Annotated in this window: 57 protein-coding genes and 1 pseudogene (1 of these 58 running past the window's edge); 4 read left to right on the forward strand and 54 right to left on the reverse strand. The window is 59.1% G+C overall.

What is annotated here, in order from left to right:
* Positions 1–93 (forward strand): annotated as a pseudogene (locus F8N21_RS16675) (flagellar biosynthesis protein FlhB); the annotation flags it as partial.
* Positions 94–232: 139 nt separating this feature from the next.
* Here F8N21_RS16675 and F8N21_RS16680 read toward each other — a convergent pair.
* Positions 233–916: a hypothetical protein gene (locus F8N21_RS16680; protein ID WP_224788239.1), complete on the reverse strand. Its 684-nt coding sequence runs from the start codon at positions 914–916 to the stop codon at positions 233–235.
* Positions 917–933: 17 nt separating this feature from the next.
* Positions 934–1,227: a hypothetical protein gene (locus F8N21_RS16685; RefSeq protein WP_150643159.1), complete on the reverse strand. Its 294-nt coding sequence runs from the start codon at positions 1,225–1,227 to the stop codon at positions 934–936.
* A gap of 314 nt (positions 1,228–1,541) precedes the next feature.
* On the opposite strand from F8N21_RS16685, the gene F8N21_RS16690 reads away from it, so the two are divergent.
* Positions 1,542–2,969: an RCC1 domain-containing protein gene (locus F8N21_RS16690; RefSeq protein WP_150643160.1), complete on the forward strand. Its 1,428-nt coding sequence runs from the start codon at positions 1,542–1,544 to the stop codon at positions 2,967–2,969.
* 276 nt (positions 2,970–3,245) lie between these two features.
* Here F8N21_RS16690 and F8N21_RS16695 read toward each other — a convergent pair whose 3' ends face one another.
* The 14 genes from F8N21_RS16695 to flhA all read right to left on the reverse strand — a co-directional run bounded on the left by F8N21_RS16695 (position 3,246) and on the right by flhA (position 17,592).
* Positions 3,246–3,653, reverse strand: coding sequence for a DUF2802 domain-containing protein (locus F8N21_RS16695; RefSeq protein WP_150643161.1), 408 nt, complete (start codon positions 3,651–3,653; stop codon positions 3,246–3,248).
* On the reverse strand, positions 3,654–4,136 hold the full coding sequence (locus F8N21_RS16700; protein ID WP_150643162.1) for a chemotaxis protein CheW: 483 nt from the start codon (positions 4,134–4,136) through the stop codon (positions 3,654–3,656).
* A 79-nt stretch (positions 4,137–4,215) separates the two neighbouring features.
* The gene (locus F8N21_RS16705; RefSeq protein WP_150643163.1) at positions 4,216–5,079 is read right to left on the reverse strand and encodes a CheW domain-containing protein; all 864 of its coding nucleotides are present in this window, start codon (positions 5,077–5,079) and stop codon (positions 4,216–4,218) included.
* Between the two features lie 123 nt (positions 5,080–5,202).
* Positions 5,203–5,991 carry a ParA family protein gene (locus F8N21_RS16710; RefSeq protein WP_150643164.1) on the reverse strand — a complete coding sequence of 263 codons (789 nt, stop codon included), beginning with the start codon at positions 5,989–5,991 and terminating at the stop codon, positions 5,203–5,205.
* A 50-nt stretch (positions 5,992–6,041) separates the two neighbouring features.
* The gene (motD, locus tag F8N21_RS16715; protein WP_150643165.1) at positions 6,042–6,932 is read right to left on the reverse strand and encodes a flagellar motor protein MotD; all 891 of its coding nucleotides are present in this window, start codon (positions 6,930–6,932) and stop codon (positions 6,042–6,044) included.
* 15 nt (positions 6,933–6,947) lie between these two features.
* Positions 6,948–7,688: a flagellar motor protein gene (locus F8N21_RS16720; RefSeq protein WP_150643166.1), complete on the reverse strand. Its 741-nt coding sequence runs from the start codon at positions 7,686–7,688 to the stop codon at positions 6,948–6,950.
* A complete protein-coding gene (locus F8N21_RS16725; RefSeq protein WP_150643167.1) occupies positions 7,688–8,812 on the reverse strand; it encodes a protein-glutamate methylesterase/protein-glutamine glutaminase in 1,125 nt (374 codons plus the stop codon). The genes F8N21_RS16720 and F8N21_RS16725 overlap by 1 nt, the downstream gene beginning before the upstream one ends.
* Positions 8,813–8,861: 49 nt before the next feature.
* The gene (locus tag F8N21_RS16730; RefSeq protein ID WP_150643168.1) at positions 8,862–11,063 is read right to left on the reverse strand and encodes a chemotaxis protein CheA; all 2,202 of its coding nucleotides are present in this window, start codon (positions 11,061–11,063) and stop codon (positions 8,862–8,864) included.
* 27 nt (positions 11,064–11,090) lie between these two features.
* Entirely contained in the window at positions 11,091–11,879 is a 789-nt protein-coding gene (locus F8N21_RS16735; protein ID WP_150643169.1) for a protein phosphatase CheZ, read from the reverse strand.
* Between the two features lie 30 nt (positions 11,880–11,909).
* Positions 11,910–12,281: a chemotaxis response regulator CheY gene (locus F8N21_RS16740; RefSeq protein ID WP_191624341.1), complete on the reverse strand. Its 372-nt coding sequence runs from the start codon at positions 12,279–12,281 to the stop codon at positions 11,910–11,912.
* Between the two features lie 167 nt (positions 12,282–12,448).
* A complete protein-coding gene (fliA, locus tag F8N21_RS16745) occupies positions 12,449–13,189 on the reverse strand; it encodes an RNA polymerase sigma factor FliA (protein WP_150643171.1) in 741 nt (246 codons plus the stop codon).
* Complete coding sequence (gene fleN, locus F8N21_RS16750) at positions 13,186–14,016, reverse strand: flagellar synthesis regulator FleN (RefSeq protein WP_150643172.1); 831 nt, start codon at positions 14,014–14,016, stop codon at positions 13,186–13,188. The genes fliA and fleN overlap by 4 nt, the downstream gene beginning before the upstream one ends.
* 118 nt (positions 14,017–14,134) lie before the next feature.
* Positions 14,135–15,451, reverse strand: a complete 1,317-nt coding sequence (gene flhF, locus F8N21_RS16755) for a flagellar biosynthesis protein FlhF (RefSeq protein WP_150643173.1) — start codon at positions 15,449–15,451, stop codon at positions 14,135–14,137.
* Between the two features lie 11 nt (positions 15,452–15,462).
* Entirely contained in the window at positions 15,463–17,592 is a 2,130-nt protein-coding gene (flhA, locus tag F8N21_RS16760) for a flagellar biosynthesis protein FlhA (protein ID WP_150643174.1), read from the reverse strand.
* Positions 17,593–18,224: 632 nt separating this feature from the next.
* Between flhA and F8N21_RS16765 the strand changes: the two genes are divergently transcribed.
* Complete coding sequence (locus F8N21_RS16765; RefSeq protein WP_150643175.1) at positions 18,225–18,587, forward strand: DUF6124 family protein; 363 nt, start codon at positions 18,225–18,227, stop codon at positions 18,585–18,587.
* Positions 18,588–19,123: 536 nt separating this feature from the next.
* Here the strand turns inward: F8N21_RS16765 and F8N21_RS16770 are convergent.
* Positions 19,124–20,032, reverse strand: coding sequence for a YncE family protein (locus F8N21_RS16770; RefSeq protein ID WP_150643176.1), 909 nt, complete (start codon positions 20,030–20,032; stop codon positions 19,124–19,126).
* 670 nt (positions 20,033–20,702) lie between these two features.
* On the opposite strand from F8N21_RS16770, the gene F8N21_RS16775 reads away from it, so the two are divergent.
* Positions 20,703–21,089 carry a DUF6124 family protein gene (locus tag F8N21_RS16775; RefSeq protein WP_150643177.1) on the forward strand — a complete coding sequence of 129 codons (387 nt, stop codon included), beginning with the start codon at positions 20,703–20,705 and terminating at the stop codon, positions 21,087–21,089.
* 287 nt (positions 21,090–21,376) lie between these two features.
* Here the strand turns inward: F8N21_RS16775 and flhB are convergent, their stop codons facing one another.
* The 37 genes from flhB to F8N21_RS16965 form a co-directional block, all read right to left on the reverse strand.
* Positions 21,377–22,513 carry a flagellar biosynthesis protein FlhB gene (gene flhB, locus F8N21_RS16780; RefSeq protein ID WP_150643178.1) on the reverse strand — a complete coding sequence of 379 codons (1,137 nt, stop codon included), beginning with the start codon at positions 22,511–22,513 and terminating at the stop codon, positions 21,377–21,379.
* 3 nt (positions 22,514–22,516) lie between these two features.
* The gene (fliR, locus tag F8N21_RS16785) at positions 22,517–23,299 is read right to left on the reverse strand and encodes a flagellar biosynthetic protein FliR (RefSeq protein WP_150643179.1); all 783 of its coding nucleotides are present in this window, start codon (positions 23,297–23,299) and stop codon (positions 22,517–22,519) included.
* A gap of 3 nt (positions 23,300–23,302) precedes the next feature.
* The gene (fliQ, locus tag F8N21_RS16790) at positions 23,303–23,572 is read right to left on the reverse strand and encodes a flagellar biosynthesis protein FliQ (protein WP_150643180.1); all 270 of its coding nucleotides are present in this window, start codon (positions 23,570–23,572) and stop codon (positions 23,303–23,305) included.
* 24 nt (positions 23,573–23,596) lie between these two features.
* On the reverse strand, positions 23,597–24,346 hold the full coding sequence (gene fliP, locus F8N21_RS16795; protein WP_150643181.1) for a flagellar type III secretion system pore protein FliP: 750 nt from the start codon (positions 24,344–24,346) through the stop codon (positions 23,597–23,599).
* Positions 24,346–24,777: a flagellar biosynthetic protein FliO gene (gene fliO / locus F8N21_RS16800; protein ID WP_150643182.1), complete on the reverse strand. Its 432-nt coding sequence runs from the start codon at positions 24,775–24,777 to the stop codon at positions 24,346–24,348. The genes fliP and fliO overlap by 1 nt, the downstream gene beginning before the upstream one ends.
* Entirely contained in the window at positions 24,778–25,236 is a 459-nt protein-coding gene (fliN, locus tag F8N21_RS16805) for a flagellar motor switch protein FliN (protein ID WP_150643183.1), read from the reverse strand.
* A gap of 57 nt (positions 25,237–25,293) precedes the next feature.
* Entirely contained in the window at positions 25,294–26,262 is a 969-nt protein-coding gene (fliM, locus tag F8N21_RS16810) for a flagellar motor switch protein FliM (protein WP_150643184.1), read from the reverse strand.
* A 9-nt stretch (positions 26,263–26,271) separates the two neighbouring features.
* Complete coding sequence (gene fliL / locus F8N21_RS16815; protein ID WP_150643185.1) at positions 26,272–26,769, reverse strand: flagellar basal body-associated protein FliL; 498 nt, start codon at positions 26,767–26,769, stop codon at positions 26,272–26,274.
* A 241-nt stretch (positions 26,770–27,010) separates the two neighbouring features.
* Positions 27,011–28,261, reverse strand: coding sequence for a flagellar hook-length control protein FliK (locus F8N21_RS16820; RefSeq protein ID WP_150643186.1), 1,251 nt, complete (start codon positions 28,259–28,261; stop codon positions 27,011–27,013).
* 105 nt (positions 28,262–28,366) lie between these two features.
* Positions 28,367–28,711: an Hpt domain-containing protein gene (locus F8N21_RS16825; RefSeq protein WP_150643187.1), complete on the reverse strand. Its 345-nt coding sequence runs from the start codon at positions 28,709–28,711 to the stop codon at positions 28,367–28,369.
* Positions 28,712–28,741: 30 nt separating this feature from the next.
* Positions 28,742–30,448 carry a fused response regulator/phosphatase gene (locus tag F8N21_RS16830; protein ID WP_150643188.1) on the reverse strand — a complete coding sequence of 569 codons (1,707 nt, stop codon included), beginning with the start codon at positions 30,446–30,448 and terminating at the stop codon, positions 28,742–28,744.
* 5 nt (positions 30,449–30,453) lie between these two features.
* On the reverse strand, positions 30,454–30,759 hold the full coding sequence (locus tag F8N21_RS16835) for an STAS domain-containing protein (protein WP_150643189.1): 306 nt from the start codon (positions 30,757–30,759) through the stop codon (positions 30,454–30,456).
* An 86-nt stretch (positions 30,760–30,845) separates the two neighbouring features.
* Positions 30,846–31,295 (reverse strand): flagellar export protein FliJ, encoded by a 450-nt coding sequence (gene fliJ / locus F8N21_RS16840; protein ID WP_150643190.1) that lies wholly within the window; start codon positions 31,293–31,295, stop codon positions 30,846–30,848.
* A 201-nt stretch (positions 31,296–31,496) separates the two neighbouring features.
* Complete coding sequence (fliI, locus tag F8N21_RS16845; RefSeq protein ID WP_150643191.1) at positions 31,497–32,855, reverse strand: flagellar protein export ATPase FliI; 1,359 nt, start codon at positions 32,853–32,855, stop codon at positions 31,497–31,499.
* A complete protein-coding gene (gene fliH, locus F8N21_RS16850) occupies positions 32,845–33,618 on the reverse strand; it encodes a flagellar assembly protein FliH (protein WP_150643192.1) in 774 nt (257 codons plus the stop codon). Before fliH ends, fliI begins: the two co-directional genes overlap by 11 nt.
* 46 nt (positions 33,619–33,664) lie before the next feature.
* Positions 33,665–34,684, reverse strand: a complete 1,020-nt coding sequence (gene fliG / locus F8N21_RS16855) for a flagellar motor switch protein FliG (RefSeq protein ID WP_150643193.1) — start codon at positions 34,682–34,684, stop codon at positions 33,665–33,667.
* Positions 34,677–36,452, reverse strand: a complete 1,776-nt coding sequence (gene fliF / locus F8N21_RS16860; protein ID WP_150643194.1) for a flagellar basal-body MS-ring/collar protein FliF — start codon at positions 36,450–36,452, stop codon at positions 34,677–34,679. Before fliF ends, fliG begins: the two co-directional genes overlap by 8 nt.
* A gap of 3 nt (positions 36,453–36,455) precedes the next feature.
* Positions 36,456–36,785 carry a flagellar hook-basal body complex protein FliE gene (gene fliE / locus F8N21_RS16865; protein ID WP_150643195.1) on the reverse strand — a complete coding sequence of 110 codons (330 nt, stop codon included), beginning with the start codon at positions 36,783–36,785 and terminating at the stop codon, positions 36,456–36,458.
* Between the two features lie 129 nt (positions 36,786–36,914).
* A complete protein-coding gene (locus F8N21_RS16870; protein WP_150643196.1) occupies positions 36,915–38,318 on the reverse strand; it encodes a sigma-54-dependent transcriptional regulator in 1,404 nt (467 codons plus the stop codon).
* A 5-nt stretch (positions 38,319–38,323) separates the two neighbouring features.
* Complete coding sequence (locus F8N21_RS16875) at positions 38,324–39,547, reverse strand: sensor histidine kinase (protein ID WP_150643197.1); 1,224 nt, start codon at positions 39,545–39,547, stop codon at positions 38,324–38,326.
* A 474-nt stretch (positions 39,548–40,021) separates the two neighbouring features.
* A complete protein-coding gene (locus tag F8N21_RS16885; protein ID WP_150643198.1) occupies positions 40,022–41,497 on the reverse strand; it encodes a sigma-54 dependent transcriptional regulator in 1,476 nt (491 codons plus the stop codon).
* Between the two features lie 173 nt (positions 41,498–41,670).
* The gene (gene fliT / locus F8N21_RS16890; RefSeq protein ID WP_150643199.1) at positions 41,671–41,967 is read right to left on the reverse strand and encodes a flagellar protein FliT; all 297 of its coding nucleotides are present in this window, start codon (positions 41,965–41,967) and stop codon (positions 41,671–41,673) included.
* A gap of 10 nt (positions 41,968–41,977) precedes the next feature.
* On the reverse strand, positions 41,978–42,373 hold the full coding sequence (fliS, locus tag F8N21_RS16895) for a flagellar export chaperone FliS (protein WP_150643200.1): 396 nt from the start codon (positions 42,371–42,373) through the stop codon (positions 41,978–41,980).
* Positions 42,374–42,502: 129 nt separating this feature from the next.
* A complete protein-coding gene (gene fliD / locus F8N21_RS16900) occupies positions 42,503–43,918 on the reverse strand; it encodes a flagellar filament capping protein FliD (RefSeq protein ID WP_150643201.1) in 1,416 nt (471 codons plus the stop codon).
* Between the two features lie 83 nt (positions 43,919–44,001).
* Positions 44,002–44,352 (reverse strand): flagellar protein FlaG, encoded by a 351-nt coding sequence (locus F8N21_RS16905; RefSeq protein ID WP_150643202.1) that lies wholly within the window; start codon positions 44,350–44,352, stop codon positions 44,002–44,004.
* Positions 44,353–44,424: 72 nt separating this feature from the next.
* Positions 44,425–45,273 carry a flagellin domain-containing protein gene (locus tag F8N21_RS16910; RefSeq protein ID WP_150643203.1) on the reverse strand — a complete coding sequence of 283 codons (849 nt, stop codon included), beginning with the start codon at positions 45,271–45,273 and terminating at the stop codon, positions 44,425–44,427.
* 263 nt (positions 45,274–45,536) lie between these two features.
* Entirely contained in the window at positions 45,537–45,809 is a 273-nt protein-coding gene (locus F8N21_RS16915) for a hypothetical protein (protein WP_150643204.1), read from the reverse strand.
* Entirely contained in the window at positions 45,806–47,095 is a 1,290-nt protein-coding gene (locus tag F8N21_RS16920; protein ID WP_150643205.1) for a motility associated factor glycosyltransferase family protein, read from the reverse strand. The genes F8N21_RS16915 and F8N21_RS16920 overlap by 4 nt, the downstream gene beginning before the upstream one ends.
* An 84-nt stretch (positions 47,096–47,179) precedes the next feature.
* Positions 47,180–48,106: a ketoacyl-ACP synthase III gene (locus tag F8N21_RS16925; RefSeq protein WP_150643206.1), complete on the reverse strand. Its 927-nt coding sequence runs from the start codon at positions 48,104–48,106 to the stop codon at positions 47,180–47,182.
* A 230-nt stretch (positions 48,107–48,336) separates the two neighbouring features.
* Positions 48,337–49,389 (reverse strand): pseudaminic acid synthase, encoded by a 1,053-nt coding sequence (gene pseI / locus F8N21_RS16930; protein WP_150643207.1) that lies wholly within the window; start codon positions 49,387–49,389, stop codon positions 48,337–48,339.
* A complete protein-coding gene (gene pseG, locus F8N21_RS16935; protein ID WP_150643208.1) occupies positions 49,382–50,887 on the reverse strand; it encodes a UDP-2,4-diacetamido-2,4,6-trideoxy-beta-L-altropyranose hydrolase in 1,506 nt (501 codons plus the stop codon). Before pseG ends, pseI begins: the two co-directional genes overlap by 8 nt.
* Entirely contained in the window at positions 50,884–51,591 is a 708-nt protein-coding gene (gene pseF / locus F8N21_RS16940) for a pseudaminic acid cytidylyltransferase (protein ID WP_150643209.1), read from the reverse strand. The genes pseG and pseF overlap by 4 nt, the downstream gene beginning before the upstream one ends.
* Positions 51,592–51,596: 5 nt before the next feature.
* A complete protein-coding gene (gene pseC / locus F8N21_RS16945; protein ID WP_150643210.1) occupies positions 51,597–52,763 on the reverse strand; it encodes a UDP-4-amino-4,6-dideoxy-N-acetyl-beta-L-altrosamine transaminase in 1,167 nt (388 codons plus the stop codon).
* Entirely contained in the window at positions 52,760–53,761 is a 1,002-nt protein-coding gene (gene pseB / locus F8N21_RS16950; RefSeq protein WP_150643211.1) for a UDP-N-acetylglucosamine 4,6-dehydratase (inverting), read from the reverse strand. The genes pseC and pseB overlap by 4 nt, the downstream gene beginning before the upstream one ends.
* 28 nt (positions 53,762–53,789) lie before the next feature.
* Complete coding sequence (locus tag F8N21_RS16955; protein ID WP_150643212.1) at positions 53,790–56,720, reverse strand: TIGR00180 family glycosyltransferase; 2,931 nt, start codon at positions 56,718–56,720, stop codon at positions 53,790–53,792.
* Between the two features lie 54 nt (positions 56,721–56,774).
* Complete coding sequence (locus F8N21_RS16960; protein WP_150643213.1) at positions 56,775–57,503, reverse strand: cephalosporin hydroxylase family protein; 729 nt, start codon at positions 57,501–57,503, stop codon at positions 56,775–56,777.
* 28 nt (positions 57,504–57,531) lie between these two features.
* Positions 57,532–57,671, reverse strand: the 3' portion of a protein-coding gene (locus F8N21_RS16965; RefSeq protein ID WP_150643214.1) for an acetyltransferase. It continues 526 nt past the right edge of the window; the window shows 140 of its 666 coding nt (coding positions 527–666); its start codon lies beyond the right edge, outside the window; its stop codon occupies positions 57,532–57,534.

Consider the following 57,671-nt stretch of genomic DNA (forward strand, 5'->3'; position numbering starts at 1 on the left):
GCCTGGAACCTGAAGGGCAAGTTCCCGGAAGGGCATGATCCGCAAGCACCGATGATAGAGCGGGATGTGACGGCGCAGGGAGATGACTACTAGTCGAAAGGGATGTCGGCTTTAAGGCCGTCTCCGCGGGCGTGCCCTGTAGGAGCTAGCTTGCTCGCGATGGACGTTAACGATAACGCGTGTTTTCTGAATAAACGCGCCACTCTCGAGTCCATCGCGAGCAAGCTCGCTCCTACACTTCCTGGGCTGACACCTTGTCGACCCTGAAAAGACGCAACAGCATGAAAGACCGACCGATAATCAAGCCGTTTATAAAACCCGAAGCAAGGGAGGAGCAGGCAATGGCCGAGACTTCATTGACTGCTTCTGGATTAATTGCGGCCTGATAGCCGCCATAGTATCGCCATGCAAAAAAAAGCCAGTAGACAATCAATACCTTGGGCGATCCACCAATGACCAGATTGTCACCCTCTCGTCCGACATCACGACATGAGTAAAAACCGAAAGCTGCGAACCACCCCGTCGCCAAACCCGCTCCATAGGACGCCAAAGGCGTAAATATGCCCTGAGAAAGATCCAAGAAAAACAGCGATACTGTTACGAAAACCAGCGGCGTCAACTGCAAGGATCTTTTGGTTTCATGATTTTCGAAACAAGCAAGGACTCCGTAGTAAGACACAACGAAAAAAACCAAATAAACCCAAACCGGCGTACCACGCAATACATCCAGCATATAAGCCCCTTCACGGCTTGGTTTTTTATGAACCTTCTTGAGGCTGTCGCCTACATAGGCTCGCCTGAATACTAGCGAAGCATTATCAGAAATCAAAGTATCCAGCAGACAGATTACTTCCGAAAAACGTGTAGGGATAATCGCAGGTGTTGATCGTTCCAACGCCTGGGGAGCGATCAACACGACTGCACTAACTTGAATCAGGATATTGCTTGAGTGGACTGGCCTTTGACTTCCTGACGAACTTCCTCGGCGGTATATCTGCCGCCGTTCCATCTGACAACAAGAAAAGAAACCGACGCACCCTTGGTAGGTATTACCGATCCCCACCCTGTAAAACTTTTACGATTTACATCGAGCAGTCGACTTTCACTCGTCCACATGACGGTGCCTTTGCCTACTCGCTCACCCCATTTATCCTCCCAATCCGGATCATAAGCCTCAATGACTCCGGACTGACGGTTTGCTTTTTCTTCCATGTTTTCTTTCTCCATAAATTGCTATCCATTTCGTCGTTGCACATTGAAATCCAGTGCTTTACTGGAGAATCCATGCTCGACGGATAGAGATTATGCAGAACCTTGGCAGTATGGACACTATTAAATGTGTAACTTTAAAGTTTTGACGACCGACGAAAACCCCACTTGACGGCCTTGGGATAATCCACTTATTGAAACAGAATGCGACGAATCGCGTTAAGGAGGGTAGATCCCGGCGCCCCGCCCCTTACTGAAAAAAACCGATTGTCGCTACTGTCAGATCTGACAGTAGCCAACGCGAACGCCAGAGATTCTACTGGCGCTGATCGATGGGTCAATCAACGGTCCTCGGAATCCAATTTCACGGCGCGCTCATGACAAATAAAATCGGCAACGTTGCGACAGGCAGGCTGCTGATTATGGGCGCACGTGGTAGCCACCGCGTGGTCGGTACTTTCCGCCCCCAAAGCTACAGGCTCGTTGCACTGGATGCCGAGACGCTGCGGCCCAAAGAAGTCACCTGGCAGTACGAGCGTGACAGGCAATCTGTGACCGGACATGCTTTTTTGGATACTCAGCCCTATGAGCGCCTGATGGTCGGCTCGGGCAAACAACGCATCGTCCTTAACCCCTCGAACATCATTGGCAATTTCCCCGCCCTTTGCGCGCTGCGTAACGATGGCAAGCCGCATGCCTGGGGTTGGGCCGAGAACGGTGGCGATCCGCCAGAGGAGATCAAGCAACTCACCGATGTTGTCGAAATATCGTCCTCCATGGCAGCTTTTGCGGTGAGGCGTGCAACCGGTCACGTCATGGCGTGGGGAAGCTCGGAAAATCCGAGTTCAATGGTCCCTGACGATATTGCAGCCCTGAACGACATTGTCGCTCTCTACGGAGGGGCCTACGTGTTTGTCGCACGTCGTTCCAGCGGGCAGATCGTGGCATGGGGACTGGAGCAAACGGGCGGCCGGCTGCCGCGTGAGATTGCCGAGTTGACGGATATCGTAGACGCCATGGGAGCGGAGTTTGCGTTCGCCGCCCTGCGCGGTAACGGCCAGGTAGTCGCCTGGGGGGATTCTCGCTATGGCGGCGAGCTGCCCGAAGAGATCGGCACGCTGAGGGATGTAGTGCAACTGGCGAGTGCCGGGGATGTTCTGGCGCTCCGCCGTGCCAATGGACGCATTGCCGTCTGGGGGAATCCGACGTTCACGCCCATACCATCAGAGATTGCCGAACTGGACGACATCGTCGACCTGGTGGGCAATGACAGCGCATTCGCTGCCCGCAGGGCGAATGGACAAGTCGTGGCCTGGGGTTTTCTTCCGGGCACCACGCCCCCCAAAGAAATTGCCGACCTGACTGACATCGTGCACGTGACTTGCACATCGAGTGCCTTTATTGCGTTGCGTTCCACCGGCCAGGTGGTTGCGTGGGCCACAGGGCAGGTAGCCTTACTGCCTTCGGTCATCAGGCAACTGACTGATGTTGTAGCGATCAGTACAAATCATGAGGCCGCCGTGGCTTTGCGCAGCAACGGTGAAGCGATTGCCTGGGGAGACCCCGAGACAGGCGGTGATAGCACCTGTGTTGCCCCCCTGCTCACCCATGTGCGGGCGGTCTATGGTGGAACCCGTACATTCGCCGCCTTGAGGGAAGACGGCAGAGTGATTGCCTGGGGTGACGCGCATAAAGGAGGTACGGGCGAACAAAAAGCACTCTACCAATTGATTTCCTACGCCGAAAAGGCAGCCCCTTAAGCAAATTTTCGGATTGGAGTCTTGTTCAACGGAACGTCGAGGTGAAGCACAAAAGATCGCCGCCTTCGGCAGCTACGGCGGTGTACAACCGGGATTTGACGGGTATATGCGGTCGGCGCAGGAGCTGGCGAAGCCTGCGATCTTTTGGCGATTTCGGGAATCGCCCACAAGCAAGATCAAAAGATCGCCGCCTGCGGCAGCTCCTACATGGGTTTGCGTACACCAAGGAGCTGCCGAAGGCGGCGATCTTTTGCTTTTACTTGCCGCTTGAAGCGTCTAACTACTCTTGTGCACCTTGCTCATCAATTCAGCTTCGGCCTGGGTCAGGCCGCAGGACTGGGTCAGCTCGTCGACGCTGGCGCCCATGCCCACCAGGCGCGCGGCCTGGGCGAATGAGAGGCTGGTCGGGTCGCGCTGCTCCAGCCGGGCCAGTTTGTCCGGCAACGGCCCGACCACTGCCTGCAGTTCATGCAGGGCATCGCCCATCAGTACATTACCGTTCTGGTAATCGTCGACGCGCTTGGCCAGGTCCCTGATGCGCTGATCACGCAGTGCATCGGCCTGGGCCTGGGTCTGGGCCATGACCATAGCCGCTTGGCGCTGGCTTCTGGCGTAGGCCAGGAACAGCCCCAGGGTCGTTACCCAGAGGATGCCCAGGACAATCACAGCCACTTCGAGAATCAATCAGATTTGCTCCAGGTCCGACCATTCTTCTTCGCTCATCATCTTGTCCAGTTCGACCAGAATCAGCAGTTCGCCGTTTTTGTTGCACACGCCCTGGATGAACTTGGCCGATTCTTCGCTACCGACGTTGGGCGCGGTTTCGATTTCCGACTGACGCAGGTAAACCACTTCCGCCACGCTGTCGACCATGATCCCGACCACTTGCTTGTCGGCTTCGATGATCACGATACGGGTGTTGTCGCTGATTTCGGTGTTCATCAGGCCGAAGCGCTGACGGGTGTCGATCACGGTGACCACGTTGCCGCGCAGGTTGATGATGCCCAGCACATAGGCTGGCGCACCCGGCACTGGCGCGATCTCGGTGTAGCGCAGGACTTCCTGAACCCGCATCACGTTGATGCCGTAGGTTTCATTGTCCAGCTTGAAGGTCACCCATTGCAGGATCGGATCTTCGGAACTCTGTAGAGACGACGACTTATTCATACCCCTGACCCCTAAAAAAAAACCGTTGGAAACGGTGTGTGTTCTGTCTGGCCGCACTCAAGGTGCTGCCTGTTGTTGGTTATGCAGATTTGTTCGTCGGCTTGCTGCCGGGCAGGTGCTTGGCCCCGCCGCTGGCTATCAATTCGGCCAGTTCGCAGACATCCAGCAATGCGCACATGTGCTCGATCACTGTGCCGGCCAGCCATGGACGCTGACCACGATGGCTGCGCCATTTGATTTCGTTCGGATTCAGGCGCAGGGAACGGCTGACCTGATGCACCGCCAGCCCCCATTCGTAGCCCTGAACCGAGATCACGTATTGCAGGCCCTGACGGAAATCATCGCGGTAGCGATCCGGCATGACCCAGCGTGCGGTGTCCAGCACTTTCAGGTTGCCGGCCTGGCTCGGTAGAATCCCGAGGAACCACTCCGGCTGGCCGAACAGCGGCGTCAGTTCGTGGCCGGCCAGGGAATAGATCGAACCCAGGCAGACCAGCGGCACAGCCAGCGTCAGGCCCGCCACATCGAACAACAGGCATTCGAACGGCTCGGCAGCCCAGGCCGGCCGGCCATCGCTATCGACTGGTGGCGGCGTGTTGCTCGGTGGCCTATGAACTTCGGCCACTGGCGCGACCGGGGCTTGTACTTGCGGCGCGGCAGGAGCTACCACAGCGAGAATCGGCGCAGGCTTTTCCAGGACCGGCACGGCAACCAGCGGCTGCACAACGACAACCGGGACAACCACGCTTTGCTGCTGCGAGTCACGGGCCTGCTCTTCGAGCACGGCGGCCTGAAATTCATCCAGCGTATCTTGCGCCGTCACCCGTTTGGGCAACGCTTCAGGGATCAGTTCAAGCTCGTCGGTCGCGTCCTGCAGCAGCGCGTCCAGATAGGACTGCAGCGCCAGTTGCGGCCGGGTCGTAATTTTCACAGGACGGTTCATTGGAACACCACCCCCGTAGGAGCTGCCGAAGGCTGCGATCTTTTAGCGATTTTGAGGGCGCTGCAGAGCAAGATCAAAAGATCGCAGCCTACGGCAGCTCCTACGTTAGAAATGAGCATCATCTCAAGCCACCTGCGGGATGAGTTGCTGGGCCAGCAGATGCTTGAGCAACGCCCGATAGGCCAGGACGCCACGGCTTTTGCCGTCGAACTGCGAAGGCGTCAGTCCGGCCCGACTGGCATCGCGCAAACGGGTATCGACTGGAATGTAGCCTTGCCAGATATCCTCCGGGTACATGTCGCGCAGCACCCGCAGGGTGCCCAGGGAAGCCTGGGTCCGGCGGTCGAACAGGGTCGGCACGATGCTGAAGGGCAACACCTGCTTGCGCGAGCGATTGATCATCGCCAGGGTGTTGACCATGCGTTCCAGGCCTTTGACCGCCAGGTGTTCGGTCTGTACCGGAATTACCAACTGCTGGCTGGCCGCCAAGGCATTGACCATCAGCAAGCCGAGCAACGGCGGGCTGTCGATCAGCGCGTAATCGAAATCCTGCCACAACTGCGCCAGGCTCCTGGCGATCACCAGGCCCAGGCCACTCTGGCCCGGCGACTGACGCTCGAGGGTGGCCAGCGCGGTGCTCGAAGGCAGCAGGGAAATGCGCTCGTCACTGGTCTTTAGAAGCAGTTGACCGGGCAACCCTGCCGGCACACTGCCCTTGTGCAGGAACAGGTCGTAGCAGCTGTGTTCGAGGCTGTCGGGGTCATAGCCAAAGTAGCTGGTCATGGAGCCGTGGGGGTCGAGATCGACCACGACCACGCGCTTGCCCGCCTCGGCCAGCAAACCGGCTAGAGCGATGGAACTGGTGGTTTTACCAACACCACCCTTTTGATTGGCGACTGCCCAGACTCTCATTCGGAATGTTCCTCCCGGTCGAACAGGCTTAACCGAGAAATAGCGCTATGTTATAGAGCCGGCGACAGAGAATTGACGGCACTCTCACGCCCCGGCGACTTTACAGACGTGGGTGCAGTTTGTGTGCCAGCACGCTTCAAGGCCGCATCCGGCTTGGCATTCGCCGCCCCGGTAGCGGTCAGGCTGCGACGCACATCGAGATTGCGCGAGACCACCAGCACCACCCGCCGATTGCGCGCACGGCCTGCGGCGGTGGCATTGTTGGCCACCGGTTGAAACTCGCCGTATCCCACCGAAGCCAGGCGGCCGGGATTCACCCCCTGCATCGCCAGCATGCGCACGATGCTCGCCGAGCGCGCCGAAGACAGCTCCCAGTTGGTCGGGTATTGGGCGGTGCGGATCGGCTGATTGTCGGTAAAGCCTTCGACGTGAATCGGGTTATCGAAGGGTTTTAGAATCACCGCGACCTTATCGATGATGTTGAACGCGATATCGCTGGGCATCGCGTCGCCGCTGCCAAACAGCAGGCTGGAATTGAGTTCGATCTCTATCCACAGCTCATTGCCGCGGATGGTCATCTGCCTGGAGCTGAGCAGGTCGCCGAACGCCGCGCTGATGTCATCGGCGATCGACTTCAGCGGGTCGTTGCTCGCCCCGGCGATGCCGGCATCGACTTGCTCGCTGTCCTTGACCAGGGGCTGCGCCGGGGTGACCGTCTGCGCTCGCTCGTCGCCAATCGGAATCGGCTTGAGGGCGCGGTCCGAGTCGGTGAACACGCCAATCAACGCCTCGGAAATCACCTTGTACTTGCCTTCGTTGACCGACGAAATCGAATACATGACGACAAAGAAGGCGAACAGCAGAGTGATGAAGTCCGCGTAGGACACCAACCAGCGTTCGTGGTTGACGGGTTCTTCAGGGTGGCGACGACGACGAGCCATAATCCATTACCCCCATCAGTCCATGAAGCCTTGCAACTTCAACTCGATGGAACGAGGGTTCTCACCTTCGGCAATCGACAGGATTCCTTCCAGCAACATTTCGCGATAACGCGACTGGCGCATGGCTATCGACTTGAGTTTGCTGGCAATCGGTAACAGCACCAGGTTGGCGCTGGCGACCCCGTAGATGGTCGCGACGAAGGCCACGGCAATCCCGCTGCCCAGCTGCGAAGGGTCGGCCAGATTGCCCATGACATGGATCAAACCCATGACCGCACCGATGATGCCGATGGTTGGCGCATAACCGCCCATGCTTTCAAAGACTTTGGCGGCTTCGATGTCGCGGCTTTCCTGAGTGTAGAAATCCACCTCGAGGATGCTGCGAATCGCTTCTGGCTCCGCACCGTCCACCAACAATTGCAGGCCTTTGCGCGAGTAGTTGTCGGGCTCGGCATCGGCCACGCCTTCCAGCCCGAGCAAACCTTCCTTGCGCGCCGTCAGGCTCCAGTTGACTACCCGATCGACGCCGCCGGCCATGTCGATCCGCGGTGGAAAGAGGATCCATACCAGGATCTGCATCGAACGCTTGAAGGCGCTCATCGGCGCCTGCAACAATGCCGCGCCGACGGTCCCGCCGATCACGATCAACGCCGCCGGACCGTTGGCCAGCGCACCGAGATGACCGCCTTCCAGGTAGTTGCCGCCAATGATCGCAACAAACGCCAGGATGATCCCGATGAGGCTTAAAACGTCCATCAGAGACACGCCTCGACCAGATGCTTGCCGATCTCGTCGAGGTTGTACACCGCGTCCGCCAGTTCAGCCTTGACGATCGCCATCGGCATGCCGTAGATCACGCAGCTGGCTTCGTCCTGGGCCCAGATCGCACTGCCACCCTGCTTGAGCAGACGCGCGCCTTCGCGGCCGTCGGCGCCCATGCCGGTGAGCACCACCGCCAGAACTTTGTCACCGTAGGATTTGGCCGCCGAACCGAAGGTAATGTCCACGCACGGCTTGTAGTTCAGACGCTCATCGCCCGGGAGGATTTTCACCGCCCCACGGCCGTCGATCATCATCTGCTTGCCACCCGGCGCCAGCAAGGCCAGGCCCGGACGCAGAATATCGCCGTCCTCGGCTTCCTTGACGCTGATCCGGCACAGCTTGTCCAGACGCTCGGCGAAAGCCTTGGTGAAGGCCGCCGGCATGTGTTGGACCAGCACGATCGGCGCCGGGAAGTTTGCCGGTAGTTGGGTCAGTACTCGCTGCAATGCGACCGGGCCACCGGTAGACGTACCAATGGCCACCAGCTTGTAGGCTTTACGTTTCGGTGCCGGTGAACCGGTGCTGGCCGCTGGCGTGCGAACTGGCAACGGCGCGGGAGCCGGACGAGCCGGCACACTGTTGCCCAGACTGCTGACCACCGGTGATGGAGCCGCAAACGGTTGCGCCGCCGCTGCGCCGCTGTAGGCACTCAAACGCCGGTTGCTGCGGGAAATACTGAGAACCTTCTCGCATAGCAGTTGCTTGACCTTCTCGGGGTTGCGCGAGATGTCTTCGAAATTCTTCGGCAGAAAGTCCACCGCGCCGGCATCCAGCGCGTCGAGGGTGACCCGGGCGCCTTCATGGGTCAGCGAGGAGAACATCAATACCGGCGTCGGGCAGCGCTGCATGATGTGCCGCACGGCCGTGATGCCATCCATCAACGGCATCTCGTAGTCCATGGTGATCACGTCCGGCTTGAGGGCCAGGGCCTGATCAATCGCTTCTCTACCGTTGGTCGCGGTACCGACGACCTGGATATTCGGATCCGCTGAAAGAATTTCCGAGACGCGGCGGCGGAAAAAACCCGAATCATCCACCACCAGGACCTTGACTACCATAAACACTCCGTTAGGCAGGGCGGGGCAAAACCGCCCCGCACCAGCAGAATCAAATACGCCGTGCGGCGTAATGCTTGAGCATGCTCGGGACATCGAGAATCAAGGCGATGCGGCCGTCACCGGTAATGGTGGCGCCGGACATGCCCGGGGTCCCCTGGAGCATTTTGCCCAATGGCTTGATGACCACTTCTTCCTGGCCCACCAGTTGATCGACGACAAAGCCGATCCGCTGGGTGCCCACCGAAAGGATCACCACATGGCCTTCACGCTGCTCTTCATGAGCGGCGGAAGCGACCAGCCAGCGCTTGAGGTAAAACAGTGGCAGCGCCTTGTCGCGCACGATCACTACTTCCTGACCGTCGACCACGTTGGTGCGCGACAGGTCGAGGTGGAAGATTTCGTTGACGTTGACCAGCGGGAAAGCGAAAGCCTGGTTGCCGAGCATGACCATCAGCGTCGGCATGATCGCCAGGGTCAGCGGCACCTTGATGACGATCTTCGAGCCCTGGCCCTTGGTCGAGTAGATGTTGATCGAGCCGTTGAGCTGGGAAATCTTGGTTTTCACCACGTCCATGCCCACGCCACGACCGGATACGTCGGAAATCTCGGTCTTGGTCGAGAACCCCGGCGCGAAAATCAGGTTGTAGCATTCGGTGTCACTCAGGCGATCCGCGGCATCCTTGTCCATCACCCCGCGTTTCACCGCGATGGCCCGCAGGACATGAGGGTCCATGCCCTTGCCGTCATCGGAGATCGACAGCAGGATGTGGTCGCCTTCCTGCTCCGCCGCCAGAATCACTTTGCCGCAGCGGGACTTGCCCGAGGCTTCGCGCTCTTGCGGCGATTCACAACCGTGGTCGACCGCATTGCGCACCAAGTGGACCAGCGGGTCGGCCAGGGCCTCGACGAGGTTCTTGTCGAGGTCGGTTTCTTCGCCGACCAGCTCCAGGTTGATCTCTTTCTTCAGCTGCCGTGCCAGGTCGCGGACCAGTCGCGGGAAGCGCCCGAAGACTTTCTTGATCGGCTGCATGCGGGTCTTCATCACCGCGGTTTGCAGATCGGCCGTCACCACGTCGAGGTTCGACACGGCTTTGGACATGGCTTCGTCGCCACTGTTGAGGCCCAGACGGACCAGGCGGTTACGCACCAGCACCAGTTCGCCGACCATGTTCATGATCTCGTCCAGCCGCGCGGTATCGACCCGTACGGTGGTCTCGGCTTCGCTGGCCGGTTTTTCCGCTGGCGGCGAAGCCGGGGCACGGGCCGGTGCAGCCGCAGCGACAGGCCTCGGTGCTTCAACCTTGGGTTCGGGTGTTCTGGCGACAGGCTTGACCACCGCCTTGACGACCGGTGCGGCCACTGCAGCGCTGGCACCTACATCAGTGAACTTGCCTTTGCCGTGCAGCTCGTCGAGCAGCGCTTCGAACTCGTGATCGGAAATCAGCTCACTGCCCGCCGCTACAGCGCTCGGCGCGGCCGCAGCTGGTACCGCAGCGATAGCCGATTCCAGGGCCTCGACCGCGAAGGTGCCCTTGCCGTGCAACTGGTCGAGCAATGCTTCGAATTCGTCGTCGGTAATTTCGTTGCTGGCCGCCGCGGCCACAGGGGCGGCAGGCTTGGCCGGCGTGGCGAGTGCGTCGACGGCGAACTGGCCTTTGCCATGCAACTGATCGAGCAACGACTCGAACTCGGCATCGGTAATTTCATCGCTGCCCGCCGCTGCCGGCGCTGCTGCAGGCGCTTCGGCCTGGGCCTTCACCGCATTGAGCGAGTCGAGCAGCAGTTCGAATTCATTGTCAGTGACGTCGCCTGAAGCGCTCTCGGCAACCGGTTCGGCACTCACGGCCACCGCCGGTGCAGCAGCAGGCTCGGCCAGGCGCGCCAGGGCCGCCAACAACTGCGGCGTGGCGGCGGTGACCGGGGTGCGCTCGCGGACTTCGGTGAACATATTGTTCACCGCATCCAGCGCCTCCAGAACCACGTCCATCAATTCCGAGTCGACCCGTCGCTCACCCTTGCGCAGGATGTCGAAGACGTTCTCGGCGATGTGACAGCACTCCACCAGCTCATGGAGCTGGAGGAAGCCGGCGCCCCCTTTTACAGTGTGAAAACCGCGAAAGATTGCATTGAGCAAATCCGCATCATCGGGTCGGCTTTCCAGCTCGACCAGCTGTTCGGACAGTTGCTCAAGAATCTCGCCGGCCTCAACCAGGAAATCCTGAAGGATCTCTTCATCGGCGCCGAAGCTCATGTGTAGGGGTGCTCCTGATAGGTCGGCCTAAAATCCAAGGCTGGAAAGCAAATCGTCAACATCGTCCTGACCGGACACAACGTCTTCACGTTTATCGGCATGAATCTGCGGACCTTCACCCTGAGACAGATGTTTTTCTGGATCTTTTTCCGCGAGGATTGCTACACGGTCATGTTCAATGCCGGCAAAACGGTCGACCTGACTGGCCATCAGCACCAGTTTGAGCAGATTGCTTTCGACTTCCGTCACCAACTGAGTCACGCGCTTGATCACCTGGCCGGTAAGGTCCTGGTAATCCTGCGCCAACAGGATGTCGTTGAGATTGGCCGAGACGATACGATTCTGTTGCTCGCTGCGTGTCAGGAAACCGTCGACCCGCCGGGCCAGCTCACGGAACTCTTCAGCACCGATTTCGCGGCGCATGAAACGTCCCCAGTCCGCGCTCAAGGCCTGGGCGTCATTGCTCAGGCCGTTGACCAGCGGCGTGCTGTCCTCCACCAGGTCCATGGTGCGGTTGGCCGCAGCCTCGGTTAGCCTGACCACATAGGACAGGCGCTCAGTGGCATCCGTGATCTGTGAAACTTCCCTGGCTTGCGGCATGTTCGGGTCAATCTGAAAATTGACGATCGCACTGTGCAGTTCACGAGTGAGCTTGCCGACTTCCTGGTACAGGCCGCGATCACGAGTCTGGTTGAGCTCATGAATCAATTGAACAGCATCGCCAAATTGGCCTTTTTCAAGGCTGTCGACCAGCTCGCGGGCATGCTTTTTCAGGGTCGATTCGAAATCGGCCTGCGAAGTTTCGTAATGCTCCATAGCTCCCCCATGGCGGACTGGCTTCGCATATCAACCGATGCGTTCGAAGATCTTTTCAATCTTGTCTTTCAACGCTTGGGCCGTGAAGGGTTTGACCACATAGCCGTTCACTCCGGCCTGGGCGGCTTCGATGATTTGCTCACGCTTGGCTTCGGCCGTGACCATCAGCACCGGCAGGTGCTTGAGTTTTTCATCGGCACGCACGTGGCGCAGCAGGTCGATACCGGTCATGCCAGGCATGTTCCAGTCGGTTACCAGAAAGTCGATGCTCCCGCTGTTGAGGACCGGAATCGCGGTATTACCGTCATCCGCCTCGACCGTGTTGGTGAACCCAAGGTCACGCAACAGGTTTTTAATGATCCGCCGCATCGTTGAGAAGTCATCAACGATGAGGATTTTCATGTTCTTGTCCAATTCGACCTCCAAGCAGTCTTAAACGCGCCCAGCACCTGGACACGCCACACAAACATTTCGGCGTAACACTCAGCGGCTGCATGGAGCACAACGGGCCGTGATCGGTGCAGCAAAACGCCGTACCAGCCTCGTTCGCAGTGTCCCCACACTGCCTGTCAGCGCGCTCGCCACTCCCCCAAACGCCCCCGCAAGCGGGCCGCGCACTGGCTGTGTAACTGGCTTACCCGCGATTCGCTGACCCCCAGGACCTCACCGATTTCCTTGAGGTTCAGCTCTTCGTCGTAGTACAGCGCCAACACCAGTCGCTCACGCTCCGGCAAATTGGCAATCGCGTCCGCCAACGCAGCCTGGAAACGCGCATCTTCCAGGTCACGCGACGGCTCGAGATGAGCACTCGCGCCATCCTCATGCAGCCCTTCATGTTCGCCGTCCTGCAACAGATCGTCGAAACTGAACAGCCGGCTGCCCAAGGTGTCGTTCAAAATCCCGTAATAATCGTCGAGACTCAATTGGAGTTCGGCCGCAACCTCATGATCTTTAGCATCGCGACCGGTTTTAGCTTCAATTGAGCGAATGGCGTCACTGACCATCCGGGTATTGCGGTGTACCGAACGCGGCGCCCAGTCACCTTTACGCACCTCATCGAGCATCGCCCCACGAATACGGATACCGGCATAGGTTTCGAAACTCGCACCCTTGCTGGCGTCGTATTTGGTCGAGACCTCGAGCAGGCCGATCATCCCGGCCTGGATCAGATCCTCGACCTGCACACTGGCCGGCAGACGCGCCAGCAAGTGGTAGGCAATCCGCTTGACCAGTGGCGCATGGCGCTCGATCAACCCGTACTGGCTGTCACGTGCCGAGGACTTGTAAAGGTTGTAGCCGCTGGCTGTCATAGCACCGGTCCCGCCATCTGATGCACCAGACGCTCGACGAAGAATTCCAGGTGCCCGCGCGGATTGGCCGGCAATGGCCAGGTATCGACTTTCTGCGCGATGGCCTTGAATGCCAGCGAGCACTTGGAACGCGGGAACGCTTCGTAGACTGCGCGCTGCTTTTGCACCGCCTTGCGCACACACTCGTCGTAGGGCACCGCACCGACATATTGTAAGGCGACGTCGAGGAAGCGATCAGTGACCTTGGTCAACTTGGCGAACAGGTTGCGCCCTTCCTGCGGGCTCTGCGCCATGTTGGCGAGCACCCGGAAACGGTTCATGCCGTAATCGCGATTGAGCAGCTTGATCAGCGCGTAGGCGTCGGTAATCGACGTCGGCTCGTCGCAGACCACCAGTAATACTTCCTGGGCTGCCCGGACGAAACTGACCACCGACTCGCCAATCCCGGCGGCGGTGTCGATCACCAGCACGTCGAGGTTGTCGCCGATATCACTGAAGGCCTGGATCAGCCCGGCATGCTGCGCCGGGCTCAAGTGCACCATGCTCTGCGTGCCGGACGCCGCCGGGACGATGCGGATTCCGCCCGGCCCCTGCAGCAGCACATCGCGCAGCTCACAGCGCCCCTCGACCACATCGGCCAGAGTGCGTTTGGGTGTCAGTCCCAAGAGAACGTCGACGTTCGCCAGCCCCAGATCGGCATCCAGCAGCATGACGCGCCGGCCGAGCTCCGCTAGAGCCAGGGACAAGTTCACTGACACGTTAGTTTTCCCGACGCCACCTTTGCCGCCGGTCACCGCGATCACCTGTACGGGATGCATGCTGCCCATGTTCGTTCTTTACCTTGTCTTACTTAGACGGAGGCCACATAACTGGCTGCGCGTTCCCACTGGAACAATGCATGGCAGACCATCGATGTAGGTACACTGCAATCTATTCATGATTACCTCAGCCGACCCGCTTGGTCGGACTGTGATAGAGGTCAGCGAACATATCAGCCATGGCTTCTTCGCTGGGTTCTTCCTGCATCTGCACACTCACCGCGCGACTGACCAATTGATGGCGACGCGGCAAATGCAGATCATCCGGGATCCGCGGCCCATCGGTCAGATAGGCAACGGGTAACTGGTGACTGATCGCCAGGCTCAACACTTCGCCCAGACTCGCGGTTTCATCCAGTTTAGTCAGGATGCAGCCGGCCAGCCCGCAACGTTTGTAACTGTGATAAGCAGCAGTTAGAACCTGTTTCTGGCTGGTGGTTGCCAGGACCAGATAATTTTTTGACTTGATCCCGCGCCCGGCCAGACTTTCCAGCTGCATGCGCAACGCCGGATCGCTGGCCTGCAGGCCGGCGGTATCGATCAACACCACACGTTTGCGCAGCAACGGCTCGAGAGCCTGGGCCAGGGATTGGCCCGGGTCGAGGTGAGTCACCGGAACATTGAGGATGCGGCCCAGGGTCTTGAGTTGTTCCTGGGCCCCAATCCGGTAGCTGTCCATGCTCACCAGCGCAATGTTCTGCGGGCCGTACTTGAGCACATAACGCGCCGCCAGCTTGGCCAGGGTGGTGGTCTTGCCCATGCCGGCGGGACCGACCATGGCAATCACCCCGCCCTCTTCCAGTGGCTCGATCTCGGGTGTGGCGATCATCCGCGCCAGGTGCGCCAACAGCATGCGCCAGGCCTGGCGAGGTTCTTCAATTTCCGCGGTCAGTGCCAGCAGATCCCGCGACAGCGGACCGGACAAACCGATGCGTTGCAGACGACGCCAGAGGTTGGCCTGCTGTGGCCGACTGCCTTGCAACTGGGTCCAGGCCAGCGAGCCCAACTGCACTTCCAGCAGTTCACGCAGGCCGTTGAGTTCGAAGCGCATCGAGTCGAACGCTTGTTGATCCAGCGAAGGCGCAGCCGGGGCCGGCGCGGGGCGCGGCGGCTCGACGAAGGTTGGCTCGATCAAGGGTTCTGCCGCCGTCAGCGGCAAACCGGCGAACAACTGGCGATTGATCGTTGAATCGCCATCCCCGCGCAGGCTCAGCTCTGCCTGGGCGGTGACGATCCGCGACTGGGTTTTGCGCAGCTCGTCTTCGAGCTCGATATTCGGCACCCGCGGAGCCAGCGCGGACAGCTTGTAGTCCAGGGCAGCCGTCAGTTCGACCCCGCCGGCGATCCGGCGGTTACCGATAATAGCGGCATCGGCGCCCAGCTCATCGCGAACCAGTTTCATGGCCTGACGCATATCGGCGGCGAAAAAACGCTTCACTTGCATAACCCACTACCTCAGCCGTTGGGCCCTACTGTCGCAACGATGGTCACTTGCTTGTTGTCAGGAATTTCCTGATACGCCAACACATGCAAACCCGGGACTGCCAGACGCCCGAACCGCGAGAGCATCGCGCGGACCGGACCTGCGACCAGCAGTATCACCGGTTGACCTTGCATTTCCTGACGCTGCGCCGCATCGATCAACGAGCGTTGCAACTTCTCGGCCATGCTTGGCTCCAGCAGAACGCCCTCTTCCTGGCCTTGTCCTGCCTTCTGCAAACTATTGAGCAATATCTGTTCCAACCTTGGCTCAAGGGTGATCACAGGCAGCTCCGACTCAAGCCCTACAATGCTTTGGACGATGGCACGGGATAATCCGACACGCACCGCGGCAACCAACGCGGCAGTATCTTGACTCTTGTGGGCATTGTTCGCGATGGCTTCGGCGATGCTGCGGATATCGCGCACCGGCACCTGCTCGGCCAACAGCGCCTGCAGCACCTTGAGCAGTTGCGACAGCGACAGAATGCCCGGCACCAGCTCTTCGGCCAGTTTGGGCGAACCTTTGGCCAGCAACTGCATGAGTTGCTGGACTTCTTCGTGGCCGATCAGCTCACTGGAGTGTTTGTAGAGAATCTGGTTGAGGTGGGTGGCAACCACGGTGCTGGCGTCCACCACCGTGTACCCCAGCGATTGCGCCTGGGCACGCTGGCTGACCTCGATCCATACCGCCTCCAGGCCAAAGGCCGGATCTTTGGTGGTAATGCCATTCAGCGTGCCGAACACCTGCCCCGGATTGATCGCCAGTTCGCGATCCGGATAGATCTCGGCCTCGGCCAGGGTCACGCCCATCAGGGTCAGGCGGTAGGCGCTGGGTGCCAGGTCGAGGTTGTCACGAATATGTACGGTCGGCATCAGGAACCCGAGGTCCTGAGAGAGCTTCTTGCGCACGCCCTTGATCCGCGCCAGCAACTGACCACCCTGATTACGGTCCACCAGCGGAATCAGCCGGTAGCCGACTTCCAGGCCGATCATGTCGATCGGCGTCACGTCATCCCAGCCCAGCTCCTTGGTTTCCTGGGCGCGGGCTGGCGATGGCAGCAACTCCTGCTGGCGCTGGACCTCTTGCAGCGCCTGGACCTTGACCACGTTTTGCTTCTTCCAGAACAAATAAGCGCCGCCGGCAGCCAGGGCCGCCATGCTGAGAAAGGAAAAGTGCGGCATGCCCGGCACCAGGCCCATCACTGCCATCATGCCGGCGGCCACGGCCAGGGCCTTGGGCGAGGCAAACATCTGCCGATTGATCTGCTTGCCCATGTCTTCGGAACCGGAAGCACGGGTCACCATGATCGCCGCGGCGGTCGACAGCAACAGTGATGGCAATTGCGCCACCAAACCGTCACCGATGGTCAACAGCGCGTAGACCTTGCCCGCATCGCCAAAGCTCATGCCGTGCTGGAAGATACCGACCGCCATGCCGCCGATCAGGTTGATGAACAGAATCAACAGACCGGCGATGGCATCGCCGCGCACGAATTTGCTGGCACCGTCCATGGAACCGTAGAACTCGGCTTCCTGGGCCACTTCCATCCGGCGCGCCTTGGCCTGGCCCTGATCGATCAGGCCGGCGTTCAAGTCGGCGTCAATGGCCATCTGTTTGCCGGGCATCGCATCGAGGGTGAAACGCGCGCTCACCTCGGAAATCCGCCCGGCACCCTTGGTCACCACCACGAAGTTGATGATCATCAGGATCGCGAAGACCACGATACCGACCACGTAGTTACCGCCGATCACCACCTCACCGAAGGCCTGAATCACCTTACCGGCGGCGGCATGGCCGTCCTGGCCGTGGAGCATCACCACCCGGGTCGAGGCCACGTTCAGGGCCAGGCGCATCAAGGTCGCGACCAGCAAAATCGTCGGAAACACCGCAAAATCCAGTGGCCGCAAGGCGTAGACGCAGACCAGCAGCACGACGATCGACAAGGCAATGTTGAAGGTGAAAAACACGTCGAGCAGGAACGGCGGGATCGGCAACATCATCATCGCCAGCATCACCAACAGCAACAGCGGCACGCCCAGATTGCCTCGACTGAGGTCCGCCAGGTTGCTGCGAGCACTGTTGACTAACTGAGAGCGATCCACCGGTATTCCCCGTCCCTTGAAGCAAACTTTTGACGCCGAAAGCAGGCGCAATGCCGCTACTGCAAGAAGCCTTCCAACTTTTGTGTCAGCGGGAAACGGGGTAGTGAGACTTTGAGACAAACACCTTACTTGTGGCGAGGGGGCTTGCCCCCGCTCGGCTGCGCAGCAGTCGTAAACTCGGCCGATGCGTTCTACCTGAATGATCGCGGGGGACTGATTTTAGGGCCGCTGCGCGACCCAGCGGGGGCAAGCCCCCTCGCCACAAATTATCACCAGACAGAAAAATCTCGCTAACTGACAGGTAGTGAGACAGGGAAACAAGCAATACGGAGAAGAATTTTCCGACGGGCTTTGAGGCTTGCTTTGGCGCAAGTCGGCGGATAATCTTCCCAAGTCGCTGCAAAATCAGCGATCGGGTTTCGCAGCCCAGGTCAACTCTAGGCGCACAGCGTCCACCGTCCGAAAGCAGACGCTTTTTTATGTCTGTCATTTCGTGTTATGGCGGTTGTGCGTGGGAGACTTTCGGGTCTGCCGGGTTCCTAGAGTCCCGGTCTGCGAACCCGCGCACAGCTGCCACCCTATTTTCGTTTCGCAGCGAACCGTGGCAGCTCCACTACTCTAGGAGCTTCACCATGATCAAAATCACTCCCGATCCCCCCGAAACCGAAAACGTCTCCACCTCCGAATCCATCGACTCGAAAAAACTCCACGAGTGCGCACACCGGGCCCCACCCTCCCCGGCCAAGCCACGCTCCAGCGATGATCGCCCCCTGCAAATATTCACCGTCGCCCCCGACATCAACACCCAAGCCTTGCTGGCCTACGCCTACGAAACCTTCAGCTCCGCCACCACCCTGACCCTGGACCTGTCCGACGACCTCGACGGCAAAGACCGCAACCTAGCCCTCGCCATCCATCAAATGCTGGAACTGGGGTTGCTGCTGATCGAAAAGGCGCTGGACAACGAAAATCCGCTGAAGCCGCTGGGAGCATAAAACGTTGAAAACCACTGCAGAGCCGCGCCCGTAGCAGCTGCCGAGCTCCGCGAGGCTGCGTTCGAGGACGAAGTCCTCGCAGAACCTGCGTATGCGGATTGCCTGACAGAAGGCGTTGCCTGGTTTTACGACCGCTTCGCGGCCGAACGCAGCCTCGCGGAGCTCGGCAGCTGCTACGAGATTCAGCAGGACGAGCGCGTTATCGTTCATCGTCGGATCGTTGCCCGGAGCTTGCTCGGCTCCCACATTGATCTGTGTTGACCACAAATCTTGCAGCAAGTCACTATCCCATATGGGAGCCGGGCTTGCTCGCAATAAGGCCGAGACTATCACCGCAACTATCAAGTAGCGGGCCGCAAATCGGCAGATCCCATTTTATTCGCCCCCAAACCGAGATTTACGCCCGCGCGGGTGCGTCTATAAACGCTTAACCGGGCTGAAAAACCCGGTTAAGCGGCGTGCGCTTACTGAAACGTCAGACCGTCCCAGGGATATTGAGGCTGATTGGGCAGTGGCGTGATGTTGTTCGAGATTTATTAGAGATAGGAGACCCAAATCTCGCCATTATCTGGTCTCGTTTGGATATAGTTCAACTGTCCCCTCTGAGGGTCGATAGTGTCGATGTGTTCATAGTCTTTGGTTTCATAGACTTCAATTTTGCCTGATGAAGAATGAAGAAGGAAAAGTCGTTCTCCATCAGCGCTGAAAGACAAACCTTTTGGCTCTTTGCCAACGACGATGTCTCTTTTGTAAACGGTATCGCTCAGGGTGTCGATGATGGTAATGGTCTTGTTCTGGTTCGGGTCCCAGTTAAGGTTATGGCCAAGGTAGAGATAATCCCCGTGTGGGCTGAAAGCCCAGAAAGGGGCAGCGCTTTTAAGAGGGATAAGCGTGGGGGTGCCGCCTTCAGCTTTGAAGACGTGAATGCTCGGTTCTTCATAGGGGGTGCGGGCGCCACCGCAATTAACATAGAATTTAGGGCTACCTGATTTTAATGCGGTAGCTCTCGGGTTTTTTCCAACATCTACATAACCATCTATTGTAAGTGTTTCGCTATTGAAAAACTCCACAGATCCGTTGCCCGACTTTTGCTTGATTGTAACAAGTAGTCGTTTGCCGTCGGGACTGAGTGTTACATCCATGATATCGCCGCCTGGGGTCTTCTCTTTGTGAATGGCCAGCGTTTCGGCGTTAATTGACAGGATATCCCTACTATTGTAGCCATACAGAAACTTGCCGTCGGGGCTGATGGATTTCAAACTCAAACGCCCCAACTGTTCGCTCTCATTGACGACAGCGTCTTTTTCAATGTCCAGCGTCCGGACTCTACCGTAATCATGGATGTGAAGGTATTGGTTATCCGGACTGAACACGAAGCGGCCGCCTTTAACCAGGCGTATTACTTCGTTGGCGGTGTTCAGTGTTTTGATGCGAGCCTTTTTCATAATGGCATTTCCTTTGCAAGGTAGTGAAGGTGATATTTCGCTATGGCCAGTGTTTTCTCATGTGTCGATGAGGGGGCATTCGGCTCTATTGGCGACAGCTGCATTGTTTGCAAAAACCATCCTGAATGACCGCATGCGAAGTAGCGTATGAGAGGCTTGAGTATGGATATTCAGGTCGGGGGAGGGAACTAGCAGAACTGATAGGTACGGCGAGGGAATTTCAAGATGTGGGAGCCGGGCTTGCCCGCGATGAGGCCGGTACTATCACCGCAACTATCAAGTATCGCGCCGCAAAATCGGCAGGTCATTTGCCGCGAGCCCAGCGCTGACCATGAATCAGCAAGCTCCCTCGCCACAATTAATCACCAGACCTTAGATCTCTGTTAACTGACCCAATCAAGAATTTTCCGACAACTTTTGAAGCTTGCTTTGGCACAAGCCGGCGGATAACCTTCACCAGTCGCTGCAAAATCAGCGATCGGGTCTGCAAGCCCGCCGGAATAACTAGGCGCATAGCGCCCCCATAACAGCTCGGCGCTTTTTTTGTGTCCGTGTTTTATGGTGGCTGTGCGTGGGAGACCTTCGGGTCTGCCGGGTTCCTAGTTTCCCGGTCTTGCAGACCCGCGCACAGCTGCCACCCATCATCTGCAAGTGATGCTGGTAGCTCCTTTTGAAAAACTGGGAGCTTCACCATGATCAAAATCACCCCCGCCCCCCCCCCGAAACCGAAAACGTCTCCACCTACAAATCCATCGACTCGAAAAAACTCCACGAGTGCGCACTCCGGGCCCCGCCCTCCCCGGCCAAGCCGCGCTCCAGCGATGATCGCCCCCTGCAAATATTCACCGTCGCCCCCGACATCAACACCCAAGCCTTGCTGGCCTACGCCTACGAAACCTTCAGCTCGGCCACCACCCTGACCCTGGACCTGTCCGACGACCTCGAAGGCAAAGACCGCAACCTGGCCCAGGCCATCCATCAAATGCTGGAATTGGGGTTGTTGCTGATCGAAAAGGCGCTGGATAACGAATATCCAGTGAAGCCGGTGGGGGCATAAAACGTTGAAAACCACTGCAGAGCCGCGCCCGTAGCAGCTGCCGAGCCCGCGAGGCTGCGTTCGAGGACGAAGTCCTCGCAGGGCCTGTGTACGCGGATTGCCTGACAGAACGCGTTGCCTGGTTTTACGACCGCTGCGCGGCCGAACGCAGCCTCGCGGAGCTCGGCAGCTGCTACGGGCGTTAGAGCCAAAAGAGGTATGGACATCAAGAATCGCGGCGCAAAAGAGCCAAAAGAGGTGTGAACATCAAGAATCGCGGCGCAAAAGAGCCAAAAGAGGTGTGAACATTAAGAATCGCGGCGCAAATCCGCCGGAATCGGCAGGTCCTTGAGCGGTTCCGGACGCTTGCCCTTCCCCGCTCGATGCTGGCGGATCTGGTACACGTAGGCCAACACTTGCGCCACCGCCAGATACAGCCCCGCCGGGATTTCCTGATCCAGCTCGGTGGAGTAGTAGATCGAACGCGCCAGGGCGGGTGATTCGAGTAGGAGGATGTCGTTGGCCACGGCGATTTCGCGGATCTTCAGGGCGGTGAAGTCGCTGCCCTTGGCCAGCAGCACCGGGGCGCTGCCCTTCTCCGGGTCGTACTTGAGCGCCACTGCGTAGTGAGTCGGGTTGGTGATGATCACGTCGGCTTCGGGCACCGAAGCCATCATCCGCCGTTGGGACATATCGTGCCGCAGCTGGCGAATCCGTTGCTTGACCTCCGGCCGGCCTTCCGAATCCTTGTGTTCGTCGCGGATTTCCTGCTTGGTCATCAGCAGTTTTTTGTGACTCATGTAGAGCTGCACCGGCACATCCACCGCCGCGATCAGCAGCAACCCGCAGGCGATCCACAAGGTGCTCCAACCGACCAATTGCACGCTGTGGATGATCGCCTGTTCCAGCGGTTCATGGGCGATTCGTAGCAAGTCGTCGATATCCGAGGACAACACCGACAGCGCCACACACAACACGATAAAGAACTTTGCGAAGGCCTTCAGCAGCTCGATCAGCGCCGTGCTGGAAAACATCCGCTTGAGCCCACTGGCCGGGTTCATCCGGCTGAATTTCGGCGCCAGGCTACTACCGGCGAACAACCACCCCCCCAGGGATATCGGTCCCACTATCGCCGCAATCAACAGGACCGTCAGGATCGGCTGGAGCCCGCCCAGCGCAATTTTCCCGGAGTGCAGCAAATACTGAATCATGGAACCGTTATTAAGCAGCACCTCACGAGGCAGGGAGAAATTCAGGCGCATGATTTCCAGCAGGTCTATCGCCAATGTCCCGCCGAACACCAGCAACGCACCGATGCCCGCCAAGGTCACCACCAGGGTGTTGAGCTCTTTGGATCGGGCAATCTCGCCCTTTTCCCGAGACTCCTGCTTGCGCTTCTCCGTGGGATCTTCTGTTTTGTCCTGACCGCTTTCACTCTCAGCCATGACTCAGCGCGCCCGTGCCAGTTCGCGTAAAAACTGCAAGGCCTCGGTGGCCAGCGGCTGATACTGATTGAGAATGTCGGCCATGCCGATCCAGAAAATCACCATGCCCAGCACCAGGATCAGTGGAAAGCCGATGGAGAAAATGTTCAGCTGCGGCGCTGCCCGGGTCATGATGCCGAAGGCAATGTTGACCACCAGCAACGCAGTAATCGCCGGCAGCACCAGAATCATTGCCGCGCCGAGTACCCAACCGAGCTTGCTGGCCACTTCCCAGAAATGATTGACCAGCATCGCGTTGCCCACCGGCAAGGTGGTGAAGCTTTCAATCAAGACTTCAATCACCACCAGATGACCGTTCATGGCCAGGAACAGCAGCGTCACCAGCATTGTCAGGAACTGCCCGATCACCGCAGCCGACACGCCGTTGGTGGGGTCGACCATGGAAGCGAAGCCCATGCCCATCTGGATCGAGATGATCTGACCGGCGACGACAAAGGCCTGGAAAAACAACTGCAGGGAGAACCCTAACAGCGCTCCGATAATGATCTGCTCAGCGATCAGCAACAGCGCGCTGAGGTCCAGCGCATGCACCTGCGGCATCGGCGGCAATCCGGGCACGACCACCACGGTGATCGCCAGGGCGAAATACAGCCGAACACGAGTAGGAACCAGTGTCGTGCCAAAGATCGGCATGGTCATCAGCACCGCAGTGATGCGAAACATCGGCAACATGAAGCTCGCCACCCAAGTGCTGATCTGCGTATCCGTCAGCGCAAGCATCGACATGGTTCAGCCGATCAACTGCGGAATATTGCCGTACAGCCGCAGGATGTATTCCATGAAGGTTTGCACCAGCCAGGGTCCGGCAACGATCAGCGTCACCAGCATCACCAACAGCCGCGGCAGGAAGCTCAGGGTCTGTTCGTTGATTTGCGTGGCAGCCTGGAACATTGCTACCAGCAAACCGACCAACAGACTTGGAATCACCAGCACGGCGACCATTATGGTGGTCAGCCACAGCGCGTCACGGAACAGGTCTACTGCGACTTCAGGAGTCATAACGCACCACCCGCCAACAAGGTTTCAAACGCCACCAAAACTGCTCGCCAAGGTGCCGACAATCAATGCCCAACCATCCACCAGCACAAACAACATGATCTTGAACGGCAGGGAAATGATCAGCGGCGAGAGCATCATCATGCCCATGGCCATCAGCACACTGGCCACGACCAGGTCGATGATCAGGAACGGAATGAAGATCATGAAACCTATCTGGAACGCAGTTTTCAGCTCGGATATGACAAAAGCAGGGACCAGAATGTTCAAGGGCGCCTGATCTGGGCTGGCGATATCCGTGCGCTTGGACAGGCGCACGAACAGCTCCAGGTCGCTGCTGCGAGTCTGTGCCAGCATGAAGTCCTTGAGCGGTACCTGGGCCTTGGCCACTGCGTCCTGAGCCGTGAGCTTTTCCGCCAGGTAAGGCTGCAACGCATCCTGGTTTACCCGGTCGAAGACCGGCGCCATGATGAACATCGTCAGGAACAGCGCCATTCCGGTGAGGATCTGGTTCGATGGCGTCTGTTGCAGGCCCAGGGCCTGACGCAGGATCGAGAACACGATGATGATCCGGGTAAAACTGGTCATCAGCATGACGAACGCCGGAATGAAGCTCAGCGCGGTCATGATCAGCAGGATCTGCAGGCTGACCGAATATTCCTGAGCACCGTCGGCGTTGGTGCCCAGGGTGATGGCCGGAATCGACAGCGGCTCGGCAGCCAATGCCAATGGCGCGGCCAGCATCAGGACCAGCGTCAACAGGATGCGCAGCGGCATTACTTCTTATCCTTGTCTTTACCCAACAGCTCCATCAGGCGCTGGGCAAACTCGGGAGTCGCCTGCTCGGTGCCCGGCACCTGCACCGGCTCCTTGAGCACATGCAACGCGGTGATAGTGCCCGGGGTCAAGCCGAGCAGAATCTGCTCGTTACCGACCTGCACCAGCACCAGCCGATCCCGTGGCCCGAGCGCGCGCGCGCCGATCAGCTCGATCACTTGCCCCTTGCCGCCAGGTCCGGCCTGTTGCACCCGTCGCAACAGCCAGGCCAGGAAAAAGATCAGGCCCAGTACCAGCAGCAGCCCCAGCACCAACTGCGTCAGTTGCCCGCCCACACCGCTGCCGGCCACTGGCACAGCAGCAGTCGCCAGCGGTTCGGCAGCCAATGCGCTGAACGGCAACGCCAGCACTATACCGAGTAGCTTTTTCACTCAGCGCAACTTCTTGATGCGTTCGCTGGGGCTGATCACGTCCGTCAGGCGAATGCCGAACTTCTCGTTGACCACCACTACTTCGCCATGGGCGATCAGCGTGCCGTTGACCAGAACGTCCAACGGTTCGCCGGCCAGACGATCGAGTTCGATCACCGAGCCCTGGTTCAACTGCAACAGGTTACGGATGTTGATTTCGGTACTGCCGACTTCCATGGAAATCGACACCGGGATATCCAGAATCACATCCAGGTTCGGACCGTCGAGGGTCACCTGTTCGCTATTCTTCGGCACGCTGCCGAATTCTTCCATCGGGAAGCGGTTGGAAGTCGGACGGGCATCGGCCGCCAGCAAGGCATCGATATCGTCCTGGCTGGCATCACCGGACTCTCCCAGCGCAGCAGCCCATTCATCAGCCAAGGCCTGATCTTCCGCGGAAATTACATCGTCATTAGCCATCAGTGGTCCTCGGCGGGCAAAAATTCATTAACAAAAGCGAAGGGGTATACGCGCCGCTCAACGGCGCACGATCGGCCCAACCACTTGCAGCGCCAGATTGCCCTTGTGGGAACCCAGCTTGACCTTGAAGGCCGGAACGCCATTGGCGCGCATGATCAATTCATCCGGCAGTTCCACCGGGATCACATCACCGGGTTGCATGTGCAGGATGTCCCGCAGCTTCAACTGACGACGGGCGACCGTCGCACTGAGCGGCACATCGACGTCCAGCACATCCTGGCGCAAGGCGTTGACCCAACGCTCGTCCTGGTCATCGAGATCCGACTGGAACCCGGCATCGAGCATTTCCCGGACCGGCTCGATCATCGAGTACGGCATGGTGATATGCAGATCGCCGCCACCGCCATCGAGTTCGATGTGGAAGGTCGAGACGACGACGGCTTCGCTCGGCCCGACGATGTTGGCCATGGCCGGGTTGACCTCCGAGTTGATGTATTCGAAGTTCACTTCCATGATCGCCTGCCAGGCCTCCTTCAAATCGGTGAAGGCCTGTTCCAGGACCATGCGCACCACGCGCAATTCGGTCGGGGTGAATTCACGACCTTCGATCTTCGCGTGACGACCGTCGCCGCCAAAGAAGTTGTCCACCAGCTTGAACACCAGCTTGGCGTCGAGGATGAACAGTGCGGTGCCGCGCAATGGCTTGATCTTGACCAGGTTGAGGCTGGTCGGCACATACAGCGAGTGCACGTATTCGCCGAACTTCATCACTTGCACGCCACCGACGGCAACGTCCGCGGAACGGCGCAGCATGTTGAACATGCTGATGCGGGTATAGCGGGCAAAACGTTCGTTGATCATTTCCAGGGTCGGCATGCGTCCGCGGACGATGCGATCCTGGCTGGTCAGGTCATAACTTTTGACACTGCCAGGCTCGCAAGTGTTGTCGGTCTGTACCAGACCGTCGTCGACACCATGCAACAGCGCATCGATCTCGTCCTGGGACAGCAGGTCCTGCACGGCCATGTCGTGTTCCTACTGCAATACGAAGTTAGTAAAGAGCAACTGCTCGACCACCACTTTGCCCACTTCTTTCTGCGCCACTTCCTGCACACTGGCAGTCGCCTTCTGGCGCAGCAACTCCTGGCCGACCGGGGTCGCCAGAGCCTCGAAGCTTTGCCCGGAGAAGAGCATGACCAGGTTGTTGCGAATCACCGGCATGTGGATTTTCAGCGCATCCAGATCGGCCTGATTACGCGCCAGCAGGGTAATGCTCACCTGCATATAGCGCTGACGACCGTTGTGGTTGTAGTTGGCGACGAAGGCCGGGGCCATCGACTCATAGATCGCCGCGGGCTTGATGAGGCTGACGACATCCGCAGGGGCATCGGGCTTGCTCTTGGCGCTGTGCATGACGTACCAGGTCGCGCCGATGGACACCCCGATAACCAGCAGCAGAGCCAGAACAATCAGCAGGACAAGCTTGAGTTTGCCTTTCACTGCGGGGTCTTTTACTGCTTCGCTCTTCGCCATGCCAATAATCCGTCACTATTCGGGGTTTCACAGTCGCACGGCAAGGCAAGAGCAAGTGTTATGCCAGAGTTGTCTGTAGGGAAAAAGGATCGGGTGGGTAGGTGGATATATAAAAGATCGCAGCCTCGCTGCGCTCGACAGCTCCTACGGGGGGACCGCGTACACCCTGGATATCCAGGCGTGCGCTAATCCGTAGGAGCTGCCGCAGGCTGCGATCTTTTCACAAGCGCCGCCGATTCAATCAGGCGTAATAATCCACCGCACTGGACCCCAACACCGTGGTGCTGGTGGCAGCCACTTCAGTCACGCTCATCGGCAATTCGTCGTCCCCAGAATCCAGGTGACCACCGCTGGCACTGGTTCGCCCGCCTTGGCCCTGTTGAGCCTGCTCCTGCCCCTGCCAGCCCCGGGATTGATCGGACACGTTGACGTCGACCTGGCCCATTCCCTGCTGGCTGAACATGTCGCGCAAGCGGTGCAGCTGCCCTTCCAGCGCTTCACGGACTACCGCATGGCCACTCATGAAGGTCACCTGGGTCTGCTGATCGGCGGCCATGTTCACCCGAATATCCAGCCGGCCAAGCTCGGCCGGCTGTAGCTGAATATCGGCTGACTTGAGGTTGGCACTCGACAGGTACATGACCCGGTTGACCACCTCTTCGGTCCAGCCACTTTGATGCATGGCCAACGGTTGATTCACTGGCAGCGCATTGGCGGTCTTTGGCGTGGCGGCTTGGGTCAATGCCGCCAGACGGTTGGCGAAGTCATCGACCCGGGTATCGCTGGAGGCCGTGTTCAGGTCTTTGAGACCCTCATCGATCAAGCCACTGAAGGCCTTGTCCGTCCCCTGTTCGGTACTGCCGCTGTCCGCCTGCTCCAGCATGCCCGCCATCGCATTGGCGAAGTTCTGCGCCGGGGTCAGTTCCCCCGCAGGCGCTGGCGCCTTGCCTTGAGCCTGACTGGAAGCCGAGACATGCCCGCCCTGCTCCAGGGCCAGACGCAATGCCGGTAACGCATCGAGGGGATCGGCTTCAGGGTCGAAATCGGCATCGGCCTGCACCGCCAAGGCAGCTGCAGCCGCTGCGGCAGCCAGCGACGCGTCAACCGCAGCATCGGCTGCCGGAGCGGGGACGGCCGCCTGCATCGATGCCGGGGCCGGATTGACGGCCACACTGTCCGCCGGTGCGGCATCGCTGGCAACCTTATCCTGCGCCTCGACAGCCTGATCGTCTGGCAAGGATTTGCCGCTATCGGCAACGGCTGGCTGCGGGGCGGCAGCGTTGTCGGTGACCGCATCCTGCTTGTCGCGCGCCAGCCGTGCTTTTCCCTCCCCGGTGGGGGCAGGCTGGTTCTGCGCCTCTTTGGCAAAGACCCGGGAAAAATCTGCAGACTTATCCCCAGGCCTGGCAACGGTTGCCTGGTTATTGGCGGTCGCAGCCTGGGGCTTGGCCGTCGGCGCGGCCTGAAGAAGCGTGTTGGGGGAAAGAGGCATAAAACGGTCTCCGCTGCACTGGGATCGTTGGCGCAGTTACAGTGGCTATAGCAAAGGTCGAGCCAGGTTCTCTCAGCGGAGTCGAAAACCGCCAACTGGCAGTTTTCAACAATGAAAGCGCTGACGCTCCTCCTTGAACAGAGGCCGGACGATAGCGAACTCTCCATCAATCTCTGCCACCAGCTTTTTGATACCACCCAGCGACGGCTGTTTGGCTCGCTGCTCGAGTTGATGGCACAACTCGGCGAGACGGACAGCCCCCATATTGCTGCTACTGCCTTTAAAGCTATGGGCGGTGATGATCAGTTGGTCCGCATCAGCGGCCTTATGCAGCAGCCGCAAACGCTCTTCGGAATCCGCAAGAAAGGTATCCAGCAGCAGCGGATATTCGTCCTCCATGACTTCTCGCAACGCACTCAGCACTTCGTGGTCCAGATGAATCTCAGGCACTTGTTCACTCCCTGATCAAGAATTCGCGGATTATGCCAGAGCCTCCCAGGAAAACTCCACGCGGGCACTGCGACCATCGTCGGACCAGCTCGCGTTATGGCTCAACTGCCGAACCAGGTTCAGGCCACGCCCCGACAAGCGCTCGACATCGACGGGGCCGGCCATGACTCGCTGCACATCAAAACCTTCGCCACTGTCCTCGACCCGAACCACCAGAGATCCACCCTCGCCCCTCGGCGCGACCTGCAAATGCACGCGCACATATCCCTCCTGCAGTTTTTCCAGACGCGCATTGCGCTGCTGGTAGTAGTGTGCAAAACCTCGGACATCGCTTTTGATGTTGGAGTCCAACCCCAGCACCCCATGCTCCAGGGCATTGGAATAGAGCTCGGCCATCACACTGTAGAGCGCTCCGCTTTGCGCCCGCAGGCCATGCACTTCAAGCAACAACTGCAACAAATAAGGCAACGGATTGAAACGCTTGAGGGTGGCCGCGCGAAATTCGAAACTCACCGACCAATCCAGCGGGCAGGACTGACCACTGTCGGAATAGACCATCACCGGCGGGGTCAGCTGTGCGGCCTCCATCTGGCTCACCTCGACCATGCTCACGTCGTCGTGCGCCTCCCCGCGAAAATCCCTCAGCGCCTGCTCGATTTCCTCGAACAGTCGATCCGGCTGTCGATTGGCGACAAACACCTGCTCCAGGCGCTCGACGCCAAACAACTGTTCGTTGGCGTCACAGGTCTCGATCACTCCGTCCGACAGCAGGAAGACCCGGTCTCCGAGCGCCATGGGGAAGACTTCGGTGCGATCATCGAAGGCCTGCGCGCCCAGGATACCCAGGGGTAAATGCCGCGACAGCAGCGGCGTGCGTGCACCCGTCGCGAAGCAATGCAGGTAGCCATCCGGCATCCCGCCATTCCAGACCTCCACTGCGCGGCGCTGAAAACTCAGGCACAACAGGGTCGCGCAGCAAAACATATCCACCGGCAGGATGCGCTTGAGCTTGGCATTCATCTCACGCAGGATTTCCGCCAGGCCATAGCCCTTGGCAGTCATGCTATAGAAGACCTCCGCCAACGGCATGGCACCGACCGCGGCCGGCAAGCCATGGCCGGTGAAATCGCCCAGCAGCACGTGCATATCGCCTGCCGGGGTAAACGCTGCGAGCAGCAAGTCGCCGTTGAACAGGGCATAAGGCGATTGCAGGTAGCGGATGTTCGGCGCCTTCAGGCAACCGGAATGCGCCACCTTGTCGAATACCGCCTTGGCTACCCGCTGTTCGTTGAGCAAGTAATCATGGTGCCGGGCAATCAGGTCGCGCTGTTCGAGCACCGTAGCCTGCAACCGGCGCAAACGGTCCATGGCCTTGATCTTGGCCGCCAGAATCACCTGGTTATAGGGCTTTGCCAAAAAGTCGTCGCCGCCGGCTTCCAGGCAGCGCACCAGGGCTTCGCTTTCGGTCAGGGAGGTCAGGAAGATGATCGGCACCAGGGTTTCGCCCGCCAATTGCTTGATCTGGCGCGCCGCCTCGAAACCGTCCATCACCGGCATCATGGCGTCCATCAACACCAGTTGCGGGCGCTGTTGCTCGAACAGCGCCAGCGCTTCGGCACCGTTGCTGGCGGTCAGCACGGCATGGCCCTGGCGCCGGACGATAGTCGACAGCAGCATACGATCGGCCGCACTGTCTTCGGCGATCAACACCGTCAGCGGTTCGAAGCCCGATTGCATGCTGATCAACTGATGTCGAAGAGCTTGTCGAAATTGGAGATGGCGAGGATCTTGCGCACGTCCGAGCTACCGTTGATCACCCTCACGTCGGACTGTTCTCCGCCGGCATGATCACGCAGCAACAACAGCATGCCCAGCGCCGAGCTGTCGAGATAGGTGGCGTCTTTCAAATCCACCACAATCGCCTTTGGCGTTTGGTTGAGTTTCTCGTAGGAGTCGCGAAACTCCTGATGCTTGCCAAAATCAAAGCGACCCTTGATCAAGATCGTGAGTTTTTGCCCGTCCGGTGACACTTCTGATTCAACCGACATGATAATGCTTCCTTGTCATTGGCAATCTATACATGGTTTAGCACCCTACAGTCCCGCAGGCAACTGGCCAAGCCCGAAATACAGGATCAATACGGATCCTGGCGCGGCAAGCGCTGCGACAACTCATCCAGCAGCTTCTGTTCGCGTTTGTCTTCGAGCTTTCGCGCCTCATCAAGGTAGCGCTGGACCAGCTTGCGCAGGCCTTCGACCCGCGCATAAGCCTGCTGCCAGGTATCCCGGGCCTTGTTCAGGTTGTTCTGGTGCCAGGCCAGGCTTTGCCGTTGCTGGCCGACCGCGGTTTCCAGCTGGTTGAGGAAGTGCTGGTAATTCATCAGCCATTGCCCGGAGACCCCCTGGCTGCCGCGCTCGATCCATTGCTGCTGGTATTCGCTGCGAAAGCCTTCCAGGTCTCCCAGCTTGCTTTGGGCCAGGCGGACCTGGCCTTGAAAGTGCCCCAGACGCTGGGCGGCATTGCGCTCGGCGCTTTCGGCCATGTCGACCACTGGCGCCAGGCGCGCCGCACGGCTCTGGGCCACGACCTAAAACCAGCCAGTCAAGGTGACACGTGGCCTGTAGCAGCTGCCGCCAGGCTGCGTTCGACGGCGCAGCAGTCGTAAAATCAAGCGCTGTGGTGTTTCAGGTGAACCGTGCAAGCAGGTCTTGCGACCGCTGCGCAGTCGAACGCAGGCTTCGCCAGCTGCTACAAGTCCGCGCCATAGGTATCGGGCCATGGCGCGTTAACCGCCGACCGCGGGAGCGAACACCGAGGCGAGATGGGCTGCGCTCTCGCCCTGACTGATGTTGTCGCTCAAGCCCTGGCGCAGGTAGGTGACCATCGCGGGCTGCAAGGCAATGGCCATATCGGTTTCCCGATCGCCACCCGGTACATAGGCGCCGACGCTGATCAGGTCACGACTTTGCTGATAGCGCGACCAGAGCTGTTTGAAGTGTTGCGCGCGCTGCATGTGTTCGGCGCTGACCACCGACGGCATGACCCGACTGATGGAGGCCTCGATATCAATGGCCGGGTAGTGCCCCTCCTCCGCCAGGCGCCGCGACAGCACGATGTGGCCATCCAGCACACCCCGTGCGGAGTCGGCGATCGGGTCCTGCTGGTCGTCGCCTTCCGAGAGCACGGTATAGAACGCCGTGATCGAACCACCGCCTGCCTCGGCGTTACCTGCGCGCTCCACCAGTTTCGGCAGCTTGGCGAAGACCGAAGGCGGATAGCCCTTGGTCGCTGGCGGCTCGCCGATGGCCAGGGCGATTTCCCGCTGAGCCTGGGCGAAACGGGTCAGGGAGTCCATCAGCAACAGGACATTCTTGCCCTTGTCGCGAAAGTACTCGGCAATCCGCGTGCAATACATTGCGGCGCGCAAGCGCATCAGTGGCGCGTCATCCGCTGGCGACGCGACCACCACCGAGCGCTTGAGGCCCTCCGCACCGAGGCTATGCTCGATGAACTCTTTAACTTCTCGACCCCGCTCACCGATCAGCCCGACCACAATGATGTCGGCCTCGGTAAAGCGGGTCATCATGCCCAGCAGCACACTCTTGCCGACGCCGGTACCGGCGAACAGCCCCAGGCGCTGGCCGCGACCGACCGTCAATAAACCGTTGATGCAGCGTATGCCCACGTCAAGCGGCTGACTGATCGGGTTGCGCTTGAGCGGGTTGATGGTCGGGCCGTCCATTGGCACCCAGTCTTCGGCCTTCATCCCGCCCTTGCCGTCGAGCGCCCGTCCGGCGCCATCGAGCACCCGTCCGAGCATGCTCATGCCCATCGGCAAACGACCGGTATCGGCCAGGGGAACCACCCGCGCGCCCGGCGCGATGCCGGCGACACTGCCGACCGGCATCAGAAAAATCTTGTTGCCCGAGAAGCCCATGACTTCGGCCTCGACCTGCACCGGGTTATAGCTGTCATCGTTGATCACCACGCAGCGGCTGCCCATGGCGGCGCGCAGGCCTTCGGCTTCAAGGGTCAAGCCGACCATGCGCAACAAACGTCCTTCAAGGATCGGCTGGCCGAGCAGTTCGGTGGCTTCGGCGTAGCTGCCCAGGCGCTTGGCAAAGCTGGTTCGCTCAAGGCGCATCGGGCTTGTCCAGGTCGACGCTCAGGTCCGGGGCGGCCGGATGCAACGCCTGCTCGTGCAACTGGTCGAAGAGCTTGGCCATGACCTGGCTGATGCGCGTTTCGATCGTTGCATCGATGCGGCTGTGGGGGGTTTCAACCCGCAGGCCACCGGGCTGCAATGTGGCGTCTTCGACGATTCGCCAGGTTTCTTCATGCCGCTCGCGCAGGGCCTTGACCTGATCGAAGTCCTGGGGATTGATAAACAGCCGGACATTCTCCGCGTCCAGCGGCAACAGCTTCAAGGCTTCGCGCATCACTCGCTCGAGCTGCGTCGAGTCGATGGCCAGCTCGCGCTGAATGACCTGCCGGGTAATGTGCTCGACCAAGCCGACCATGGCCTTCTCGATCTGCGAATCCTGGTCGGCAATCGGCGCGAACAGGTTGCCCATCAGCCGTTCAAGACTGGCCAGGCGGGCATTCAAGGCGACTTCGGCTTCCTGGCGAACCTTGAGCTGAGTGCTGTGAAAGCCCTCTTTCTCACCGGTCGCGAAGCCCTCGTTATAAGCCTCCTGGCGAATGCTTTCGAGTTCTTCAAGGGTCAGTGGCTGGACTTCTTCCAGTGGCACTTCTTCCATCTCGGCCGGCATTTCTTCGATGCTCGGCTCGGGTTCAGGCTCCGGTTGATGCGGATCGAAACTGGGCAGCGACCAGAGGTCGAAACCACCGACGTCGCGGGCGCGAATCAGGTCGCTGGGAGACTCATCTTTATTGGAAGGCGTCACAAGGTCGTGCTCATGGTGAAGGGCGCGCGCTGGGGTCTGCACGACCTCATATCATTTCCTCGCCGCCCTTGCCGCCGAGAACGATTTCTCCGGCTTCGGCCATACGGCGGGCAATGGTGAGGATTTCTTTCTGCGCGGTTTCCACATCGCTGACCCGCACCGGGCCCTTGGCCTCGAGGTCGTCGCGCAACAATTCGGCGGCACGCTTGGACATGTTCTTGAAGATCTTCTCCTTGACGCCTTCGTCCGAACCCTTGAGGGCCAGCACCAGTACGTCCGAGGAGACTTCGCGCAGCAGCGCCTGAATACCGCGATCGTCGACATCGGCAAGGTTGTTGAAGACGAACATGAGGTCTTCGATCCGACCGGACAGGTCTTCGTCGACGTCGCGAATCGCGTCCATCAGCTGGCCTTCGATCGAGCTGTCGAGGAAGTTCATGATGTCGGCAGCGCGCTTGACACCACCCAGGTTGGTACGCGAAGCGTTGGAATTGCCGGAGAATTGCTTCTCGAGAATCTGGTTGAGTTCTTTCAGGGCCGCAGGCTGCACAGTGTTGAGCGAGGAAACCCGCAGCACAATGTCCAGGCGCACTTTGTGATCGAAATGCCCGAGCACCTCGCCGGCCTGGTCCGGGTCCAGGTAAGCGACGACTATCGCCTGGATCTGCGGGTGCTCGTAGCGGATCACGTCCGCCACTGCCCGTGGCTCCATCCATTTCAGGCTGTCCAGGCCACTGGTGTTGCCACCCAGGAGGATCCGGTCGATCAGGCCGTTAGCCTTGTCTTCGCCCAGGGCCTGGGTGAGCATCTTGCGCACATAGTCATCGGAACCGACGCCGAGGCTGGTCTGGTCGCCGACAATTTCGACGAACTCGCTCATCACCTGCTCGACCTGCTCGCGGTGCACATTGCGCATCTGCGCCATGGCCACGCCGACCCGCTGGACCTCTTTGGGCCCCATGTGTCGCAGGACCTGCGCGGCGTCAGTCGAGCCCAGGGACAGCAGCAGAATCGCGGCCTTGTCGACCCGGGACAGTTTGGCGGCGGCGACTCGATTATCATTCATCTGCGTTAATCCACTCTTTCACGACCTGAGCCACACGACCCGGGTCTTCTGCCACCAGACTCTTGATTGCATTCAACTGTGCGTCATAACCTTCGCTCGGACTCGGCAGCAGGATACTCTGCGGGCCACCGAGGCTGACGCGATCGTTGGCCAGTTCGCCATCCAGCCCTCCCATGCCGCCCAGTTCGACATCGCTGCCCATGCCGGTCAGCTGCTTGCCTTTGCCGGTAATGTTGTTGAGTACCGGGCGCAGCACACCGAACACCAGCACCAGGATGAACAACACCCCGAGCAGCTGTTTGACGATGTCCCAGAACCAGGGCTGGGAGTAGAACGGAACTTCAGCAATCACTTCACTGCGCTCGGTCGAGAACGGCATGTTGATCACGCTGACGCTGTCGCCACGGCTGGCGTCGAACCCCACGGCATCCTGCACCAGACGAGTGAAGCGCGCCAATTCGTCGGCGCTCCACGGCGCGCGGGTGACTTCACCGTTGGCGGCGTTGAGCTTGAACTGATCATCGACCACCACCGACACCGACAGGCGATTCAACCGCCCCTGCTGCTGTTTGGTGTGGCTGATGGAACGATCCAGCTCGAAGTTCCTGGTCGATTGTTGACGCTTGTCCGCCGGGTACGGCGCCAGCATCGGTTGACCGGTGGCCGGGTCCATGATCTGTTGACCGTTGGCATCGAGCAGCGGCTGGCCAGGTTGCACCATACCGGCCGAAGCGCTGGCGCCACCGGTGGATTGTGGCGCGGAAGCCGGCGACGGTGGCTGATTGCTCAAGGCCCCCGGTACGCCTTGCGGACCGTTGCTGGTGGTGCGCTGTTCGTTGACCGACTGCTCGCTGCGCAGCGCTGGCTGGTCCGGGTTGAACTGTTCGGAGGTCGACTCGACCGCACTGAAGTCCACGTCAGCCGAGACTTCGGCTTTATAGCGGTCGTTGCCCAGTACCGGCTGCAGAATATTGTGCACACGCTGGGTGAGCATGCTTTCCATGCGCCGGCTGTAATCGAATTGCTTGCCGGCCATGGCCAGTTCGGAGTTTTCCGCCTGGTCGGAGAGCAGGTTGCCCTTCTGGTCGACCACGGTGATCTGCGACTTGCTCAGTTCGGGAACGCTGGTGGCCACCAGATTGATGATCGCCAATACCTGGCCCGGCTCCAGCGAACGGCCGGAATACAGTTCCACCAGCACCGAAGCACTGGGCTTGCGCTCGTCCCGCACGAACACCGAACTCTTCGGAATCGCCAAGTGCACCCGCGCACCCTTGACGTTGTTCAGGCTGGAGATGGTCCGCGCCAATTCACCTTCAAGGCCTCGACGATAGCGAGTCGCCTCCATGAACTGGCTGGTTCCCAGGCCCTGTTCCTTGTCGAGGATTTCAAAGCCGATATTGCCGTCGCTCGGGGTCACCCCGGCACCGGCCAGTTTCAGGCGCGCCCGCGACAGATCATCGGCCTTGACCAGCAAGGCACCGGAGTTGGGTTCGACAGTGTAGGCAATGTCCGCAGCGGCCAGGGTGTCCATGACCTGCTTGGCGTCCATACCGGCAAGGCTGCCATACAACGGCCGGTAATCCGGTTGCTGGGACCACAACACCACGGCAAAACCAATCGCCACGCTCGCGGCCAGACCGACCATGAGGCCGACCTGACGCAACATGGTCATCTCGGAAAGGTTTTCCAGAAAGGACAAGCCGAACAGCGGCGGTTTGCCGTCCGCCGGGTTGGCCCTCGCCGGAATGTTATCGGTTTCTGCCATGACTTAAACTGGCATCTGCATGATGTCTTGGTAGGCCTGAACCAGCTTGTTGCGCACCTGGGTCAGCGCCTGGAAAGAGACAGTGGCCTTCTGCGAGGAAATCATCACGTCGGTGAGGTCGACGCCGCTTTTGCCGATCTCGAAGGCGCTGGCCAGTTGGCTCGAGGCCTGCTGAGTCTCGCTGACCTTGTTGACGGCCTGCCCGAGCATGTCGGAGAAGCTGCTGCCAGGCACTTGCGGCACTGCGACAGTCGACTTCGCTTGAGCCATGGCGTCCATTTGCATGGAGCGCATGTCCAACATCAACCGATTAAATTCAATACCTTGGCTCATGGTCTGCTCTCTCTGACGACCCGCAATTTTTTGACGCTCAGGCGGCGGGTAATGTGGTGGTAGCAACAAGGGTGCCAGCTCCCTGCCCGCCCTGAACAAAAGCCAATACCGGATATTGCTACAGACGAATCAGGTGGCGAACAAATAAGCCTCGACGTCCATTCCGGCGTCGCGCATTTGGGCCAGCTTGTAGCGCAAGGTCCGCGGGCTGATGCCCAGGCGTTCGGCCGCCTCTTTGCGGCGACCGCGCTCGGCGCGCAGGGTATCGATGATCATCTGGAACTCGCGTCGACGCAGATCTTCACCCAGGGCGCCCACTGACTCGCCCGGTTCCCTATCCACTGGCGTGGCGCGCACCTGCGGCTGACCCGGCACTGCCAACGACGGCAGGGGCGCGCAGGCCACGGGACCGCTCAGGCAAAAATCTTCCGGTTGAATCAAGCCACCCTGCTGCAGGATCAGCGCACGCTGGATCGCGTTGTCCAGTTCACGCACGTTACCCGGCCATGGATAGCCGATCAGGCAGGCCTGGGCCTCGGCCGACAGGCGCGCCGCGGCGTGCTTCATTTTATTGACGTGCTTGGCCAACAGCCGCTCGGCCAGCGGCAGGATATCGGCGGTGCGCTCGCGCAACGGACGCCAGGCCAGCGGAAACACCGATAGCCGATAGTAAAGGTCTTCACGAAAACGCCCCGCCGCCACTTCGCCAGCCAGGTCGCGGTTGGTGGTCGCCACCACGCGGATATCCAGGGTGATGGGTTTGCGCCCACCGACGCGTTCCACCTCACGCTCCTGCAATACCCGCAACAGTTTGGCTTGCAGACCCAGGGGCATTTCGGAAATTTCGTCGAGCAAAAGGGTCCCGCCATCGGCCTGCTCGAACTTGCCGGCCTGGGCAGCAATGGCGCCGGTGAACGAACCCTTCTCGTGGCCGAACAAAGTGGCCTCGAGCATGTTGTCGGGAATCGCCGCGCAGTTGATCGCGATAAAGGGCTGACTGGCGCGACGGGAGTGCTGATGGATATAACGCGCCAGCACTTCCTTTCCGGTGCCGGACTCACCGGAGATCAACACCGTGGAATCACTTCGCGCGACCCGCGCCGCCAGTTCGAGCAGCTGCGCGCTGGCCGGCTCGAAGGCCACCGGTCCTTCGTCCCGGGCAACGCCCAGGGAACCCAGGGCATGGCGTGCCACCAGATCGAGCAAGGCCTTGGGCTCGAACGGTTTGACCAGATAGTCGACCGCGCCCTGGCGCATGGCGTCCACTGCCCGCTCGACCGCGCCATGGGCGGTCATCAACAACACCGGCAATGGCGGTTGACGCGCGCGCAGCAAGCCGAGCAACTGATGCCCATCCATCCCCGGCATGTTCACATCACTGATCACCAGATTGAACGCTTGCGCGGCAACCGCCTCCAGCGCCTCCTCGGCCGAGCCGACCGCAATGTATTCGTGCCCGGCCAGCAGCAGCGTATCGGCCAGCGCCTCGCGCAGGGCACGATCGTCTTCCACCAGTAAAACCTTGACCGCCATGACCTTCACTCCATTCCCCGGGCGTGTTCGTGCTCAGCCGAAAACAGCGGCAAGACCACCCATGCACAGGTGCCGCGGCCCGGCCGCGAGCGCAACCGCAATTCTCCCTGATGAGCCCGTGCCACCGCCTTGACCACGGTCAGTCCGAGGCCGGTTCCGGTAGTTTTAGTGGTAAAAAACGGCTCGCCCAATTTCGCCAGCATCGCGCTATCGATACCACTGCCGCTGTCACTCACGCACAGGCGCAAGGTGTTTTCCCGGGCATACAGATGCACCTTCAAACGAACCGCGCCGGCGCTGGCCTGGATCGCGTTTTCAATCAGGTTGAGCATGGCACCGACCAATGTGTCGCGATTGCACAGCAACTCGCCGGCATGCACGTCGCACTGCCAGCGCAACGGCAGGCCCTGGACATGGGTCTGCGCCGCAGCTTGCAGCGCCTGCATCAAGGCTTTTGGGGTAATACGATCGGTCAGCGGCAATTCGCCACGGGCAAATACCAGCATGTCGCGCACCTGATGCTCCAGCTCGTGCAAACGCTCTTTCAAGCGTCCGGCAAAGCGTTGCTGGGTGGCCACCGGCAGCTCCTGCTCAGTCAAGTGACTGGCGTAAATCAACGCCGCCGACAACGGGGTGCGGATCTGATGCGCCAGAGAAGCGACCATCCGCCCCAGGGACGACAGGCGCTCGTGACGGGCCAGCTGATCCTGCAGGTGACGGGTTTCAGTCAGGTCGTTGAGCAGCACCAACTGCCCCGGTTCGGCATCCAGCGAACGGGTGGCAATCGACAGGCGTCGACCATCTTCCAGGGAAACTTCATGGCCGTCGTCTTCACGGGGCGCGAAGCAGCGCCCGATGACCTGGCGCCAGAGTTCACCCTCCAGCGGCAGGCCAAGCAATTCAGAGGCGGCTGGATTGGCTTCGCGGACCCGGCCTTGCCCGTCGATGACGATGACGCCACCGGGCAATAGATCGAGGAGGTTTTGCAGACGGTTGGCCAGGCGCTCTTTCTCGGCCAACTCTTGCATGCGCTGGGCGCTGACCACCTCCAGCTCACCCTTGAGCTCGGTGACGCGTGCTTCGAGCATGCTGTAGGAGTCGGTCAGCTGGCTCGACATCTGGCTGAACAGCGCAAACGCCTGCTCAAGTCCGGGCCGGCTTGCCTGCTCTACGGACGACGATTGCCCCGAAGCTTGAGGGGCAGGAGACAGCTGGGCGGCTTGAGGCATCGGGCTTACTCGCTTGGCTGAGCGTCAGTTAAACGCAACGTTGCGAGAGCTATAGCAATACCCGTGCCTAAAAAAAACCGGTGCCCCGTCTCGGCAATACGTTCAGTTTTTGGCGAGTGGCTCTTGTCGTCAGACAAGGCGCCGTGACGAGTCATAGCCCGCTATGGCGAGGAGCGGCAACGCAGTATGACGGCAAGAGACGCCGTCAAAGACGAACAGTTATTGTCGAGACGGGGCACTTATTTTCAGCGCATTAAAAAAACAGGCGTCAATCATCTGCCTAATGCCGTCAGTTAAGGCGACGACGCGGTCCGTAGCAGCTGGCGAAGCCTGCGTTCGGCTGCGCAGCAGTCGCAAATCATGCAACCACAGTTAACCTGTAACTCCACAGAGCCCGATTTTACGGCCGCTGCGCAGCCGAACGCAGCCTTCGGCAGCTGCTACGAGGAATGTGCGGGGCCAGAACATTAGGCGTCAATCCTCCGCCTGTTCATCACCCTCACGCCGGCTCATGCCGTACTTGCGCATCTTTTCCACCAGGGTGGTGCGACGAATCCGCAGGCGCTCGGCAGCCCGAGCCACGATGCCATTGGCGTCATCCAGCGCCTGCTGGATCAAGTTCTGCTCCAGACCACCAAGGTAGTCTTTCAAGTCCAGGCCTTCCGGCGGCAGCATCGCGCCAGCGGCGAAGTTCGGGGCGTGGCCGTTGATGGCCACCCGCTCCTCCAGGTCGCTGCGCAGGCTGTCGACCAGTTGCTCGTCTTCATCATCCACGTAACGGAATTTCTTCGGCAGCTCGACCACCCCGATCACCCCGTACGGGTGCATGATCGCCATGCGTTCCACCAGGTTGGCCAACTCACGGACGTTGCCCGGCCAGCCGTGACGGCACAGCGACATGATCGCCGCCGAGTTGAAGCGGATCGATCCGCGCTTCTCGTGCTCCATGCGTGAGATCAGCTCGTTCATCAGCAACGGAATATCTTCGACGCGCTCGCGCAGCGGCGCCATTTCGATCGGGAACACGTTCAGGCGGTAATACAGATCTTCGCGGAACGTGCCGACCTCGATCATGCTCTCGAGGTTCTTGTGGGTCGCGGCAATGATCCGCACATCGACACTCTGGGTCTTGTTGCTGCCGACGCGCTCAAAGGTGCGTTCCTGCAAGACGCGCAACAGCTTGACCTGCATCGGCAACGGCATGTCGCCGATCTCGTCGAGGAACAGCGTACCGCCGTTGGCCAGTTCGAAACGCCCGGCACGACTGGTGATCGCCCCGGTGAAGGCGCCCTTCTCGTGACCGAACAATTCACTTTCCAGCAGCTCGGCCGGAATCGCCCCGCAATTGACCGGCACAAACGGCCCGTCACGCCGCTTGGAATGGTAGTGCAGGTTGCGCGCGACTACTTCCTTGCCGGTACCGGACTCGCCGAGGATCAGCACACTGGCATCGGTATCGGCCACTTGCTGCATCATCTGCCGCACATGCTGGATCGCCCGGCTGGTGCCGACCAGGCTGCGAAACAGATTGGGTTCGCGATGCCGACCGCGCTCGCGCGCCTGATCGTACATCTCGCGGTAGACCTGGGCGCGATGCAGGGAATCAAGGAGTTTGCTGTAGCTGGGCGGCATTTCCAGGGTCGAAAGCACCCGCCGACGCTGGTCTTCAGGCAAGTCAGTGAGCGAAATATCGCCCATTAACAAAACCGGAAGGAACTCATCCCAGGTTGCGAGTGTCTTAAGCAAGCCTAAAACCGCGCCAGGAGCATTTACGGTCCCGATCAGGACGCAAATCACTTCACGACTGGATGACAAAGAGCCGACAGCCTGCTGCCAATCATGGCTTGCGCAGGGTAAATTTTCTTCGCCAAGAAAATTTAAAATCACCGCCAGGTCGCGGCGACGGACGCTATCGTCATCAATCAGCAGAATTCTGGTTTCACGCCACATGCAATAGCAACTTCCCTAGTCAACTCAATGCCCGGAAATACGGGGGCAGCTAGACGTCTGCAAGCATTTTCTCTACTGATAGACGTCTGAAATCTTGAAACAGCACTAGTTAAGTCAAAAAAACGTGCACAGTCAAATTTATGGCGCACTATATTCGGATTAACTGAGCCAGATCAGCCGAACAGATGGTAAACCTTTGCCGCGCTCTTAGCTTGCTGGATCTGAGACATCTCGTCGACTATGCTCTGGCGTTCGCCCATCGCTGTTTCCAGCAATTGCCGGTAAACCCCGAGCAACTCCTGCAGATTTTCCCGCAAAGCCGCTTCATCTGCCGGAACCTCGCTCATAACGTCTTCAATGCAGGAACGGCAAGCCAGGTCCAATCGACCGATAGCTTCCCAGTTGCGCTCGGCCAAGGCATCGACCAGGGCTTCACGGGCTTGCTCGATACGCTGCAATACAAGACTCATGATGATCTCCTTAGAACTGCGGACCTGGCACAGCGATGGCGTCCCAGCCTTCTTTAACCGTGCGAAGCAAATCGGCGACTTCGTCGAGAATCTTCGGATCGGTCTTGACGTTGGCCTCGGCCAGACGCTTGATCATGTAGACGTACAGATTGTCCAGGCTCCCCAGAGATTCGAGCGACGCCTCCAGATCGAGACCTTCACGCAGCCCACCGATAATCCCGATGGCCTTGCTGATCAACTCGCCCTTGCCGGGAATATCCTTGCGCTCCATGGCTCCCCGAGCCTGGGCAATACGGTCCAGCCCGCCTTCCATCAGCATCTGTACCAAACGGTGTGGACTGGCTTCGGAGGTTTGGGCTTGCGCTCCAATCTTCTGATATTGCCGAAGGGCTAGCATCGGATTCATGTTCTACCTCATCATCACTCAATGACTCGCATACTTAATGTATCGTTCACGAGTCAAGAAACTTTAAAATCGAAAGGCAAAAAACCGGCGCGCAAAAAACGCAGCCGGTTTTTTGTCAATCACTCATGATTAATTGCTGGCCTTCTGCGCATTCAACGAGGCAAAGAAGGAGGTTATGCTACTCGCCGTTGCCTTCATTTGCCCGACCAACAGGTCCATGGCGTTGTACTTGGCGGTCAGGGAAGCTGTCAGATTGGCAACCCGAAGGTCCAGCGCCGCCTGCTGAGTGGTCAGTTCGCTTTTTTGCTTGCTCAAGTGGTTGGTACGCTGATCGAGGATGCCGCCAGTCTGCACGTAGGGCTTGATTGCCGCTCCCATGCGCGCCAGCAGGCCGTTGGTGCTGGTAGTGCCGCTGAACAAGGTCTGGACTTCGCTACCCAAACCCTTCTCGTTCATCGCCTTGGTGAACTTGGTAGAATCAAGGGACAGCGTGCCGTCCTTCTGGGAAGTCTGAATCCCTAACTGCGACAACACCGATAAATCACCGCCCGCCCCAAGCGCGACCAGCTCATTGCGCACGGCGGCAATCAACGAGCGCGGCAAGGCATCGCCGGTCATTGCCGCCGCGATGGTGGGCTTGCCATCAGTGTCCAGACTGGCCTTGCTCAAGGAGTTTATGGTCTGCGTCAGGGTGTTGTAAGCATCGATAAACGACTGCAGGGAGGTCTTCAGACCATCCGTATTGGTCGCAACCGTAACGGTCGATTTACCTTCCGCCAACAGCGTCATGCTGATCCCGCCGATCGCCTGGGTGACCGTATTGCTCTTGCTGGTGACGGCCAGGCCGTCGATCGTGAGTTTTGCATCCTTGGCAATACCACCGATATTTCCAGAGCTTGTGGGACCGGGAGTAGCGCCCATATCGACCGTGCCATCGATTATCAGACCGGCGATACCGCTGGTCTTGAGATCGGAACCGGCACCGGTGGCCGTCGAACCGATAACCAGCCGCGAGCCGCTGCTGTCGGTGACGATGTTAGCGGTGATGCCTTGGGTCTGCAGGGTGCTGTTGATCGCGTCACGGGTCGACTGCAAGGTGGCGCCAGTTGGAATAGCGACGTTGTAATCAGTGCCATTTTGACTGATTTTCAAGGCACCAGTCGGAATGGCACTGCTGGCACCCCCGGCAAACGAAGCACTGGCAATCTTCGAGCTGGTGGCCAGGTTCCCTACGTCAATGCTGTAGCTACCGTTCACCGCTGTGTTATCGGAGGTCGCGGTCAGGGTTGCGGGCGTAGACGAGGTGGCGGCGAAACCCGAGAAGGCCGGGCTGGTCTTGCTGTTGAGCTTGGTCATGGCGGCCTGATAGGCAGCCAGGGCACTTTTCAACGAACCGATACCGGAAATCTTCGAGGTATTGAGGCTGGTCTGATTGCTGATCTGGGTTTGCTTGGCCGACTTGTCAGCGCCGACTAACGCCGTAACGATCGCCCCGATATCAAGGCCGGAGCCCAGACCCGAACCCGGTAAAATTGGACTTGCCATGTGCATCTCCCTATCAGTCTGTCGCCGGTCTATTGACCACTAGCCGTAACTGAATAACGTACAAACACTATTCATGCCAATTGTCAGACGTTGGCGTCGAACAACACGCTGCTTGCATTGTGCAGGCTATCCGCCAGTTTGATGGCTTCTGCGGAAGGAATCTGTCGTATAACTGCGCCGGACTCGCTGGCAATGACCTTGACCACCACCTTGCCCGACGTTTCATCAATCGAAAATTCCAGGTTGCGCTTGACCGACTGCACGAATTTTTCGATTTCCTGTACGGCGATTCTCAGCTCGTCAGGATCCGAGTCTTTACTTTCGGCCACCACTTTCGCGTTTTCGACCCGAGGCGCTTCAGCCGGCTTGTCGGCAGTGTTACTCGCCGGCTTCGCGGCAGGGTAAGACAAGTTCAGCTTTACGCTCATGTCCATATCCATCACCTCTTAACGTAAAAAGCGAGAGAGCACGACAAGCGCACTCCCCCGCCAAAACTCAATCCGATATTACTGAAGCAGTTTCAGTACAGCGGAAGGCAGCTGGTTGGCTTGCGCCAGAACAGCGGTGGAAGCTTGTTGCAGAGTTTGCTGTTTGGTCAGGTTAGCTGTTTCAGCTGCGAAGTCAGTGTCCTGGATACGGCCTTGAGCAGCAGTCACGTTTTCAGTGATGTTCTGCAAGTTGGAGATAGTGCTGGTCAGACGGTTTTGCGAAGCACCCAACGCTGCACGAGTCTTGTTGATGGTGTCCATAGCAGCATCGATTGCAGTGATTGCGTTATCGATGTTGACACTGGCAGTGGCGCTGGTACCGGTGATCGAAACACTACCGCTGGCTACGGACAGTTGAGCGGCATCGAATCTGCTGCTCAGAACCAGGTCAATGCGGTTAGACGAACCAGTGTTCGAGCCTACTTGCAGACTCATGGTACCGGCAGTGCCGTCCAGCAGGTTCTTGCCGTTCACCTGGGTGGAGTTGGCGATACGCGTCAGTTCGTCGGACATCTGCCCGAACTCTGCGTTCAGAGCGGTACGGTCAGCAGTGCCATTGGTGTCGTTTCGCGACTGAACAGCCAGTTCACGCATACGCTGCAGAATGTTGGTGGACTCTTGCAGAGCGCCTTCAGCGGTCTGAGCCATGGAGATACCGTCGTTGGCGTTTTTTGCCGCGACGGTCTGACCACGGATCTGGCTGGTCATGCGGTTAGCGATCTGCAGGCCGGCAGCGTCGTCTTTAGCGCTGTTGATTTTCAGGCCGGAAGACAGACGAGTCATGGAAGTCGACAGAGCGTCGGTGGATTTGTTCAGGTTTTTCTGAACCGACAGCGACGTAACGTTGGTATTTACGGTTAAAGCCATGACGAAATCCTCGTTGGTTGGGTACTGCGGCTTCCGGCCCTGGCAACCGCCGGGTGTGGCCTAGAGAACCTTCGTAATAGTTATCGTCGCAATCGCAGGTTGCTTGAGGGCTTTTTTTTAAAAAATTGCTATCACACTGCCACCCCCCAGAAAACAAAGGCCTGGCGCAGGGTTAACGAGGAAAAAATGACGTCAGGGAACTGCCGGCAATAAGTAGTCAGCCAATCGCTTTTACCGGCACGGGCTTTTTCAGAAGCGGGTGTTCAGAAGTCAGTCTGGCTGGTTTCCAGCAAGTCGATCAATTCATACTCCATCGAGTCGGCAAGCCCCAGCCAGTCCTGTGCTTCCTGACAGGCCAGCATCAGGGTCAGCAAGCGCGTCCATTGCTGTTGGGTATCTGCGGGGGATCGTTGAATCAAACCCTGCGCCTCATCGAAGACATCAACCATGGCTAACGCCGCCTCGACATCACGTCCGAGACGAAACAGCCCGGCGCACCGCCGACACTCGATGACACACTGCGCCAACCGGCTCATTGCACGAACTCCCGATTGAACCTTGTGCCGGCAATCATTGCCCCAGCCCGACTGCTGTTGAAAAAGCGCACCTGTGGATGCCCGGCGATGTAACGCTCCAGCTCACACAGGTAGCTGCGAAAATTCAACTGGGTCTTTACCCGCTGCCCATGGCCATCGAGCACCCAGTGCTTGGCGATGCTGACAGCAGGCCCCAGGTCACCGTCATTCCATCCGGCGTGGGTCTTGTCCATCGGGAAAGCGAAGTCGGCACCGAACAAGGTGATTCGGGTTGCTCCCATCTTCACCGCCAGATCCACCGCCGGATGGATCACGCTACCACCGACATAGAGCTCGGCCCTGCTAATCTGCTGGCGGACCTTGGCATAGACCGGGCTGGCGGAGTACCCCACATAGCGCGCGCCCTTCCAGGCCCTCAACACCAGCGGATCGCTCAGGGGCAGATATACCAAAGTGATGTCGTCGGAGTTCTCGGGCGGTAAATGCCGCGTGCTGATTTTCTGATCGATGCTGACCACCAGATCCGGCTTGATGCCATGCTCGCGCAAAGGCTTATAGGCCGTATCGACGCAGATAAACATCGGTCGTAGCGCCTGCTCGCGCAGCGCCTTGAGCTTATCGAAATGCTCTACCAGGCTTGGCCCGGTAGCAATCACATAGATTTCCTGGCCCGCGCCTGTGGAGAATAGCTCGGCGACATCCCGATCCGTGCGCAATAGCTCAAGACTCTCCTGCAACCGCTGGATGATCTGTGGGGACTGCGGGTCGAATTCGCGATTGTTGAAACTCAAGTGCACTTCGCTGACCAATCGATCGCGAATTCTGGCATTGAAATCATCCGCCAGCACAAGCTCGGCGGGTAGCGCGAAAAACGGCAACTGGATTTCCGGCAAATCACCGGCATACACCAACTCAACTCGCGGATCAGCGAGCCATTGCTGCTGATCGAGGTGTTGCAGCACCAGCACGAACAGCGCGCCATTGAGGATATGAACGTTCAAACGCTGAAGATCAGACCGTTCCAGCAGCACTTGCTGCAGATCTCCGAGGCAGGTACCGTAAACATGCAACACCGCAGCTGACGGCAAGCTGCCGGCCTGAAGGCGGGCTTCACGAGTGCGGTCATGGCGACTGGTGAGCTGAATACCGGCAATACTCAGGGTCGAGCCCAAGCCTTCCACCAGTTCGAATTGCAACGCGGTGCTGTCTTCGGCCATCAGCCGCGCAAGCAGCACTGGCCAGCGAGCCTGTATCACCTCGGCATTGCGCTGGAAACTCTCGCTCATGCTGCCTCGCTCTTGGTTACATGCAAAAAAATAGCGCCCAAGGTTACACCTTGAGCGCTATTTCTTGTGCCTCTGTTTTGCCCATCAAGACCGCTGAAGAATAGCCGAACCCCAGGACAGACCTACGCCAAAACCGCTGATTGCGACGCGTTTCCAGGTCGAATCGAGCACATGTTTCTCAAGCAGCAGCGGAATGCTCGAGGACACGGTATTCCCGGTCTCGACCATGTCCTTGATGAACTTCTCGGGCTCGCCCTCAAAGCGTCGCGCCACGGCATCGACGATGGCCGCACTGCCCTGGTGAATACAGAATGCATCGATATCACTAGCCTGCAGGCCGGAATCGTTGAGCAGCTCGTGCAAGTGCGCCGGAACCTTCAACAGGGCAAAGTTGAACACCTGGCGACCATTCATGTAGAACACGCCATCAGTGACTTTCAGGTGCGGTGCACCAGAGCCGTCAGTGCCGAACTTGGCTTTGCCCAGTTGCCACGGCGCGTCTTCGCCCATCCAGGTGGCCGTTGCAGCATCACCGAAGAGCATGGTGGTGTTGCGATCTTCCGGGTCGACGATTTTTGAATACGGATCAGCGGTCACCAGCAGGCCGTTCTTCAGACCCGCGGCTTCCATGAAGCCTTTGATCGCGTAGATGCCATAGACATAACCCGAGCAACCCAGAGAGATATCGAAAGCGGCCACGGTGGTCGGCAGACCCAGCTTGTCCTGAACGATGGCCGAGGTGTGCGGCAGCCCTTCTTCATCTCCGTTCTGGGTGACGACGATCAGTACGTCAATGGATTCGCGCTTGAGCTCGGGATTGTTGGCGAACAAGGCATTGACTGCTTCGACGCACAGGTCCGAGGTTTCTTGTCCAGCGTCTTTGCGTGGCAGAAAAGCGGAACCGATTTTCCCCAGGATGAACTCTTCATCCTTTTCGAATTTTGCACCCTGTGCGTAATTGTCTACGCCGGCTACAGGAACGTAGCTCGCAATGCTTTTTATGCCAATCATTACGGCTTCCCAATAATAAACAGCCCAATACCACCGCTCGCAGGAATCGAGGGGGCGCCGACAAACAGAAATTTTACGTCACCCCAGGAAGGCGACAGCGGGAAGAGTAAAAGGCTATCACTGAGCCAAATCAGAGGCCAGGCGCCACCTTCCCGATAAATACAATACAGTGAAGATGCGCGTTATGACTCACAGGTCACGCTATTTTGCCGAATCAGCCACACAAGCTGCTATAGGACGAACGCCCAATCCAGTGGTGTACCACGCATCAGAGCCTGTCGGGCGGGTCGACCGAGGACGGCATCGAGGTGCTTGGGGGCCAGTCCAAGCCCCGGACGGACCGCCCGGACGTTATCACCATTGAAGACCTCGCCGGCCGCCATATCCCGCGTCACATAGAGTGAACGGCGATAAACCAGCGACTTGCGCTCAGCCTCGGTAACGCCATAACGCACCTGCCCCAAGGCCTGCCAGGCACGTTCGGTTTCGATGACCAGGCTGGCCAACTCGGCCGGCTCCAGGGAAAAACTCGCATCCACACCGCCAGCGCTACGATCCAGGGTGAAGTGTTTTTCCACCACCGTAGCTCCGAGCGCTACCGCCGCCACTGAAACGCCGACGCCCATGGAGTGATCGGACAGCCCGACCTCACAACCGAACAGCTCCCGCAGGTGGGGGATGGTGCGTACATTGCTGTTTTCCGGGGAGGCCGGGTAGGTGCTGGTGCACTTGAGCAACACCAGATCCTTGCAGCCGGCAGCTCGGGCGGCGCGGACGGTCTCGTCCAGTTCGGCGATGCTGGCCATGCCGGTGGAGATAATCAATGGTTTTCCGGTGGCGGCGACCCGGCGAATCAACGGCAAATCGGTGTTTTCGAAACTGGCGATTTTGTACGCCGGAACGTCCAGGCTTTCGAGGAAGTCCACCGCGGTCTCATCGAAGGGCGTCGAAAACGCCAGCATGCCCAGCTCTTTGGCCCGGGCAAAAATCGGCGCGTGCCATTCCCATGGCGTATGGGCTTTTTCGTACAGCGCATACAGCGAAGAACCTGCCCAGAGGCTATCGGGATCCTTGATGAAGAACTCGTCGTGAGCCAGGTCCAGGGTCATGGTATCGGCGGTGTAGGTTTGCAACTTCAAGGCATGGGCACCGGCCTTGGCCGCCGCCTCAACGATTTGCAGCGCAAGTTCCAGCGACTGGTTATGGTTGCCGCTCATCTCGGCGATGATAAACGGCGGCGCATCGGCACCGATCGAGCGCGAGCCAATCTTGAAACTAGTCATGTGGATGATCCTTTAAGACCCGCCTGAACTCGCAGGCATTCTGCTGGTAGCCGGCGCGGCGAAACAAACTCGACGACCCGTGATTGGCCGCAAGCACTTGAGCCGTAATGAGGCGTATATCAGGCCAGTGCGCAACCACAAACGCTTCACCTCGCGCCAGTAACGCCCTGCCCCAACCCAACCCCGAACGCCCCTCGAACAGATAAATCGATACCTCGGCCTGAGCCTGGTCGCGGTCATAGCGCAGCACCCCGACCGGGCCGTCAGCCACCGAAGCGATCAACAGCAAGCGCTGTGGATTGCACAGACTGGCGGCGAGCCAGGCCAGATGGTTTTCCCAGCTTATTGCTTCTGGCTGCAGAGCCCAACGACGAACCGACTCGGCATTGCGTCCATCAAACAGCAGTCGTGCATCGTCAATCGTCGCCTGGCGCAACTGCAAAGCAGCACCCGACAACGCGACTGCCACGCGCTGCGCGCCCAATCCATCGACCAGCTGTCGGGACCGCTGCGCCAGACTTTGCCGCAAGCCATAATTGCCGGCCAAAAACTCGATGGCCTGGCGCAGCTGCTCCACACTGACCTGTTCTCTGGCTCCCAAATACACGTGGCCCCCGGCGGTTGCCAGGCGTTCGCCATTCAATTGCTGATTGTCAGCCACGGCGATGCAGATCGTCGGCAGACCGAGGGCCGCGCGCTCCCAACTGGTGCCGCCGCCCGCGCCGACAAACAGATCGGCCTCGGTCATCAATCGGGCAAAATCGCTGACATAGCTGTGCAGGCGCCAATTGGGGTGACTAGCAGCCAAAATTTGCATCTGTGCCCAGGCCGGATGGTCGACGCCCGCAACAAAATCGACCTCCAGTTCAGTGAAACCAGCCATCGCCTGCATGGCTTTATGGGTCTCACCCACTGCATCAAAACCGCCGAAATTCACCAGCACCCGACGCGCCTGCCTTTTGATCACAACTGGTTCGCGACGAAACTCATCGCGTAACAAGGCGAAACGCGGGCCAAGCAATTGTTGGCATCGAACATCAATCAATGGCCCATAGCCGTGCGTGGTCGCCGCCAGATTCTGATCGAGCAGCAGATCGGCCTCATGTTGCCGATTGGCCAGATCGTCGATCACCGCGATTCGCGGCGCCCACTGTCGGGCGGCAGTCTGCCAATGATGATCGAGGCCATAGTGATCGGCGATGATCCAGTCGAATCCGACCTGGGACTTCAGGGCGTCCTGAAGCGCGGCAATTTCGGCTTGCCAGGGCAATAGCGTCTCAATGTCCAGCTCGGGATGTTCTTGCGGGTATTGATCAGGTAGCGCGAACGTCTGGAAACCCTGTGCTTGCAGATGCTCCAAACGGTTGCCGGGCAGCCTGCGACAGGCGAACGCCACCTGCGCGCCATACTGGCCAAGCACCTTGGCCAGGGTCAGGCAGCGCGCCACATGGCCGCTACCTATCAGCAGCGAGGCATCGGCGCGAATCAGCACTCTCACGAAAGCTCTCCACTGGCCTTCAAGGCGGCGTACAGGTACTCGGCCCGCGTCCAGTCCTCTTCGGTGTCGATGTCCTGCACCAGATGCCGGGGCAGAATGATTGGCAAGCTTTTTTCGGAGAACAACACATCGCCGCGCAACCAGGCCTCGGTTCGGCCCCAGTAAAACTGCCCGGCATCCTGATAGGCGACAGGCAAATCCTGGGAGCGGGTCTCGCGAAATTCCGGGTAGAGCGAAGCCACCGCGCCTTGAGCATCGATGGTCAAGGCCCGTTGAATGGGGAATCCAAAACCACATACAGAGAAGACAAAGGATTTTTCCGGATACCTCTCCAACGCGTCCAGGCTTTCATACAAATAGCGGGTTTGCAGCAACGGCGCGGTTGCATAGATGCAGCAGGCATAATCGAATTCCTGCCCCTGCTCATGCAGGGCATTCAAGGCATGGGCGATCACCGCCGCGGTCCCGGTGAAGTCATCCGCCAGCGCCGCTGGGCGCATGAACGGCACTGTTGCCCCGCGGGCGCGGGCCAACTCGGCAATTTCTTCGTCATCGGTGCTGACCACCACCTGCTCGAACAAACCCGAGTCCAGCGCGGTACCTATCGAACGGGCAATCATCGGCTCGCCGTCGAACAGCTTGAGGTTCTTGCGCGGAATGCGTTTGCTGCCACCACGGGCGGGGATGATTGCGATTGCGCTCAAGGGTGCTATAGCTCCTGCTTAACCAGTTGGCCCATCTGCTCGACCACGTAGTCCTGTTGCCCATCGGTCAAGGCCGCAAACATCGGCAAGCTGATGGCTTGCGTGTAGTAGCGTTCGGCTTCAGGGAAATCGCCTTCGGTGAACCCCAGCTCACGGTAATACGGCTGCAAGTGCAGCGGAATATAGTGCAGATTAACGCCAATCCCCGCCGCCCGCAGCGCCTCGAAGACTTCTCGATGAGTGGATTTGATTCGATCGAGCTGCAAACGCACCACGTACAAATGCCAGGCCGATTGCGCACCGGGCTGAGCACTGGGCAAGCTCAACGGCAGGTCCGCCAATAACCGCTCATAACGGGCGGCCAGTTCACGGCGCCGGGCGATAAAACTCTCGAGTTTGTTCAGTTGCGACAACCCCAGTGCAGCCTGAAGGTCGGTGATTCGGTAATTGAAACCCAGTTCGATCTGCTGGTAATACCAGGGACCGTGGCTCGGCTCAGTCATTTGCCCGGGGTCGCGGGTCATGCCGTGGCTGCGCAAACGCTGCAAGCGTTCAGCCAGCTCCGGGCGATTGGTCAGCACCATCCCGCCTTCGGCGCTGGTGATGATTTTCACCGGATGGAAACTGAACACCGTCATCGCCGCGAACTCACCACATCCCACCGGGCGCCCGGCATATGAAGCACCGACTGCGTGGGAGGCATCTTCGATCACCGTGAAGCCATAGCGTTCGGCCAGTTTACCGATGGCCTGCATGTCACAGCTCTGCCCGGAGAAGGCCACCGCCACCAGCACTTTGGGCAGAGTACCGTTGCGCTCTGCCGCTTCGAGCTTGAGCGCCAGCGCATTGGCATCGAGGTTCCAGGTGAGTGGGTCGATATCAACGAAGTCCACTTCGGCGCCACAGTAACGACCGCAGTTGGCCGAGGCCAGAAAGGTATTGGGGGTGGTCCAGAGTCGATCGCCCGGCCCCAGCCCAGCCGCCAGACAGGCGATGTGCAAGGCAGCAGTGGCATTGCACACCGCCACCCCATGACCGGCCTCGCAACGCTCAGCCATGGCCTGTTCAAAACGCTCGATGGTCGGACCCTGGGTCAACCAGTCGGACTGCAACACGGCAACCACCGCATCGATATCCGCCTGGTCCAGGCTTTGCCGACCGTAGGGGATCATGCCGACAGCTCGGCATGCAGCTCGGCAATCTGCCCCACCGAGAGGAATTGCGGGTTGGTATCAGAGCGGTATTCGAAGTCTTCCCCCACCGGTTTACCCTGCTCGCCCAGACCATCCACGGCAAAATCGACGTCGACGCTGGTAAAGCGAATCGACGGCTGAATGGTGTAGTGATCGACGAACTCCAGGGTCATCCGCGCATCGTCCAGGGGTACCATCAGTTCATGGAGCTTTTCACCCGGACGAATACCGACGTTTTTGTGCGGCAGATGCACGGCCATGCCCCTTGCCAGATCGACAATACGAATCGACGGGATCTTCGGTACAAAAACCTCACCACCGTGCATCCGTGCAAAGCTGTCGAGAACGAACTGCACGCCGTGATCCAGGGTGATCCAGAAACGGGTCATACGCTCATCGGTGATGGGCAGCTCGCGCGCGCCCTCGCCGATCAACTTGCTGAAGAACGGCACCACCGAACCACGGGAACCGGCGACGTTGCCATAGCGCACCACGGCAAAGCGGGTTTGCTGGTCGCCAGCGATGTTGTTCGCCGCAACGAACAATTTGTCCGACAGCAGCTTGGTCGCGCCATACAGATTGATCGGGCTCGCCGCTTTGTCGGTGGACAAGGCGATGACCCTTTTCACACCATTGTCGATGGCCGCGGCAATGATGTTTTCCGCACCATTGACGTTGGTGCGGATGCATTCGGTAGGGTTGTACTCGGCCGCCGGCACTTGCTTGAGGGCCGCGGCATGCACCACGTAATCGATTCCGCGCATGGCCTGGCGCAAACGTTCGGCATCGCGCACGTCACCCAGGAAATAGCGCATGCAGGGTGCGTTGAACGTCTGCTGCATCTCGTACTGCTTGAGCTCGTCACGGGAAAACACCACCACCCGCTTGGGCTGGTATTGTTCCAGCAAGCGGCGGATGAAGTTGCGTCCGAACGAGCCAGTGCCGCCAGAGATGAAAATCGATTTGCCGTTGAACATGCCGTGAGTCCTTACCTGTCTGCCAGGCTTAAGCGAGCAACTGCATCCAGTTCACACTGGAGACATCACCGAGAGTAAAGCCCTTGCCGGTCAGGGCCAGGTTCTGGTTGTAGGCCTGATCGCCCTGGAAGGCTCCAGCCCACTTATCGCGCAAGGCTTCAAGGGCGTCTGGCGACTCGGGCAACGCGCCCGGATGAACGACCTGTACCTGCGGCGTCCAGACGGTAAGGAAACCCGCCTGGCCCGCTTTCAGGCAAAAATCGACATCGCTCAAAGCATCGGCGAAGACGGCTTCATCGAAGCCGCCCAACGCGTCGTAGAGCTCTTTGCGGACCATCAGGCACGCCGCGGACACCGCGGAGTAGTTCTGCTCCAGCGTCAATCGATTCAGGTAGCTGTCGGCATCTTTCGCCTCACCGACAAAGGCTGAACCGACGCCGCCGTGCATCCCGAGAATGAGCCCGGCCTGAGTGACCTTGCCCTCGCGATCGATCAGCTTTGGCCCGACCACACCGACTTCCGGACGCTGGGCCTGGTTGAGCAAGGACTCGATCCAGTTCGGGTTGACCACTTCACTCTCGGCCGACAGCAGCACCAGGTATTCACCCTGTGCCTGCTGACTGGCGGCGTTATACAACGCCGAGTGACTCAGGCGCTGCCCGGCCCTGATCACGCGCACCTTGCCAGCCTGCTGCTCCTGACTATCGAGCCAGGAGGTCACTGCCGACGATTGACTATGGTTGTCGGCAATCAGCACTTCGTAATGGGTGTAGCGGGTTCGCAGCCGGACGCTCTCCAGGCAACGCTGCAGCGCCGGCAGGTTGTCCTCGCAGAGCACGATGATCGACACCAGCGGGCGCTCGGCATGGCGATAGTCGATCTGATACGTGCCCGGCGAGGCCGAGGTGATTTTCGCCTTGTAGCCGCGATTGCCCAGATGACGCAGCAACGCTTGACGCTCATGAGGATTTTCCTCCAGCGTCGGCGCCTCGGCGATCAGTAACGGTTCGTCCAGATGGGCAAGCCAGCTCAGACCGCCCTGCTCGATGATGCGCAGCAGCAAATCGAATTCCAGTGCCTTGCTGAAGTCCGCCTGGTAACCACCCGCCTCGACCAGGACATCGCGACGGATCAACCAGTGCCGCGCCATCAAGGTCGGCAGGCTTTGCAGCAAATCGAGATTGAAACCCGGACGGAACACATCCTCCAGCGCGCCATTGACCGTACGCTGAAGCTCGTCGGTCGCGACTGCCCGGCACCCAGGGGCGGACAGCAACTCCAGGCTGGCGCGCAATAAGCCACCGGCAGTGAACTCGTCCCCGGTCCGAGCCAGCAGCAACCAGTCGCTGGTCGATTGACGGACGATCTGGTTCAGCTTGTCGACGTGGTTGCCCTGGGTCACCCGGACAAAGTGCAGGGTGTTCTGCGGGCTGGTCGCCGCTTGCGGTTCGCCCGTGGTGAACACCACAATCTTGAAGTTCTTGCAGTGCCCTTCGAGCAAGCTGTCGAGGGTAACTTGCAGCTTGGCGACATCGTTGTCCAGATCCAGCAACAGGATGCCGAATTGCGGACCTCGATCATGGGCAGCCAGATGCAGGGCAATCGCCTCGGTCTCCTCGACATTCGGGCGGCGTGCTTCCAGCCATTTGAGCAGGCGGCCGGAGCGCATGCTTTCGAATGCTTGATGGTTACCTTGGGGGGACACCGCCTCCAGACGCTCGGCCCAGGCGGACATCCGCGTGGCATCGTCATCCTCGCCCAGCGTTTCCATTTGTTGTACCAGGCGGTTGACCACCTGGCGGTTGAACATATTGCACTCCTGAGCCTGCCACAGGCGGTCGACAATACTTTCAACGTTATCGTTGTTGCGCGGGCGCAACAGGTTATCTTGCCGGGCCCACACACCTTCCAGTGTCTGTAGCTGTACACGGCCAGCCGGCATAGCGTGAAGAAGAAACTCGAAGTGGGTCAACTGGTCGAAAAACACCTGATTATAGAACGGCATTTCGACGTATTGCTTTGGCCCGAAACGTCGCTCCGGCCCCAACAGCGCAGGTGTCCAGGTGGAGTCGAAAATCAACTCGGCGGTCAGCGCCCGCCCCGTGCGCAGGCTGTCGGTCATCGCCTCGAAGCTTTCCAGCGCCAGCTGCTTGGTCTGCTCAGGGTCAAGCTCGGTGATGCCCGTAGGCAGTGACGCCAGAAACACGGCAAAAGCTTCACGCTCAGCCACCGTTTTGGAATCGGTAAAGGTCAGCGAGTGCAAGACCTCGGTGTTGTGATCCGAGTAGTTGTAGTTGATCTCACGCACCACATAGGGAATCGGTAAGATCCGCGCCTTGGCCCGGGCCAGCATGTAGTAGACATGGCCAATTTCCTGCCACTGGAAGATGGTGCCTTCCGGCATTGCTGCGTACCAGTCGCGTATCAGCGCTGTGCGTTGTACGGCATAAAACGGCGGGATGTACTGGCTCATATAGTCAAGCACGCGATCCTGGCCGCGGTCGGACGAATAGTCTTCACAGACTTTCTTGTCGCGTCGGTAATAGCTCACGCTATTGGCCAGGGCCAGGTACATCAGACAATAGCCGTGGCACATGCCGTAGTCCTGATTCGCCTCCAGAAACGCCACCGAGTCACTCAGCGCGGTATGCACAAGAAAATCATCGTCGGCGGCAAATACCATATAGGGCGTGCTCACCTGTTTCACGCCAAAAGCCAGCTTGGCCTGAATTCCCCAGTAACCAAACTGTGGCAGATGGTGATAGTCAACCGTCGGTAGATGTTCGCCTATGCCTTGCGCCGCTTGAGTGGAGGAATCCAGTATCAGGATCCTGCAAGACAAGACGCTGTAAAACTGCACTGCTCTGCGCAAAAAAGCCGGACGGTTGTGGGTTATCAACACCACAGTCAACAGCTCGCTCAGTGGTAACGCGTGTTCAGAACCGTAATTGCCTTGCATAACCTTTCCCCACAGCCGGCGAATCGCCCGATAGACGCTTGATGATGGTGTTACTTAACGCACGCGACGCAGATACCCGTCCGGTGCGACGGTGATCAGCAGCTTGCTGTGAATCCGCGAATCGATCTCGAAGTCACGATTCTCTTCCAGAAAAGCCCATACAGCAGTTTTCGGGTTATCGCCCTTGCCCCATGGACGATCCGGGAAGGCATCTTCGGGCATGTCCTCGACCACGGTATCCATCACCACGCAGTAATTGCCGACCGACACCAGCGGCGCATAGAGGCGCAGCTCTTCGAGAACGTGTTCGTGGGTATGATTGGAGTCGAGTACCACCAGCACTTTTTTACCGGTAACCCGCGCGCGAACTTGCTCAACGATCGCCGGGTCGATGCTCGAACCCTGGATCATCCGAATCCGATTGCTCATTGGGTGAGCCTCGATGGCTTCTCTGTTGTGCTGACGAATATCGATATCGATACCCAGCACCTCGCCATGCCCGATCAGCTCAAGCATCGATGCGTAAAACACCAGAGAACCGCCATGGGCAATGCCGGTTTCGACAATCACATCCGGGCGCAGGTCCCAGATGATTTCCTGCATGGCAACCATGTCCTGAGGAAACTGGATGATCGGGCGGCCCATCCAGCTGAAGTTGTAGGTGTACTTATGCTTTGCCGTGACACCGACCCAGTCCAGCGAATTGGTTTGAAGTTCTTTGTCCTGCTGCAAGCCTTCGATGTTTTGGCTTACTTCTTCACGAAACTGCTCATGAGGATTCATACAAACGCTCCGATACGAGGGCTTTGTTTTATTTAAAAACCCGACCATCTAAATAGGAAACAGCCTGAGTCTTGATAATTCTGGCGGGATTACCCACGACCACGGCGTAGTCGGGGACATCTTTAGTGACCACAGCTCCGGCCCCCACCGTGGCCCAACGACCAATAC

This window comes from Pseudomonas fluorescens, from assembly GCF_902497895.1.
GTDB lineage: Bacteria > Pseudomonadota > Gammaproteobacteria > Pseudomonadales > Pseudomonadaceae > Aquipseudomonas > Aquipseudomonas fluorescens_BP.

Excerpts from the sequence above, each read along its gene's own strand:
- fliR (WP_150643179.1), bottom strand. The coding sequence starts at position 23,299 with ATGTCGATGCTTGCGCTGACGGATACGCAGATCAGCACTTGGGTGGCG.
- F8N21_RS16700 (WP_150643162.1), bottom strand. The coding sequence starts at position 4,136 with ATGAATAAGTCGTCGTCTCTACAGAGTTCCGAAGATCCGATCCTGCAA.
- flhF (WP_150643173.1), bottom strand. The coding sequence starts at position 15,451 with ATGCAAGTGAAGCGTTTTTTCGCCGCCGATATGCGTCAGGCCATGAAA.
- F8N21_RS16725 (WP_150643167.1), bottom strand. The coding sequence starts at position 8,812 with ATGGTAGTCAAGGTCCTGGTGGTGGATGATTCGGGTTTTTTCCGCCGC.
- F8N21_RS16735 (WP_150643169.1), bottom strand. The coding sequence starts at position 11,879 with ATGGAGCATTACGAAACTTCGCAGGCCGATTTCGAATCGACCCTGAAA.
- pseC (WP_150643210.1), bottom strand. The coding sequence starts at position 52,763 with ATGATCCCCTACGGTCGGCAAAGCCTGGACCAGGCGGATATCGATGCG.
- F8N21_RS16835 (WP_150643189.1), bottom strand. The coding sequence starts at position 30,759 with ATGTCGGTTGAATCAGAAGTGTCACCGGACGGGCAAAAACTCACGATC.
- pseI (WP_150643207.1), bottom strand. The coding sequence starts at position 49,389 with ATGACTAGTTTCAAGATTGGCTCGCGCTCGATCGGTGCCGATGCGCCG.
- fliF (WP_150643194.1), bottom strand. The coding sequence starts at position 36,452 with ATGGCAGAAACCGATAACATTCCGGCGAGGGCCAACCCGGCGGACGGC.
- fliM (WP_150643184.1), bottom strand. The coding sequence starts at position 26,262 with ATGGCCGTGCAGGACCTGCTGTCCCAGGACGAGATCGATGCGCTGTTG.
- F8N21_RS16905 (WP_150643202.1), bottom strand. The coding sequence starts at position 44,352 with ATGGACATGAGCGTAAAGCTGAACTTGTCTTACCCTGCCGCGAAGCCG.
- F8N21_RS16705 (WP_150643163.1), bottom strand. The coding sequence starts at position 5,079 with ATGAACCGTCCTGTGAAAATTACGACCCGGCCGCAACTGGCGCTGCAG.
- F8N21_RS16820 (WP_150643186.1), bottom strand. The coding sequence starts at position 28,261 with ATGCCTCTTTCCCCCAACACGCTTCTTCAGGCCGCGCCGACGGCCAAG.
- fliN (WP_150643183.1), bottom strand. The coding sequence starts at position 25,236 with ATGGCTAATGACGATGTAATTTCCGCGGAAGATCAGGCCTTGGCTGAT.
- fliA (WP_150643171.1), bottom strand. The coding sequence starts at position 13,189 with ATGACAGCCAGCGGCTACAACCTTTACAAGTCCTCGGCACGTGACAGC.
- F8N21_RS16960 (WP_150643213.1), bottom strand. The coding sequence starts at position 57,503 with ATGAATCCTCATGAGCAGTTTCGTGAAGAAGTAAGCCAAAACATCGAA.
- F8N21_RS16875 (WP_150643197.1), bottom strand. The coding sequence starts at position 39,547 with ATGCCTCAAGCCGCCCAGCTGTCTCCTGCCCCTCAAGCTTCGGGGCAA.
- fliT (WP_150643199.1), bottom strand. The coding sequence starts at position 41,967 with ATGAGTCTTGTATTGCAGCGTATCGAGCAAGCCCGTGAAGCCCTGGTC.
- F8N21_RS16885 (WP_150643198.1), bottom strand. The coding sequence starts at position 41,497 with ATGTGGCGTGAAACCAGAATTCTGCTGATTGATGACGATAGCGTCCGT.
- F8N21_RS16915 (WP_150643204.1), bottom strand. The coding sequence starts at position 45,809 with ATGAGCCGGTTGGCGCAGTGTGTCATCGAGTGTCGGCGGTGCGCCGGG.
- F8N21_RS16730 (WP_150643168.1), bottom strand. The coding sequence starts at position 11,063 with ATGAGCTTCGGCGCCGATGAAGAGATCCTTCAGGATTTCCTGGTTGAG.
- F8N21_RS16955 (WP_150643212.1), bottom strand. The coding sequence starts at position 56,720 with ATGCAAGGCAATTACGGTTCTGAACACGCGTTACCACTGAGCGAGCTG.
- fliL (WP_150643185.1), bottom strand. The coding sequence starts at position 26,769 with ATGGCGAAGAGCGAAGCAGTAAAAGACCCCGCAGTGAAAGGCAAACTC.
- motD (WP_150643165.1), bottom strand. The coding sequence starts at position 6,932 with ATGGCTCGTCGTCGTCGCCACCCTGAAGAACCCGTCAACCACGAACGC.
- flhB (WP_150643178.1), bottom strand. The coding sequence starts at position 22,513 with ATGGCTGAGAGTGAAAGCGGTCAGGACAAAACAGAAGATCCCACGGAG.
- F8N21_RS16740 (WP_191624341.1), bottom strand. The coding sequence starts at position 12,281 with ATGAAAATCCTCATCGTTGATGACTTCTCAACGATGCGGCGGATCATT.
- fliG (WP_150643193.1), bottom strand. The coding sequence starts at position 34,684 with ATGAATGATAATCGAGTCGCCGCCGCCAAACTGTCCCGGGTCGACAAG.
- fliE (WP_150643195.1), bottom strand. The coding sequence starts at position 36,785 with ATGAGCCAAGGTATTGAATTTAATCGGTTGATGTTGGACATGCGCTCC.
- F8N21_RS16690 (WP_150643160.1), top strand. The coding sequence starts at position 1,542 with ATGGGTCAATCAACGGTCCTCGGAATCCAATTTCACGGCGCGCTCATG.
- fliD (WP_150643201.1), bottom strand. The coding sequence starts at position 43,918 with ATGGCAAGTCCAATTTTACCGGGTTCGGGTCTGGGCTCCGGCCTTGAT.
- fliI (WP_150643191.1), bottom strand. The coding sequence starts at position 32,855 with ATGCGCCTTGAGCGAACCAGCTTTGCCAAGCGCCTGGGCAGCTACGCC.
- F8N21_RS16920 (WP_150643205.1), bottom strand. The coding sequence starts at position 47,095 with ATGAGCGAGAGTTTCCAGCGCAATGCCGAGGTGATACAGGCTCGCTGG.
- F8N21_RS16685 (WP_150643159.1), bottom strand. The coding sequence starts at position 1,227 with ATGGAGAAAGAAAACATGGAAGAAAAAGCAAACCGTCAGTCCGGAGTC.
- fleN (WP_150643172.1), bottom strand. The coding sequence starts at position 14,016 with ATGGGCAGCATGCATCCCGTACAGGTGATCGCGGTGACCGGCGGCAAA.
- F8N21_RS16870 (WP_150643196.1), bottom strand. The coding sequence starts at position 38,318 with ATGGCGGTCAAGGTTTTACTGGTGGAAGACGATCGTGCCCTGCGCGAG.
- F8N21_RS16710 (WP_150643164.1), bottom strand. The coding sequence starts at position 5,991 with ATGAGAGTCTGGGCAGTCGCCAATCAAAAGGGTGGTGTTGGTAAAACC.
- fliQ (WP_150643180.1), bottom strand. The coding sequence starts at position 23,572 with ATGACTCCTGAAGTCGCAGTAGACCTGTTCCGTGACGCGCTGTGGCTG.
- F8N21_RS16910 (WP_150643203.1), bottom strand. The coding sequence starts at position 45,273 with ATGGCTTTAACCGTAAATACCAACGTTACGTCGCTGTCGGTTCAGAAA.
- fliP (WP_150643181.1), bottom strand. The coding sequence starts at position 24,346 with ATGCCGCTGCGCATCCTGTTGACGCTGGTCCTGATGCTGGCCGCGCCA.
- F8N21_RS16770 (WP_150643176.1), bottom strand. The coding sequence starts at position 20,032 with ATGAAAAAGGCTCGCATCAAAACACTGAACACCGCCAACGAAGTAATA.
- F8N21_RS16720 (WP_150643166.1), bottom strand. The coding sequence starts at position 7,688 with ATGGACGTTTTAAGCCTCATCGGGATCATCCTGGCGTTTGTTGCGATC.
- F8N21_RS16830 (WP_150643188.1), bottom strand. The coding sequence starts at position 30,448 with ATGCAATCGGGCTTCGAACCGCTGACGGTGTTGATCGCCGAAGACAGT.
- pseB (WP_150643211.1), bottom strand. The coding sequence starts at position 53,761 with ATGTTCAACGGCAAATCGATTTTCATCTCTGGCGGCACTGGCTCGTTC.
- F8N21_RS16765 (WP_150643175.1), top strand. The coding sequence starts at position 18,225 with ATGATCAAAATCACTCCCGATCCCCCCGAAACCGAAAACGTCTCCACC.
- F8N21_RS16925 (WP_150643206.1), bottom strand. The coding sequence starts at position 48,106 with ATGATTGGCATAAAAAGCATTGCGAGCTACGTTCCTGTAGCCGGCGTA.
- fliS (WP_150643200.1), bottom strand. The coding sequence starts at position 42,373 with ATGAATCCGATGCTAGCCCTTCGGCAATATCAGAAGATTGGAGCGCAA.